Below are 55,144 nucleotides of genomic sequence, written 5' to 3'. Positions count from 1 at the left end.
CGCCGCCTTGCACATGGCCCTGCGCGCGCCGATCGGCGCCGATTTCCGCGCCAAGGGCGAGCCCGTCTCCCGCGAGGTGGAGGCGAGCCGGGCGCAGATGCGCGCCTTCGCCGATGCGGTGCGGTCCGGCGCCAAGGCGGGGGCCGGCGGGAAACCCATTCGCGCCATCGTCCATATCGGCATCGGCGGCTCCGACTTCGGGCCTCAGCTCGTCTGGGAGGCGCTGCGCCCGCTCAAACCTCAGATCGACCTGCGCTTCGCCGCCAATGTCGATCCGGCCGCCATCGCGCTGGCCCTGGCGGGCCTGGATCCGGCGGAGACCCTGGTGGTCGTCGTCTCCAAGACCTTCACCACCCAGGAGACCATGGCCAATGCGCAGATCGCCCGGGCCTGGTTGCGCGGGGCGCTGGGGCCGGCCGCCGACGCCCAGATGATCGCCGTCTCCGCAGCGCCGGACGTCGCCCAGGCCTTCGGCGTGCCGGCCGACCAGATCTTCGGTTTCGGCGACTGGGTGGGCGGCCGCTACTCGGTGTGGTCGGCCGTCGGCCTCTCCTGCGCCGTGGCGCTGGGCTGGGCCGCGTTCGAGGCTTTCCTCGCCGGCGCGGCGGCCATGGACGCGCATTTCCGCGAGACCCCGCTCGAAAGTAACGCCCCGGTCCTGCTGGCCCTCGCCCACGTCTTCAACAACAACGGCCTGGGCCGCCATGTGCGCGCTGTCGTGCCCTACGCGCAGCGCCTGCGTCTCCTGCCCAACTATCTCCAGCAGCAGGAGATGGAGTCCAACGGCAAGCAGGTGGACGCCTTCGGCCGCCCGCTGGCCCGATCCTCGGCGGCCGCGGTCTTCGGCGACGCCGGGACCAACGTGCAGCACGCCTTCTTCCAGCTCATGCACCAGGGGACGGAGGTCATCCCGCTCGACATCGTGGCGGTGCGCGAGGCCGCGGAGGGCGAGGCGGCCTCTCAACGCAAGCTGCTGGCCAACGCGGTGGCCCAGGCCGAAGCCCTGATGATCGGCAAACCCGAGAGCGAGGTTCGCGCCGAGCTCGCAGCCCAGGGCCTGCCGCAGGACCGCGTCGATGAACTGGCCCCGCAGAAGACCTTTCATGGAAACCGGCCGTCCAGCTTCATTCTGCTGGAACGGCTCGACCCCGCCTCGCTGGGCGCCTTGATCGCGCTTTATGAACACAAGACCTTCGTGGAAGGCGCGCTCTGGGGCGTGAATTCCTTCGACCAATGGGGCGTGGAACTCGGCAAGACCCTGGCCGGACGGATTCTCAAGGAACTGGAAGGCGGCCCTGCCGGCGCGCACGACCCCTCCACCGCCGCCCTGATCGCGCGGCTCAGGGGCTGAAGACTCGCTTTCTTCATGTCTCTCGGCTAGAAGCCGCCCGTCATGACGCGCCTGTCGTACCATCACGGCCATCACCATCCGACCGCCCGCGGCGGCATCGGCCGGGATCGCATGGCCTGACGCGACCCCTCCGAGCCTCCCGCACCGCGGATGGGGCTCTCCAAGGCGAAAGCTCCATCCGTCGACCTCCACCCAAGGACCTGACGATGGACATCACCCTTTCTGCATCGACCGCGCCGCGCCTTGCCGCGCGCGGGCGTAGGCTTTAGGCGGACGGCCATGACGAACGACGCCACCGCCCGTCCCGAGGCCCGCAATCCCCGCGGCTTCATCGATCGCCGCGCCCGTGACCTTGCGGCCGAGCGCGCCATCCTGGCCAAGGTCTCGGCCGTCTACGAACGCTATGGGTTCGAGGCGCTGGACACCGGCGCCTTCGAATATGCCGATGCGCTCGGCAAGTTCCTGCCCGACGCCGACCGTCCCAACGAAGGCGTCTTCGCCCTGCAGGACGATGACGACCAGTGGATGGCGCTGCGCTACGACCTGACTGCGCCGCTGGCCCGTTTCGCCGCCCAGAACTGGGAGACCCTGCCCAAGCCGTTCCGCCGCTACGCCTACGGCCCGGTCTGGCGCAACGAGAAGCCCGGCCCCGGCCGGTTCCGTGAGTTCGTGCAATGCGACGCCGACACGGTGGGCTCGTCCCGTCCCGAGGCCGACGCCGAAGTCATCGCCATGGCCGTCGAGGGGCTGGAAGCGGCCGGTCTGCCGGCGGGGACCGCGGTGATCAAGATCAACAACCGCAAGCTCCTGAACGGTCTGCTCGCCGCCGCCGGCGTTTCCGACGAGGGGCAGAAGCTCGCGGTGCTGCGGGCGGTCGACAAGCTCGACCGGCTCGGACCTGAGGGCGTCCGCCTGCTGCTGGGTGAGGGCCGCCTGGACGAATCCGGCGCCTTCACCAAAGGCGCGGGGCTCTCCTCGGCGGGGGCCGACGCCGTGCTCGCCTTCACGGCTGCGGGGGGCGCGGGCGGTCGCGCCGACACCCTCGACCGGCTTTCCAACATCGTCGGCGGATCGGCCGAGGGCGATGCGGGCCTGACGGAACTCGCCGCCATTCATCGCGCCCTCGACAGCCTTGGGGTCGCCTCGGATCGGGCGATGTTCGACCCGGCCATCGTCCGGGGCCTGGAATACTATACCGGCGCGGTCTTCGAAGCCGAGCTGCTGCTGCAGACGGCCGACGACAGGGGCCAGCCGGTCCGCTTCGGCTCCATCGGCGGCGGCGGCCGATACGACGATCTGGTGGCCCGGTTCACCGGTCAGCCGGTTCCGGCCACCGGCTTCTCCTTCGGCGTCTCTCGCCTGGTTTCGGCCTTGCGGGCGGCGGGTCGGGATCTTGGGGGCCAGGCGCGCGGCCCGGTGGTGGTGATCGCCTTCAGCCAGGACGACATGGCCCAGTACTTCGCGGTCGCAGCGGAGCTGCGGACGGCCGGCATTCCAGCCGAAGTCTATCTCGGCGCCTCGGGCATGAAGGCTCAGATGAAATATGCCGACCGCCGCCTGTCGCCCGCCGCGGTGATCCTGGGCGGCGACGAGATCGCCGCCGGCAAGGTGACGATCAAGGACCTCGACCTCGGCCGCGAACTCTCCGCCCAGGTGGCCGACAACGAGGCCTGGCGCGCCCAGCGGCCGGGCCAGCAGACCGTCGATCGGAGCGAACTCGTGCCGGCCATCCGCCGGATCCTGGAGGCCTGAGCATGCGCGCCGAGCCGCTCGTCCCGCCTGATCCTATGGCCGCCATTCGCGCGCCGTTCCTGGCCGCAGGCGCGGAGGCCGTGGACGCCCCGATCCTGCAGCCGCTCGGCCTGCTGCTCGAACTCGCCGGCGAGGCGGTGCGGTCGCGCCTGTTCGTGGTCCAGTCCCAGGGCGAGGAGGAGGCCTGCCTGCGGCCCGACTTCACCGTGCCGATCGTGCGCCAGCACCTGGAGGCCGGCCGGGCCGACGGGCGCTATCTCTACGAAGGCAAGGCGTTCCGCGCGGCCCTCGGCGCGGATCTCCCCGACGAGTTCCGCCAGCTGGGGCTGGAACGGTTCGATGCGCCCGGCGCCTCGATCATCGACGCCGACGCTGAGATCGCGGCGCTGGCCTGGGCTTCGGCCGCGGCGGGCGGGCGCAAGGACCTGGCTCTATGGCTGGGGGACGTGGCGCTGTTTGGGGCCTTCGTGGACGCGCTGGAGCTCTCCGAGCCCCTGGCCGCGCGCCTGAAGCGGGTGGCGGGGCGTCCCCGCCTGCTGGCCGAGGAGCTGGCGCGCGCCGGCGAGGCCGTCGCCGAGCCCGCGGGCGGCGGGCGCTTGGCGGAGCTGCTGGCGGGCCTGCCGGAGGGCGAGGCCGCCGAGGTGCTTTCGGAAGTCTGGGCTCTGGCCGGGGTGGAGCCGGTGGGCGGCCGGGGACCCGCCGCCATCGCCGGGCGGCTGATCCGTCGGGCCGAGGCCGCGCGTGCGCCAGCGCTCACGCGGGAACAGGCCGAAGCGATCCGCACCTTCCTGGCGGTGGAGGATGCGCCGGCCGCGGCCTTCGTCCGGATCCGCGGCATGGCTGGCGCGGCGCCGGCCCTGCAGGCCGCGCTGGCCGGTTGGGAGCTCCGCCTCGAAGCCCTGGCGAAGGCGGGGGTTGCGGAAAGCGCCCTGCGGTTCGCCACAGCCCTCGGCCACGCCTTCGATTACTACGACGGCCTGACCTTCGAGATCCGCTCCGAAGCGCTCGGCTCCCTGCGGCCGGTGGCCGTGGGCGGCCGCTATGACGGTTTGCCGGCGCGCCTGGGCGGCCCGACCGGCGCGCGGGCGGTGGGTTGCATGGTCCGGCCCTGGCGGGCCTGGGCGGGAGGCGAAGCATGACCGGTTCCGACGCGCCTCTCATCCTCGCCGTCCCTTCGAAGGGCAGGTTGAAGGAACAGGTGGAGGCTTGGCTCTCCGACTGCGGATTGAAGCTCTCCGTGGCCGGCGGCGCCCGCGGCTACATGGCCGAGCTGAAGGGCGTGACGGGCGTGCAGGTGCGCCTGTTGTCGGCCGGCGACATCGCCGAGGCCCTGGACGCCGGAGAAGCGCATCTGGGCGTCACCGGCGAAGACCTGCTGCGCGAGCGTGGCGGGGACCTGGAGGCGCGCGTGCTGCTGCTGCGCGCGCTCGGCTTCGGCCGCGCCGACCTGGTGGTCGCCGCTCCGCGCAGCTGGATCGATGTCGACGCCATGGCCGACCTGGAAGAGGTGGCGCACGACATGCTCGCGCGGACCGGCCGCCGGATGCGGGTCGCCACCAAATATGTGGTCCAGACGCGGGACTTCTTCGCCCGGCACGGGCTTTCCGACTACCGCATCGCCGAGTCCGGCGGCGCCACGGAGGGCGCGCCGGCCGCCGGCATGGCCGAGATCGTGGTCGATATCACCACCACGGGCGCGACCTTGGCCGCCAACGGCCTGAAGGTGATCTCCGACGGGACGATCCTGCGCAGCCAGGCCCAGCTGGCGGCCGCCCTGCGCGCCGGCTGGTCGGCGGCCCAGTTCGCCGCCGCCGACCGGTTCCTGCGCATCGTCGAGGCCCGCGCCGCCGCTCACGAGACCGCCACCCTGGCCTGGCCGCCCGATCCGCGGGAGGAGCCGGTGGTGGAGCGGCTGATCTCCGAAGGCGCCATCCGCCGCCCCAACGGCCTGCTGGTGCCCGCACACCGAATCGCCGAGGCCTCCATGGCCTTGGCGGCGGCCGGCCTGGGGCCGGTGACCGTCTCGCGTCCGGATTTCGTCTATGAGACCGCCTGCGCGCCCTCGGCCGCCCTTGCGGGGCGGCTGAATTTTGACAGAAGCGTCAAAACCTAGGCTGTTTCACACGCGAAACGCGAAGATCGCGGAAATCTGATCAGAATTTACCCTGTACGCCCAATTCGGCCCGTTGACTCGGGTCAAAAATTACCGTTTTCTCATCTGGCGAGAGACATGACGGCCACCAAGTCCGACAGTCTCCGGCGTTTCGGGGAGGAAACGCCCGCTCAACAAGAGCGACTGCTCAAAATGAGGCCCGCTGCGAATATCCCCCGCAGCGGGCCAAATTTTTGGCCGACAAAAGTTTTGACAGATTAGTTAAAAATGAGGGCGGCCCTTCCGCGCTCCACCTCTCCCGAGGGAGAGGGCGAGTCGAGCGCCTCGCTCCCCATCCTCACCCCAGCGCCTGCTCCAGGTCGGCGATCAGGTCGCCTGCGTCCTCCACCCCCACCGAGAGGCGGATCAGGCCATCGGCGATGCCGATCCGCGCCCGCGTCTCCGCCGGGATCGAGGCGTGGGTCATGATCGCCGGATGTTCGATCAGGCTTTCCACCCCGCCCAGGCTCTCGGCCAGCGTAAACAGACGCGTGCGCTCCAGCATCCGCTTGGTTCCGGCCAGATCGCGGTCCAGCACCGCGGTGATCATGCCGCCGAAGCCGCCGGTCATCTGGCGCCTGGCCAACTCATGCTGCGGATGGCTGGGGAGCCCCGGATAGATCACCCGCGCCACGTCGGGGCGGTTCTCCAGCCACTGGGCGATCCTCAAGCCGTTCTCGCAATGCCGCTGCATGCGCAGGGCGAGCGTCTTCACCCCACGCAGGGCCAGGAAGGAGTCAAAGGGCGAAGCCACGGCTCCCACGGCGTTCTGCAGGAACGCCACCTGATCGGCGAGCTCCTTGTTATCGCCCACCACCAGGGCTCCGCCGACGATGTCGGAGTGGCCCGACAGGTACTTGGTGGTGGAATGCATGACGAGGTCGAAGCCCAGTTCCAGCGGCCGCTGGCAATAGGGGCTGGCGAAGGTGTTGTCCGCCGCCGCGATCAGGCCGCGCCGCCGGGCGAGATCGGCCAGCGCCTCCAGGTCTGCCAGGCGTAGCAGCGGATTGGTGGGGGTCTCCACCCAGATCATCCGCGTGTTGGGCCGGATGGCCGCCTCCACCGCGGCGATGTCGGCCAGGTCCACGAAGCTGAACTCAAGGCCCGCCGAGCGCCGGCGCACCTTGTCGAACAGCCGGAACGAGCCGCCATAGAGGTCTTCGCTGGCGATCACATGGGCGCCTGAGTCCAGCACCTCCAGAAAGGTCGAGATGGCCGCCAGGCCGGAGGCGAAGGCGTAGCCGCGCGTCCCGCTTTCCAGGTCCGCGACCGCCCGCTCGAAGGCGAAGCGGGTGGGGTTCTGGCTGCGGGAATATTCAAAGCCCTTGTGCTCGCCGGGGCTCGTCTGGGCGTAGGTGGAGGTGGCGTAGATCGGCGGCATCACCGCCCCCGTGGTGGGGTCGTGGCTCTGGCCGCCGTGGATGGCGCGGGTGGCGAATTCCAGGCGGTTCTTGCCCATGGCGGGGTTTCCGTCGCTCACGCTGCGCGCCTCAGATAGTTGATGAGATCAATCCGGGTGATCAGGCCCAGGAACTCCTTGCCGTCCAGTACGATCGCCACCTGGTCCTTCTCGAAGACCGGCAGCAGGGCGTCCAGCGGCGCATCCGCCTGCAGGGTCTCGAGCTTGGCGGTCATGGCGGCGCTGACCTTCTGGGCGAAGCGCTTGTCGGGCTTGGAATCCTCTACCGCCTCCAGGAGATCGCTTTCGTCGATCAGTCCGATCAAGCGCCCGTCGTCCATCACCGGCAGCTGGCTCACATCGGCCTGGCGCATGCGGTTGTAGGCGGTGAGCAGGGTGTCGTCGGGCCCCACGGTGACGGCGCCCCCTTCCGATGCCGAACGGGCGATCAGGTCGCGCAGGTCGCCGTGCAGCTCGCGCTTGGTCAGGCCCTGCTCGGCCAGCCAGCTGTCGTTATAGACCTTGGACAGGTACTTGGCGCCCGTATCGCAGACCAGAGTCACCACGCGCTGAGGTTCCGTCTGCTCCCGGCAATAGCGCAGGGCTGCGGCCAGCAGACAGCCGGTGGAGGATCCGCCCAGCACGCCGGCCTTGGTCAGGAGCTCGCGGGCGGCCGCCACGCTCTCGGCGTCGGGGATCGAATAGGCCTTGGCGACGAAGGACAGGTCGCAGTTGTCGGGGATGAAGTCCTCGCCGATCCCCTCCACGATCCACGAACCCGGCTGGATCATCTTTCCGGTGTTGATCAGGGGCGCCAGGATCGAGCCTTCAGGGTCGGCCAGCACCATCTTCGTTTTCGGCGAGGCCTGGGCGAAGAAGCGGCCAAGGCCCGTCAGGGTGCCGCCGGAACCGACTCCCACCACCACCGCGTCCACGTCGCCGCCCATTTGCTCCAGGATCTCCGGCCCGGTCGTCGCCGCGTGCGCCGCGGGATTGGCCGGGTTCGAAAACTGGTTGATGTAGACTGCGCCGGGAATGTCGCGCGCCAGGCGCTCAGCCATGTCCTGATAGTAGTCCGGATGGCCCTTGCCCACATCGGACCGGGTGATGCGCACGTCGACGCCCATGGCCCGCAGGTGCTGGATCTTTTCCCGGCTCATCTTGTCGGGCACCACCAGCAGGATGCGGTAGCCCTTCAGCACGCCCACTTGGGCCAGGCCCAGGCCGGTATTGCCCGCTGTGGCCTCCACGATGGTCCCGCCGGGCTTCAGCGAACCGTCCGCCTCGGCGGCCTCGATCATCGAACGGGCGATACGGTCCTTGATGGAGCCGCCGGGATTAGCGCTCTCCAGCTTCACGAAGAGGCGGCAGGGTCCGGTGTCGAAGCCTTGCAGCTCCACCATCGGAGTGTGGCCGATCAGGTCCAGGGCGGATTTCGCCGGCGGCGGTGCGGGATCGCTCGTCATGAGGCTCGGGACTCCAGGTGGACGAACGGGGAAACGCTGCAGGGACGGTTTCCGCGCCGTTCGGTCCGGAAAATGGCAGATTTTCCCCTCTAACCCGGTTTGGGGAGCGCCGGAACTGCGTTCTCCCGATGCTGCAGCGCGAAATCGAACCTGGCCTCTCGACAAGCCGGGCTTTCGGGGACGAAGGTGCGCCCGGTTTCAAGTCCGGGGTGCCCATGACGTCTCGCCGCCTGCTTTCCGCCGCCCTCGCCCTCGTGCTGGCGGCCCCTGCCTACGCCCAGACCCAGCCCGTCCCGCCGCCGGCTCCGCCTCCGCCGACCGGCGACAAGAAGGCCGATCCGGTCAATCCGACCAAAGCCGAGCAGGAGCCGCGGCCGGTGGAGCAGGAACTGCAGATGCAGGCGCTCCAGACGGGCGCCGCCGCGCCCCCCAGGGCCGAGGAGGCGCCGAAGTGGGACGTCTCCAACCCGCCGGGCGGGTCGCGCGAGGTCGCGATCGACGTGACCAGCGGCACCTGGATGAGCGTCGACGTCAGCCCCGACGGGCGCGAGATCGTCTTCGACCTGCTGGGCGACCTCTATGTCATGCCGATCTCGGGGGGCGAGGCCCGGGCGCTGACCGCCGGCGTCGCCTGGGACATGCAGCCCCGCTATTCACCCAACGGCCGCTGGATCGCCTTCACCTCGGACCGCGGCGGCGGGGACAATATCTGGATCATCGACCGCGACGGGTCGAACCCGCGCCAGGTCACCAAGGAAACCTTCCGCCTGCTGAACCAGCCGGCCTGGACGCCGGATTCGGAGTTCATCGTCGCGCGCAAGCACTTCACCTCGCGCCGCTCCCTGGGCGCCGGCGAGATGTGGCTCTATCACCGCTCCGGCGGCGAAGGCCTGCAGCTCACCACCAAGCGCACGGAGCAGAAGGACACCGGCGAGCCGGCCTTCAGCCCCGACGGCCGCTATCTCTATTTCAGCGACGACACCACGCCGGGCGGCGTGTTCGAGTACTCGCGCGACGTCAACGGCCAGATCTATGTGATCCAGCGCCTGGATCGCGAGACGGGCGAGGTGGAGCCCTATGTCACCGGCCCCGGCGGCTCCATCCGCCCGACCCCCTCGCCGGACGGCAAGTCCTTGGCCTTCATCCGCCGGGTCCGGTACAAGTCCGTGCTCTATGTGATGGACCTGGCCTCGGGCCGCGAGACGCCGGTCTTCGACGGCCTCGACCGCGACATGCAGGAGACCTGGGCCGTCCACGGCGTCTATCCGGCGATCGCCTGGACGCCGGATTCGAAGTCCCTGGTCGTCTGGGCCGGCGGCAAGATCAAGCGCATCGATGCGGCCAACAAGGCGGTCTACGAGATTCCGTTCCGTGTACGGACGACCCGCGCCGTACAGGAAGCGGTGCGCTTCCCCGTCCAGGTCGCACCGCCCGAGTTCAAGGTGCGGATGCTGCGCTGGCCGGAGGTCAGCCCCCAGGGCGACAAGGTGGTCTACCAGGCGCTCGGCTATCTCTGGATCAAGGACCTGAAGTCCAACGCCGCGCCGCGGCGCCTGACCCGCCAGGCCACCCACCACGAGTTCTATCCCGCCTGGTCCCGCGACGGCCGCTCCATCGTCTACACCACCTGGAGCGACGCCGAATACGGCTCGGTCCGCGTAGTCCCCGCCTCCGGTGGAGAAGGCCGCGTGGTGACGCGCCGGCCCGGCCACTATGTGGAGCCGGCCTTCAGCCCTAACGGCGCGACCATCGTCTATCGGGCCACCTCCGACGGCTTTCTGAATCCGGCGGTCTGGGGCCGCGAGACCGGCCTCTACGCCGTCTCGGCCCGCGGGGGCGAGGCTGTGCGCCTGTCGAAGGAAGGCCGCCAGCCCCAGTTCGGCGCCGCGCCCGACAGGGTCTATTTCCTGGCGACGGGAGAGGGCGACAAGCGGGCGCTGAAATCCATCGAGCTCGACGGCTCGGACGAACGCACCCACCTGACCAGCGAGTTCGCCACCGAATTCTCCCTGTCGCCCGACGAGCGCTACGTGGCCTGGACCGAGCGGTTCAACGCCTATGTCGCGCCCTTCGTCCGCACCGGGAAGGCCGTGGACCTCTCGCCCAAGACCGCCTCGATCCCGGTGACCCGCGTCTCCCGCGACGCCGGCGAATACCTGCACTGGTCGGGGGACGGGCGGCGGCTCTGGTGGTCGCTGGGGCCGGAACTCTATTCGCGGGAGCTGAAGGACGTCTTCGCTTTCGTGGAGGGCGCGCCGAAGGAACTGCCCAAGCCGGCCGAGCAGGGGATCGACATCTCCTTCGTCCAGAAGGCCGCCGCCCCGACGGGCCGCACCGCCTTCGTCGGCGCACGCATCGTCACCATGAAGGGCGACGAGGTGATCGAGGACGGGGTGATCGTACTGAACGGCGATCGCATCGAGGCGGTGGGGCCACGCGGCCAGGTCGCGGTTCCCGCCGGCGCCCGCACCATCGATGCGGCCGGCAAGACCATCGTCCCCGGCCTGATCGACGTGCATTGGCATGGGTCGATGGGCAGCGAGCAGATCATCCCGCAGCAGAGCTGGGTGAACTACGCCTCTCTGGCCTTCGGGGTGACCACCATCCACGACCCGTCCAATGACTCCGCGGAGATCTTCGCCCACTCGGAAATGGCCAGGGCCGGCGAGGTCGTGGCCCCCCGGATCTTCTCCACCGGCACCATCCTCTACGGAGCGACCGCGCCCTTCACCGCCCAGGTGGACAGCCTGGAGGACGCCCGCTCCACCCTGCGCCGGATGAAGGCCATCGGCGCCTTCAGCGTGAAGAGCTACAACCAGCCCCGGCGCGACCAGCGCCAGCAGATTCTGGCCGCCGCCCGGGAGCTTGGCATGATGGTGGTGCCGGAGGGCGGTTCGCTCTTCCAGCACAACATGACCATGGTGGTCGACGGCCACACCGGGGTGGAGCACTCCGTCCCGGTGGCGAAGATCTACGACGACGTGCGCCAGCTCTGGCCGGCCACGGGGGTGGGCTACACGCCGACCCTGGTGGTGGCCTATGGCGGATCTTTCGGCGAGAACTACTGGTACGAGACCACCGACGTCTGGGCCGACCCTCGGCTCTCGAAATTCGTCCCGCGCCGCATCCTCGACGCCCGCGCCCGCCGGCGGGTCAAGATGCCGCTCGAGGAGTACAACCACATCGACATCTCCAGGGCGGCCAAGGAGCTGAACGACCTCGGCGTCTCGGTCCAGCTCGGCGCCCACGGCCAGCGTGAGGGCCTGGCCGCCCACTGGGAGCTCTGGATGTTCGCGCAGGGGGGCATGACGCCGCTGCAGGCCCTGCGCGCCGGCACCCTCTCCGGCGCCCGCTATCTGGGCCTGGACCGGGACCTGGGCTCCCTGGAGCCGGGCAAGCTGGCCGATCTCGTGGTGCTCGACGCCAATCCTCTGGAGGACATCCGCAACTCCGCCGCCATCCGCTACACGGTGGCCGGCGGGCGTGTGTTCGACGCCACGACGATGGACGAACTGGGCGGCAAGCCCCGCAAGCCCTTCTGGTTCGAGGGCGAAGGCGCCCAGGCCTGGGGCCCGGGCTCCACCGCCGCGGTCAGCCACCAGGAAGACTGAGCGCGATCCTCTTTTCCTCCCTCTTCCTACCCCGCTTCGCCGGGGAGGAAGAGGGACTGGCCGAGTTTCCGCACCCACGCTAAAGCCCGGCCATGGCCAGGACCACGCCCGCGACGCTCGCCCTCGACAAGGCGGGCTTCGCCTATGCGCTGCACAGCTACGACTACGATCCCGACGCCCCGCGCGTGGGGCTGCAGGCGGCCGAGAGCCTGGGCGTTCCGGCCGAGCGTGTGCTGAAGACCCTGATGGCCCAGGTGGACGGCAAGGCGGTCTGCGCCGTCCTCGCCTCCGACAGGGAGGTGGCCATGAAGAAGCTCGCCGCCGCCATGGGCGGAAAGTCGGCCCAGATGATGAAACCCGCCGACGCCGAACGCATCACCGGCTATCGCGTCGGCGGCGTCAGCCCGTTCGGGCAGAAGCGGCGCAGCCCGGTGGTGGTCGACCGCGCCGCGCTCGCCCACGCCAGGGTCTTCGTCAACGGCGGCCAGCGGGGCCTGCAGATGGAGCTCTCGCCTGCGGACCTGGTCGCCGCGCTCGAGGCCAGGGTCGCCGAGCTCGCCTGAGGGGCCATTGACCGGCGGGCGGGAACGGGCATTAACTTACCGCTGATAACAAGGCTGCGCCGCAGGGCTGTGCGGCGGGCCGATCGCAGGTGCGGATTGGATATCGGACCACGCCAGGAACGCGCGTCGTGAGCCCGGCTACGCTGGCCCGCCGACGCAGCTACCACGTCGGCAATGTGCGCGGCCAGTTGCTGGCCGCTGCCCGGGAGATCCTGGAGACCCAAGGCAAGGACGCGCTTTCGCTGCGGGCCATCGCCGAGCGGGCGGGCGTGGCGCCGGGGACCGTCTATTATCATTATGTCGACAAGGGCGCCTTGCTCGGGGCGCTCGCCGTCGACGGTTTCCGGCAACTGGCCGAGGCCATGCGCCAAGCCTACGCCGTGAAGGGCGGAGAGGGGGGGCTGCGATCCACCGGCGCGGCCTATCTCGACTTCCTGCGCGAGAAACCGGCCCTCTACCAGCTGATGTACGAAGCTCGCGACGCCGGCCGTCGCCCCGAGGTGGCCGAGGCCGAAGCCGAGGCCCTGGCGGTTTCCCGCGCCGCCATCATGGCCGACTACGCCGACATCTTCCCGGTGGAGATGGCGCGCCAGGCGGCGGACGCCATCTGGGCCTGGGGCCGAGGCATCGCCGCCATCCGGTTCGCCGGCGGCGAGGGCTGCGAGGCGGCGGTGGAATCGGCCGTCCGCGGGCTGGAAGCGCTCATCACCCGTAGGTGAAAGGACACACCTGTCGCGGGAAAGCGTCGCCTTGGCGCTTTTCCCTCTATTCGAACGCCGTTCGAGACCCCCAGCCTTGTCCACAAGCACACGCGACGGGCGGCTAAACGCCCGCGTCTGGCTGGGAGGTAAACATGATCGACACCCTGCGTCTGCGCAGTCTCTTCGTCACGGGCGCGTCCTTGGCCGCCTTGTCGGCCGCCGCCTCGCCCGCCTGGGCGCAGGAGGCCTTCACCATCGAGGAACTGGTCGTCACGGCCGAGAAGCGGGAGCAGAGCCTGCAGGACGTGCCTGTGGCCGTCACCGCCTACACCTCCGAGCGCCGCGACGTGCTGGGCGTCGCCACGGTGGAGGATCTGGCCCGGGTGACGCCGTCGATCGCTTACACCAACAACGACCGCCTCTCGATTCGCGGCTTCGGGCGCCTGACCAACGCCATCGGCACCGATCCCTCGGTGGCGCTCTATTCCGACGGCATCTTCTCCAATTCGATGGCCGATTCCTCGACCCCGTCGCTGTTCATCGAGCGGACTGAAGTCCTGCGCGGGCCGCAGGGCACCCTCTATGGCCGCAATTCCATCGGGGGCGCGCTCAACATCATCTCCAAGCGGCCCTCGGACGTCTTCAGCGGCGAAGTGCGCGCGACCGTCGGCAATTACGGAACCTGGCAGACCGACGCCCTGGTCACGGGGCCGGTGACCGATGGCTTGCGCTTCCTCGTCGGCGCCTCGGTGCAGCGCCGCGAAGAGGGCTTCATCGAGAACATCGGGCCGGCCGGCGACACCAGTGCGGTCAAGCGCTGGATGTTCGAGGCCCAGGTCGAGGCCGACCTTGGGGAGAACATCGTCGCTCGCCTGCGCTATACCAAGTTCGACTGGGACGACAGCTATGGGGTCGGCAACGTCCATGAGGCGGTCACCACGCCCTACGACACCGCCTCGATCACCGGCCTCGGCAACGCCGCCCTCTATTACAACCCGACCTTCGGCTACACCGGCGTCAATCCGGCCACGCGCGACCCCTTCAAGATCGACACCAACCAGACAAACGAAGGCAAGCTCAGCGACCACCATCGCCTCCACTTCGACCTGACCTGGGATCTCGGCTGGGCCACGCTGAAGTATCTCGGCGGCATCCAGTCCTACGTCTACAACACCAACGGCGACGAGGACCGCTCCTCGCGCACCGGCCTCATCAATATTCCGGCGGCCACGCCGTTCGGCGCCTACACGGCCACCAACGTTTCGCCGGACCAGCGCTTCTTCTATCAGGAGAAGCAGAAGTGGTGGTCGAACGAAATCAACCTGTCGTCCAACAGCGACGGCCCGCTGAACTGGATCGTCGGCGTCTACCAGTATCACCAGGAATATTCGCAGCCTCAGGGCCTGCGGGTGCTGGGCGATGCGGCGGTGCGGAACCCGCTCAGCCTGGCCACCGGCGGCCCGGCCCCGGCGAACCCGGACGGCAACTACCTGTTCGTCGACGGCAGCCTGGAGGTCGACTCCTTCGCCGTGTTCGGCCAGCTCGACTACGAGTTCGCCGAGAACTGGACGGTCACCGCCGGCCTGCGGTGGACCAAGGACGAGAAGAGCGGCACCGACTTCGCCCGCTACGTCTCGCGGACCAACACCACCACGACCCTGCTGCAGCAGTTCGTCGGCCTTCCCGGGGCCGTCGCCCAGGGCATCGCGCTCGACTTCACCACCTTCGTGGTCTGCGGCGGCGCGAACCTGGCCGCCTGCCACGCCAACCCGGTCTACGCCAATCTGCGCGAAGTCCCGACTGGCGGGCTGATCCGCGACCTTTCGGCCGATTACGACGCCTGGACCGGCACCCTGGGCGTCCAGTGGCAGCCGGACGGCGACACCAACATCTACGCCCGCTACAGCCGCGGCTATAAGTCGGGCGGGTGGCTGGCCTCCAACGGCCTGACGCCGACGCCCTACGCCGACCCGGAATATGTCGACAACTACGAACTCGGCTTCAAGAAGACCTGGGGCGGCCGCTTCCAGCTGAACACCGCCTTGTTCTACGCCGACTATCAGGGCTTCCAGGCGCCGCTCAGCATCATCCTCAACCCGACGACGGGCTCCACCGGAACGACCTTCCTCAATCTCGAAGCCCGCAACTGGGGTCTGGAGATCGAGACCCAGTGGGCGCCGATCGACGGCCTGCAGCTCTTCGGCAGCTACGCCTATATCAACGCCGAGATCACCGAGGGCTGCTGCTACGTCGACACCAACGACCCGCGCGCCCTGCAGCCGGGCGCCCGCCCGACCGGGCCGCTGGTGGGAACGAGCCAGCCCCAGACGCTGGTCGGCAACCGCCTGCCGATGACCCCGGAGCACAAGCTCAACATCGGCGCCAACTACACCTGGGACTTCACGCCCGGCAGCCTGACACTCGGGGCCACCTACACCTATACCGACGACATGCAGACCACGATCTTCGCCTCGCCGCGACACACCGCCGAATCGAACGAGATCGTCGACCTGCGGGCGCTGTGGCGCGACGCCGATCGCCGCTACACCATCATCGGTTATGTGAAGAACGCCTTTGACGAAGTGGCCTATCAGAGCTCCACGGTCAGCTCCGCGACCGGGCTCGGCACCTTCCGCCGGACCAACAAGCTGAACTTCCCCCGCACCTACGGGATCGAGCTTCAGTACCGGTTCTGACGGCTCAAGCCTTCCAGGAATTCGGGCGCTGCGGACCTCCGCAGCGCCCTTTTTCTTTTAGGGCCAGCGGCGCGGCCGCAGGCGCACCAGCGCCTGGGGCTCCACCGGCGTCCAGCCACGCTCGGCGATCACGTCGTTGCTTTCCTTGGCCGCCCGCCCCTCCGCCAGCGACCAGGTGATGTGATAGACGCCTCCGTCGGGGCGATCCGTCGTCCCCTCGATCTCCACGACCGCGGCCTGCACACCCCCGCCGTCGTCAGCGAACCCGACGATCCGCCCTTCCGTCTCGTGGGGCAGCTGAGGCTTGGCCTCCAGGCCGAACTTGAGCGTCACGTGATCGGCGACCGTCTCCGCATAGGCGGCCGGGAACCGCTCGAGGAGCCGCGCGCGGTCCTCCCGGTCCACCTCCCAACCGATGAAGCCGCCGCTCATCGTTCGTCCCGCTCAGGCCAGGGTGGCCTGCAGCATCCAGCGGTGTTTCTCGTGGACGGTCAGCCGGTCGGTGACCAGGCCCGCCGTCACCTCGTCGCCGGCCTCCTGAGCCTGGCCCAGAACCGCATAGCCGGTGGCGATCAGGGCGTCGTGGCCGTCGATCAGGTCGCGGACCATGCCGTCGGCGTCCTTGTTGGGGTCGCCGTCCTTGATGGCCGAGAGGTTGCCGAAGGCGCCGTAGCCTTGCGGCGCCAGCTCCCCCAGCGCCCGGATGCGTTCGGCGAGCTCGTCGATGGCGGTCCACATCTCGGTGTACTGGGTCATGAACAGCCCGTGCAGCTGGGCGAAGTTCGGCCCCCGCACGTTCCAGTGATAGCCGTGGGTCTTCAGATAGACCGCATAGGTGTCGGCCAGGAGCTTGGAGAGTCCTTCGGCGGCCGCCTTCTTGGCTTTGGCGTCAAGTCCGGCTTTGGGCATGTCTGTCAGGCTCCTTGTCATGTCAGGCGGTCGCGGAACGGAGCTCGGCCGCCGGGGTTCCGTTGCCGCGTCCGATCCGTTCCCAGACCCGTTCATGCACCGCGAATGCGACGGTTTGGAAGATGGGTTCGATCAGGCCGATGGCCAAGGCCGCCCGCCAGTCCTGGGTCAGTCCATAGGCGACCGCCACCGCCACCGTCAGGTGGGTCAGGCTGTAGCTGATGGTCTTCTTCAGGGTCCGCATGATGGGTTCCGATGCGCTTTTGCGAGTGAGTTGCAACTATATACGCTGCATGAACTCTGATGGAAAGGCTCGGATCCATCAGAATTGCTGCGGAGCAGCCGTCGCTTGCTTATTGGCGCCGCCTCGCATTGGGTTATCGTCGTTCACATGACCGCCCGTCAGAGGCGGCATGGGAGGCGCGACCATGAAGTTCACCTGGTTCAACCTGATGCCCTGGCCGTATCTGCCGGACGATTTCCGGGAGAAGCACCGGTCGGTCTGGGTCGACATCGACCAGCGGCTGTTCGACCCGGCCAAGAGCCACGAGGTCTACAACACCTATATGGACCTGCTCGAATACGCCGACACCCTCGGCTTCGACGGGATCGGGGTGAACGAGCACCACCAGAACGGCTACGGCATCATGCCCAGCCCCAACATCATCGCCGCGGGCCTGGCGCGGCGGACCTCGAACGCGGCCCTGGTGGTGCTGGGCAATTCCATCGCCCTCTACAACCCGCCGATCCGGGTGGCCGAAGAGTTCGCCATGCTCGACTGCATCTCCGGCGGGCGGCTGGTGGCCGGGTTCCCGGTGGGGACCTCCATGGACACCAACTACTGCTACGGCCAGATCCCGTCGCTCACCCGCGAGAAGTACCAGGAGGCCCACGACCTGATCATCAAGGCGTGGACCACCCGCGACCCGTTCGCCTTCAACGGCCGCTACAACAAGCTGCGGCACGTGAACATCTGGCCCCGGCCCATCCAGCAGCCGCATCCGCCGGTGCATATCCCGGGCGGCGGCTCGGTTGAGACCTACGACTTCTGCATCGACAACACCTATTCGTACTCCTACCTCAGCTTCTCGGGCTATCTGCGCGCCAAGGCGCTGATGCAGGGCTACTGGGACCGGGTGGCGGCGCGAGGCGCCCCCGACGACAGCCCCTATCGCGCCGGCTTCGCCCAGACCATCTGCGTCGCCGAGACCGACGAGGAGGCCGAGCGACTCTATTCCGAGCACGTCAGCTACTTCTACAATCGCTGCCTGCACGTCTATCCGGGCTTCGCCGACGCGCCGGGCTACCGGACGATCAAGACCATCCAGACCGGGGCGCTGTCGCAATACGCGCCGCCGCGCGGCGGCTATTCCACCCTGACCTGGAAGGACCTGACCGAGCAGGGGCATGTCATCGCAGGTTCGCCTGAGACCGTCCGCCAACGGATGGAGGACATGATCAAGGGTCTGCGGGTGGGAAACATCTTCTGCCTGATGCACGTGGGGAACATGCCGGCCGAGAAGTGCATGTATTCCACGAAGCTGTTCGCCGAGAAGGTGATGCCCAAGCTGCGCAACATCTTCCCCGACTACGCCGACGACGACAGGTTCTGGGCCAAGCCGCTGGAAAAGCGCGTCACCTCCGGCTCCCTGCCGCCGGCGCCGGCCAAGGCGCCGGTCGAAGCCGCGCTTTAGGGGAGGGAGGATCATGCAGCTCAAGACCGTCCAGACCCCGCACGTCCCGGTCCGCTACATCGAGGGCGGATCGGGCCCCGACCTCGTCTTCCTGCACGGCGCGGGCGGGGTGACGGCGGAAGATCCGTTCCTGAACGCGCTCGCCCAGCGTCACCACGTCTATGCGCCGCTGATCCCGGGCTATGGCGATTCCGAAGAATGCCCGGAAATCCGCGACATGCTGGATTTCACCCTACATGGCTGGGACGTGGTCGAGGCGCTGGGGCTGAAGGACCCGATCCTCGTCGGCCACTCGATGGGCGGGATGATCGCCGCGGAGATGGCGGCCGTGGCCCCCAACGACGTCAGCCGCCTGGCCCTGATCTGCCCGGCGGGGCTGTGGGACGACGCACATCCGATCGCCGATCTCTTCGCCGCCATGCCCTACGAGATGCCGCAGCTCCTGTTCCACGATGCGGAGGCAGGCGCGGCCATGCTGACGGCGGGCCGGAATGTGGAGGACCCGAACTTCCTGCAGACCTATCTGGTGGCCAATGCGCGCCAGCTGGGCATGGCCGGCCGGATCCTGTTCCCGATCCCGGAGCGGGGGCTTTTGCAGCGCCTTTATCGGATCAAGGCCAGAACCGTGATCGTCTGGGGCGATTCCGACCGACTGATCCCGCCCTTCTACGCCCACGCCTTCAAGAAAGGGATCGCCGGCGCCGAGCTGGTTTCCATTCCCGAGGCGGGTCACATGGTGATCCTGGAGAAGCCGCAGGAGGTCGCCTCCGCCTTGGCGCGGCTAGGCTGACAAGCTCTCCACCTAGATTTCGACGACCCAGAATTCCCGCTCGGCCTCGCGCATCAGCAGGGGGCGGGCGACGTTGTACACCGGCGCGCCGCGCGCCGTGCGGCCGTGGATCGAGCCCCGGTGGGCATGGCCATGGAACACCGCCTTCACGCCGTCGAACCGGTCGATGGTCTCGCCCATCCGCGCCGAGCCCAAGAAGGCGAAGATCTCCGGAGGCTCGCCCAGCACCGTTTCCAGCACCGGGGAATAGTGAAGCACGACCACCGTCCGTTCGGTCTTCAGCATGCGGAGCGAGGATTCCAGCTTCAGGTTCTCGTCCACCGAAGCCTGGACGAAGTGCTTGATCTCCGGCTCCCCGAACGGGCTCAACATGTGCCGCCCGAAGCCCCCGATGAAACCCTTGGCGCCGGCGAAGCCCACACCCTCGATCTCATAGGCCGCGCCGTCCAGGATCTTCAGCCCCGCCTCATGCAGTATGCGGGCGACCTCCTGCGGCTGGCCGCATTCATAATCGTGGTTGCCCAGCACGCCCACCACCGGAATGGCGCAGGCGGCCAGATCGGCGGCCAGCACCTCCGCCTCCTTGGTCTTGCCGAAATTCGTCAGGTCGCCGCACAGCACCATCACGTCGGCCTCTCGAGAGACCCTCGCGAACAGGTCGCGGAACGGCTGGTGGTGATCCTCGCCCACGTGCAGGTCGCCGACGGCCGCCACGCGCAGCGGCTTGGGCCGCGCCTCTCCGGGTTGCGTCTCCTCAGGGGATAGGGTCATGGCGCTCCTCCAGGCCCTTGCCGACCACATCGGCGAAGCCCCACTCGGTGATGTCGATCACATAGTCCCGGGGGCTGAAGAGCCGGCCGCGGCAAACCTTCACCCGCGCCGGCGGCAACGAGACCTGGGCCGCCAGACGGCCGGTCAGCTCCTCCATCACCCAGCGCGGCACCGCGTCCCTTTCGGTGGGGTAGATGAAGCGGAAGTTCAGGAGGTGGATCAGCAAGACCTCCCAGTAGGGCTCCATGTAGCGCAGCAACCGGATCCAATCGATGGCGTCGCGCTGGCGCAGGATCACGTGCGCGACATCGGCCCCGTCGTAGCGATAGCGGTCCTGGATGAACATCTTCGACCAGACGAGTTCGGTCGGCGGCGTGATCTTGGCCTCCACGCCATAGACCTCGATCTTCTCGTCGCCGGTGAACCAGTCGTCGGTCACCGGCATGGTGGCGTTCGACATGTTGAAGATCACGTCGAAGAACAGCTTGTCCTGCCGGACCTTGGCGATCCAGCGTTCGTCCTCCACCTCCGTGGCGTAGCCGCGCGCCTGGAAGTAGGCGAGGATCTTCGGATAGTCTCCGGCCTTGCAGAAGACGTCGAGATCCTTGGTCGGGCGCACGATGCCGGTATAGGCGCTGACGGCGTACGTGCCCGAAAGCAGGAACGGAATCTGCGACTCCGCCAGCAGCCCCAGGCAAGTGGCGAAGAAGGCCTCGGCCTCCGGAGGCGGCTCGAAGACGGCCGGCATGATGGGCAGGTTGGCCGAGGTCATGAGGCTCCTTCTCGGGCGGCGCGGCGCGATGCAAACGGCGCCGGCCAGGGGCGGTTCCGACAGTGGAACGCAAGCCCGGGGCGGCCGTTTCGCAGGCCGCCATGTTCGATGCGGAACGCAGTTTCACACCGGTCTTCCGCGGAGCCCTGATCGCCGCGGCCCTGGGGGTGTTCGCAGGCTCCGCGGTTCGCGCGACGCCGGCCGAGGGCGGGGTTCCTGCAGCGCCGCAGCTCATCTGCCTGACCGAGCCCCAGCTCGCGCACCTGGAATCCCTCACAGCCGGATGGCCCGCCCGCCTGGCGGAGGTGCGGCTGCGCGACCTGCCCCGCGGCTGAATGCCTGGACAGGCGAGCTTGCCCGCCCCACCCTGGTCGCAAGACCGAGGGAGACCGCCAATGTCCGAAGTGCTCGCCCAGGATCTGGCCTGGGCCTCAGCCGGCGAACTCGCCGCCGCCTTGGCCGCCGGCCGCGCCAGCGCCGTGGAACTGGCCGAGGCCGCCATCGCCCGGATCGAGGCCCGTGACGGGCCGCTGAACGCCGTCGTCGTCCGCGATTTCGACCGTGCGCGCCAGGCCGCTCGCGAGGCCGACGTGGCCCTGGCCCGGGGCGCGCGCGCGCCGTTGCTCGGCGTGCCCATGACGGTGAAGGAGGCGCACAATGTGGCGGGCCTGCCGACCACCTGGGGCTTTTCCGAAGCCGCGGGCTGGATCGCGCCGGCCGATTCCATCGGGGTAGCCCGGCTGAAGGCCGCCGGCGCCGTCATCCTCGGCAAGACCAACGTGCCGGTCAGCCTGGCCGACTGGCAGAGCGTCAATCCCGTCTACGGCCGCACCAACAATCCCTGGGCCCTCGAACGCACCAGCGGCGGCTCCTCCGGCGGCTCGGCGGCGGCGCTCGCCGCCGGCATGGTTCCGCTGGAGTTCGGCTCCGACATCGGCGGTTCGATTCGCGTGCCGGCCGCCTTCTGCGGCGTCTACGGGCACAAGCCGAGCTACGGCGTCGTGCCCGGCCGCGGCCACTCTCCGCCGGGCATCGACGGCCTGGATGTTCCGCTCGGGGTGATCGGGCCCATGGCGCGGACGGCGGCCGATCTCGACCTGGCGCTTTCGGTGCTGGCCGGCCCTGCGGAGGAGGAGGCCGCCGGCTACCGCCTCGACCTGCCGGCCCCACGGCGCGCCAGGCTCGCCGATCATCGGATCCTCGTCCTCGACAATCATCCCCTGGCCGTGGTCTCGGCCGAGGTGCGGGACGCCTTGAACGACCTGGCCGGTCGGCTGGAGCGGCTGGGGACGCAGGTGGCGCGGCGCAGCACCCTGCTTCCCGATCTCGCCCGCTCGCACGAAGTCTATATGGGCCTGCTCACCGCGATCATGAGCCGGGGCGGGCCGGCGCCGCCGGACCTGATCTCCGCCCACGGCTGGATGGATCTGCTCGACGCCCAGCTGGCGATCCGCCGCCAGTGGGCGGCGCTGTTCGAGGCCTTCGACCTGGTGCTGGCGCCGGCCTACGGCACGGTGGCCTTCCGGCATCTAGAGGAACCCGACCCCGCCAAGCGCCTGCACCGGATCAATGGTGAGGACACCCCCTATTTCGGCCAGCTCGCCTGGCCGGGCATGGCCACTCTCGCCAACCTGCCGGCCACCGCCGCGCCTGTCGGCCTTGATCGTGAAGGCCTGCCGATCGGGATTCAGATCATCGGCCCCTACCTGCACGACCGGGCGACGATCGCCTTTGCGAGGCTGCTGGAGCAGGAGTTCGGCGGTTTCCGCCCGCCCTCGGGGTATTGAAAGAAAAAGGGGCGGAACGGGGCGGGGAGGAGCCTTCCGTTCCGCCCTGCCCGTCAGCCCGGGACCCGGTCAAGGAAGCCGATCACCGACTTCAGCCGGCCGTCTTCCACGCGCACGACGTCGGTCCCGACCACCGGCGGCTCGACGCCTTCGGGCCCCAGGCCCCAGGTGAAGCGCACGTGGTCTCCATGGCCGTCAGCCTCGCCCTGCAAGGCGAAGCGGAATCCCGGAAACTTCTGCTGCACGCCTGAGATCAGGGCGTCCACGCCCTCGTGCCCGGCCACCGAGGCGAGCGGATCCACATAGGTCGCATCGGCCGTCCATGTGTCGGCGATCAGCGCCCGGCGCTTGGTGGGGTCGGTCTCATTCCAGGCGGCGATGTAGGTCTGGGCGATCTCGGCGGGGGCGATCATGGGGAGGTCTCCTTGGCTTGTGACGCCCTCAGACTGATCCCGTCGCCCCAGCCCTGCGATTACGCTCCGGGTAAGCGGGCGCACGAAAAAGGGCCGCCCTTGCGGACGGCCCTTCGGTCTTGAACATGTCCGAGGCTTAGAAGATCTCGAACAGGCCGGCTGCGCCCATGCCGCCGCCGACGCACATGGTGACCACGCCGTACTTGGCGCCGCGGCGCTTGCCCTCGTGCAGCACGTGGCCGGTGCAGCGGGCGCCGGTCATGCCGTAGGGGTGGCCGATGGAGATCGAGCCGCCGGAGACGTTCAGCTTCTCGTCCGGGATGCCCAGCTTGTCGCGGCAGTAGAGCACCTGGCTGGCGAAGGCCTCGTTCAGCTCCCACAGGTCGATGTCGTCGATGGTGAGGCCGTTGCGCTCCAGGAGCTTCGGAATGGCGAAGACCGGGCCGATGCCCATCTCCTCCGGGCCGCAGCCAGCCACGGCCATGCCGCGATAGGCGCCGAGCGGCGTCAGGCCCCGGCGTTCGGCTTCCTTGCGCTCCATCAGCACCACCGCGGCCGAACCGTCCGACAGTTGGCTGGCGTTGCCGGCGGTGACGAACTTGCCTTCCGGCACATAGCGGCCGCCCTTGAACACCGGGTTCAGCTTCTGCAGGTCGGCGAGCGTGGTCTGCGGCCGGTTGCCCTCGTCGAGGCTCAGAGTGATCTCCTTGTCGGCGGTCTCGCCCGTCTCCTTGTTGACCAGCACCTTCATCACCGTGGTGATCGGGGCGATTTCGGCGGTGAAGCGCCCTTCGCTCTGAGCCTGGGCCGTGCGCTGCTGGGATTGCAGAGCGTATTCGTCCTGGGCCTCGCGGGAGACGCCGTAGCGCTCGGCGACGATCTCGGCGGTCTCGATCATCGAGGTGGCCAGTTCCGGCACGTGGTCGCGCAGCCACGGGTCGGTGGCCATGAAGCGGTTCATCTTGTCGTTCTGGACGAGGCTGATGCTCTCCACCCCGCCGCCGACGGCGATGGGGGCGCCGTCGTTGATGATGTACTTGGCGGCCGTGGCGATCGCCATCAGGCCCGACGAGCACTGGCGGTCCAGGGTCATGCCCGAGACGGTGTTCGGCAGGCCGGCGCGCAGGGCGGCCTGGCGGGCGATGTTGTTGCCGGTGGTGCCCTGCTCCAGCGCGCAGCCCATCACCACGTCGTCCACCTCGGCCGGGTCGATCCCGGCCCGCTCGACGGCCGCGGCGATGGAGTGGGCGGCGAGCGTCGCGCCATAGGTGTTGTTGAAGGCCCCGCGATAGGCCTTGCCGATCGGCGTGCGGGCGGTGGAGACGATGACGGCTTCACGCATGAGGACGTTTTCCTGTCGTTCTGGGGAGGAAGAGCCGGCTGACCCAAGGTGAGCCTCCGGCCGAAAGAAACCCGCCCGATCGGTGGGACCGGGCGGGTCGAAGCGGATCAGAGGTCGGCGAACTTCTTGCCTTCGGCGACCGCCTTTTCGAGCAGGGGCGCCGGCTTGAAGGCGTCGCCCATCTTGGCCTGGAACTCCTTCATCTTCTCCAGGACCTTGGCGGGCCCGATCTGGTCGCCGTAATGCATCGGGCCGCCGCGATAGACGGGCCAGCCGTAGCCGTTCTGCCAGACCACATCGATGTCCGAGGCGCGGATGGCCTTGCCTTCCTCGAGGATCTTCACGCCCTCGTTGATCATCGGATAGATGCAGCGCTCCAGGATCTCCTGGTCGTCGATCTTCCGCGGATTGGCGCCCGATTTCTTGATGAAGTCGTTGATGATCTGCTCGGTCACCGGCGACGGCTTGGCGGTGCGGTTCTCGTCGTAGTCGTAATAGCCCGCGCCGGTCTTCTGGCCGCGGCGGTCCATCTCGCAGAGCACGTCGCGGATGCTCTCGCCCTTGGACTTCTCCTTGACCCATCCGATGTCGAGCCCGGCCAGGTCGCTCATGGCGAAGGGACCCATGGGGAAGCCGAAGTCGTAGAGCACGCGGTCGACGTCCCAGGGCATGGCGCCCTCCAGCACCAGCTTCTGAGCCTCGCGCTGGCGCTGGCCAAGGATGCGGTTGCCGACGAAGCCGGGGCAGACGCCCACCAGCACCGCCACCTTGCCGATCTGCTTGGCCAGCTTCATCGAGGTGGCGATCACCTCCTTGGAGGTCTTGTCGGCGCGCACGATCTCCAGGAGGCGCATCACGTTGGCCGGCGAGAAGAAGTGCAGGCCGATCACGTATTCCGGACGCTTGGTGACCGAGGCGATCTCGTCGATGTCCAGGCCCGAGGTGTTGGTGGCCAGAATCGCGCCGGGTTTGCAGATGGCGTCGAGCTTGGTGAAGATGTCCTTCTTGATGTCCATCCGCTCGAACACCGCCTCGATGACGAGGTCGACGTCGCCGAGCGCCTCGAGCTCCATGGCCCCTTGGATCAGGTTCATGCGGGCGTCCACCTGATCCATGGTCAGGCCGCCGCGGGAGGCGGTCCGCTCATAGTTCTTGCGGATGGTGCCAAGGCCCCGCTCCAGAGCCTCCTGCTTGATCTCGACGATGGTCACCGGGATGCCGGCGTTGGCGAAGTTCATGGCGATGCCGCCGCCCATGGTGCCAGCGCCGATGATGCCGACCTTCATGATCGGGATCGTCGGGGTGTCGTCCGGCACGTCCGGGATCTTCTGCGCCGTGCGCTCGGCGAAGAAGGAATAGCGCTGGGCGGCCGATTCCGGGCTCATCATCAGCTCGCCGAACAGCTTGCGCTCGACGGCCAGGCCTTCCTCGAAGGTGGCCGAGTTCACCGCCGCCTCGACGCACTTGATGTTGGCTTCCGGCGCCTTGAAGCCGCGGAACTTGCGGGCGTTGGCCTTGCGGAAGTTCTCGAAGATCTCTGGCTTGCCCTTGGCGGCTTCCAGCTTGGCGTTGTTGTCGCGCACCCGGACCAGGGGCTTGCCCTCGGCGACGGCCTTGCGGGCGAAGGCGACGGCGCCTTCACGCAGCTTGCCTTCTTCGACCAGCTCGTCGACCAGCCCCATTTCCAGGGCTTCCTTGGCTGGGGCGTGACGGCCGGAGGTCATCATCTCCAGGGCCTTCTCGACGCCGGCTACGCGGGGCAGGCGCTGGGTGCCGCCGGCGCCCGGCAGCAGGCCGAGGTTCACTTCCGGCAGGCCGAAGCGGGCGGAGGGGACGGCCACGCGATAGTGGGCGACCAAGGCCACTTCCAGACCGCCGCCCAGGGCCGTGCCATGGATCGCGGCGATCACCGGCTTGGGCGCGTTCTCCATCATCTCCTGGACGTCGAACAGCGAGGGGCCGGCCATGGCCCCGCCGAACTCGGTGATGTCGGCGCCGGCGATGAAGGTGCGGCCGTCGCAGATCAGCACGATGGCCTTGGCCTGGTCGTTGGCGATCGCCTGCTTGAAGCCCTCGTGCAGGCCTTCGCGGACCTTGGCCGACAGCGCGTTCACCGGCGGGGAGTTGAGGGTGATGACGGCGACGTCCCCGTCCAGGGTGAGGTCGGTCACCGCATTGATCTCGGCCATGGCAGTTCCTCGCAAGTTAAAGGTCGGCGGCTTCTGAAATCGCTTGTCCGCCCCGGATTCAAACGGTTGTTTATAGGCCGCGCCTGGCCCGCGCGAGTCAAATTCGGCGGCTGATGGAAGGGGAAGACGACATGGGTTCGGATCTGTTCTCGCTGGAGGGCCGCGTGGCTCTCGTCACCGGCGGCTCGCGCGGCATCGGCAAGATGATCGCCAAGGGCTTCATCGATCAGGGGGCGAAGGTCTACATCTCCTCGCGCAAGCCCGCCGCCTGCGACGAGACCGCCGCGGAGCTGGGGGAGAACTGCATTTCCATGCCCCAGGACGTCTCGACGGTGGAGGGCTGCCAGGCCCTGGCCCGGCGGCTCACCGAGGCCGAGCCGAAGCTGGACATCCTGGTGAACAACGCCGGCGCCGCCTGGGGCGCGGCCTTCGACGAGTTCCCGGAGAGCGGCTGGGACAAGGTGCTGAACCTGAACCTGAAGTCGCCCTTCTTCCTGACCCAGGCCCTGCATGGCGCCCTGAAGGCCGCCGCCAGCCGGGAGCGCCCGGCCAAGGTGATCAACATCTGCTCGATCGACGGCATCCGCCTCAATCCGCAGGAGACCTATTCCTACCACGCTTCCAAGGCCGGCCTGATCTACCTGACCCGGCGCGTGGCGGCCGAGCTGATCAAGGACGCCATCAACGTCACCGGCATCGCGCCCGGCGCCTTCGCCTCGGAGATGAACCGCGTGGCCCGCGACCAGGGCGACGAGATCGCCAAGCGCATTCCGTCTCGCCGGATCGGCCGTGACGAGGACATGGCCGCCTGCGCCATCTATCTGGCCAGCCGCGCCGGGGACTATGTGGTGGGCGAGACCATCGCCGTGGACGGCGGCGTGGCGCTCGCCTCCACCGGCGTCCTGTGAGGCGGTGAGCCCCGCCGATCGGGCGCGGCTCGAAGTCCAAGGGCCGCTCGAGCTGCAGCTTCAGCCGCTCGGCCGGCGGGCGCTGGACGCCCTGGCGCCGCAGCCGGGCGAGCGGGTGATCGACGTCGGCTGCGGGGCGGGCTCGACGGTGGCGGCCCTGGCCCGCGCCGTCGCGCCGGGCGGGGCGGTGCTGGGGGTCGACATCTCCGAAGCCATGCTGGGCGCCGCCGCCTCGGCGACGGCGGGCCTGGAAGCCGTGCGTCTGGTCTGCGCCGACGCCCAGGCCTACGCCTTCCAGCCCGGGGCGTTCGACGCGGTGTTCTCCCGCTTCGGCGTCATGTTCTTCGCCGATCCGGCGGCGGCGTTCGGCAATCTTAGGCGGGCGCTGAGGCCCGGCGGGCGCCTCGCCTTCGTCTGCTGGCGCTCTCTGGCGGAGAACGACCTCGACATCGTGCCGTTGCGCGCCGCGGCGCACCTGCTTCCGCCGCTCGAGGCCGAGGAACCGGACGCGCCGGGGCCCTTCGCCTTCGCGGACGAGGCTCGGGTGCGCCGTGTCCTGGCGGCGGCGGGGTTCGAGCGGATCGACATCGCGGCCCACGATGAGCGGGTGGGGAGCGGCGATCTGGAGGCGATGCTCTCGGTCTGCTTGCGGGTCGGGGGCCTGGGCAAGATCCTGCGCGAAGCGCCACACCTGCGCGAGGCGGCCGCGCCGCCGGTGCGGGCGGCGCTGGCCGCCCATGACGGGCCGGGCGGGGTGAAGCTGAAGGCCGCCGTCTGGATCGTCACCGCCCGCGCGCCGGGCGGTTGATCCTTACGCCTGCGCCGTCCGCGGCTGGCCGCGCATGACCGAAAGGATGATGAGCGCGGCGGCGGCCAGGAACGGCAGGACGGCGAGGTTGAGCCCGCGCCAGCCGAAGGCCTCGTTGAGCGCCCCGGCGGAGAAGGAGCCGGCCGCCACCACGCCGACGATGACGAAGTCGTTGAAGCCCTGGACCTTGGCCCGCTCGGCGGGCGTGTAGGTTTCGGTCAGCAGGGTGCTGCCGCCCACGAACAGGAAGTTCCAGCCCACGCCCAGCAGGATCAGCGCCGAGAGGTAATGGAGGAGGGCCACCCCGCTGACGGCGATCATCACGTGCGCCGTCAGCGCCGCGACGCCGGCGAGCATCAGGGGCGTCACCCCGAACCGCTTGATCAGCCAGCCGGTGAAGAAGGAGGGCGCGAACATGCCCAGCACATGCCACTGGATGACTGTGGCCGCGTCGCCGACATGGTGGTCGTGCGCCACCATGGAGATCGGGGTGGCGGTCATCACGGTGACCATCACCACATAGCCGATGGCCGCGCCGCCTACGGCGGCCAGGAACCGCGGCTGGCGGGCGATGACGGTGAGCGGCCGGGCGGCGGGGCCGTCCTGGGCCTGGCCGCCCCCGCCCGGGAGGGGCGTGGCCGCCAGCACGGCCGAGGCCGTCAGGCTGAGCCCTAGGATGACCAGGAACGAGCCGGCATAGGCCGCCTGCGGAACCAGGTCGCGGGTGAGCGCGCCCAGATGCGGGCCGGCCAGCGCCGCCACCACCCCGCCAGCCAGGACATAGGAGATGGCGCGGCTGCGGAAGGCCTCGCTCGCCGCCTCCGCCGCGGCGAAGCGGTAGAACTGCGCAAAGCCCTGATACGCGCCGACCAGGGCCGTGCCGAGGCAGAGCAAGGGAAAGCTGCCGATGGTCATGGCGTAGGCCGCCGTCGCCCCGCCAGCCATGCCGAACAGCGTCCCCAGCAGGAAGCCCGGCTTGCGGCCCATCCGCCCCATCAGCAGCGAGGCTGGGATCGTCGCCGTCGCGGTGCCGAGCGCGACCGTGGCGATGGGCAGCGTCGCCAGCACCTTGGTCGGCGCCAGCAACAGCCCGGCCAGCCCGCCCACCGTCATGAGCAGCACGACGCCGGTCTGGAACAGGGCCTGGGCCGTGGCGAGAGACAGCACCACGCGGCGTTCGTGGGTCATGGGGGGCTCCGAATCGGCAGGCGCGGGCAGGCTTCGCCGTAAGTTGGGCGTCGTGCGGCGGCGGGGCAAGGGCGGCGAAATCGGGTCGGCGGTCACGCTTTCGGCGGGTTTTGCGTTATGAGGGAGCGAGCGTGAACGGGCGTCCGGATTGAGCGAAATCGAGAAAGCAGAGCCGCAGCCGGCGAAACGCCGCAGCCGGCGGTATGTGCGCGCGGGCGTGGTGGTGATCGTCCTGGCCGCCACGGCCGGCGCGGTCGCGGCCTATCAGGCGCGCCGCACCCTGGCGCGGGACGCCCTGACCGGCTGGCTCGCCGAACGTGGAATCGAGAGCGAGATAGCCTTCGACACCTTCGATGTGGGCGATGTGCGCGGACGACTGCGGGTCGGGCCGGCGACAGATCCCGACGTGGTCGCGGAGGTGGCCGAGGTCCGCTACGCCATCGTCGGCCCTTGGGCGGGCGAAGGATTTGGCGTGCGGCCGACGGTGGTGCGGCTGCGCGGCGCGCGGCTGAAGGCGAGTTATCTGGCCGGGCGGCTGAGCCTCGGCTCCCTGGATCCGCTGGTGGAGGAGCTTCGCCGCCGGCCGCCCCGCCCCGACGCGCGCCAGCCGGTGGTGATCGTCGAAGACGGGCGCCTGGCGCTTGCCACCGACTACGGCCCCGTGGCGGCCCGCGGCGCCCTGAGGATGGAGGACGGGCGGCTCATGCGGCTGGACGCCCGCTTGGCCCCGCTGAAGCTCGACGGGCGCGGCCTCGTCGCCGAGACGGGCGAGGTGCAGGTGCTGGCCGCCACCACCGGGCGGCGGCTGGATCTGCTGGTGCGGGGGCCGGTGGCGCGGCTGAAGACCGGCGCGTTCGAGGCGCAGGGCGCCGCCCTGCAGGCCGACGCCCAGATCCCCTATCCGGATGTCGCGCGCCAGCGCGGCTCGGGCCGCGTGACGGCGCGGGCGCGGCTTTCCGGCGCGCGCCTGGCCTATGGCGAGTCTCGATTGTCGGACGCCGCCCTGCAGGCGAGCTTTGAGGGCGAGGCCGGCGGCTGGATCGACACCCTGTCCCTGACCGGTGACGCCGCCGCGGAGATCTCGGCCCGCGGCGCCCAGGCGGCTGGCGCGCGGGCCGAGGCGCTGTCCCTGCGCGCTCACGCCACCGACGTGAAGTGGTCGCGCACGCGCGGCGACGTGGCCGCGGCCCACCTTTGGGTGGATGGCCGGACCGGCGGCTTGCGCACCGGCGAGGTGCGGCTCGCCTCGACCGAGCTGCGGGCCCAGGGCCCGGCGGCCTGGCGAGAGGGCCGCCCCAGCCTGGCCCTGCGCGGCCGGGCGGCCGGGCGCGGGGGCTGGACGGGGCTGGGCGCGCCGGCCCGAGGCGACTCCGCCGAGACGGCGGCCCTCAAGCGTGCGGTGCAGGACTTCGCCTTCGAGGCGTCGGCGCTGCGCTTTTCACTCGCCCGCGGCTCGGTGACGGCGGCCCTGGACGCCCCAATCCGCCTGCGAACCGATAGCGGCGGCGACGCGGTCCTCTCGCCAGTGGCCGGCCGGCCGCTTTACCGCGACGGAATGGGCGCTCTCGCCTTCACCGCTCGCGGCGGCGGTCTCCCCAGCCTGGACGTGGCGGTCGACCGCTACAGCCTTGCTGATGGCGCGCTTTCGGCCGGCCTGGCGCTGAAGGCGGAGGGCGCCTTCGGCCCGATCGTCGGCGGCGCGCTGGATACCGCCGGCGAGTTGCGGGTTCGCGACGGGGCGGCGCGCTTCTCCGCTGCGCGCTGCAGCCCCGTCCGCGTAGGACGGCTGGAGCTTGGCGAGAACGACGTCGAGGCGGTGGCGGGCGAGATCTGCCCCGGGTCGGCGCCGCTGTTCACTTGGGCCGACGGCGGCTGGCGGGTGCGCGGGACTGCGCGCGGGCTTTCCGCGGAAGTCCCGTTCCTGGAGGCTCGCGTCGAACAGGCGGCGGGGCCGGTGGCGTTCGGCGCGCGCGGCGAGGACCTTTCGGTGGACGCCGAGATCCGCAGCGCCCGGCTCGAGGACATGGCCGCCGAGACGCGTTTCCATCCGGTGAGCACCCAGGGCTCGGCGACGCTGGTCGGCGGGCGCTGGCGTGCGGACTTCTCCGTCGCCGACCTGGCAGGCCGGCGGCTGGGCGCCGCGCAGCTGTCCCATGAACCCAACGGCCGCGGCCGGATGGACTTCGACACCGGCGAACTGATCCTGGCCGAAGGCGGCCTGCAGCCGGCCGAGCTTTCCCCCCTGGCCGAACCGATCGCCTCCCCCGCCGAGGGCCGTCTGCGCTTCGTCGGCGAGGTCGCCTGGTCGCCCGAAAGCGTGGAGAGCGGCGGGGTGCTCGACATCGATCGGCTCGACTTCGTCAGCCCCGCCGGGCCCGTGGAGGGTCTGACGGGCGAGATCGTCTTCACCAGCCTCTCGCCGCTGACCGCCGCGCCGGGCCAGGTGCTGCGCGCGGCGCGGATCGAGACCGCCACGGTGCTGACCGGCTCCCAGGTGACCTTCGGCCTGTCGGAAGGCGCCTTGCAGGTCGAGGGCGGCCGCTTCGAACTGGGCGAGGGCGTGGTGACGCTGGAGCCGTTCTCCATCCCCTTCGGCCCCCGTCCCAGCTGGAGCGGGGTGGTCAACGTCCAGGGCGTGCAGGTGCGCGACCTGGTGGAGGCCTCGCCGTTTGGCGACCGCATGGATCTGGAGGCGCGGCTGACCGGCCGCATCCCCTATCGCGTCACGCCGGAGGGCCTGAGAGTCTCGGGCGGGCGGCTCTATGCGGTGGAGCCGGGGCGGCTGTCGATCCGGCGCGAGGCCCTGACCGGCGTCTCGGCGGAGGGTGCGGCGAGCGCCCCGGGCGCGCCGGCCGAACCGGACCTGCCGCCCAACACCTTCACCGAATTCGCCTACCAGGCCATGGAGCACCTGTCCTTCGACCGGCTGGAGGCCGACATCAACAGCCTCGAAGGCGGGCGGCTGGGCGTGCTGTTCCGCATCCAGGGCGAACACCGGCCGCCGCAACGCCAGCAGATCCGCCTGAGCCTGATGGAGGTGATCCGGCGGACCTATCTGGAGAAGGTGCTGCCCCTGCCGTCGGGCACCAAGGTGGACCTGACCCTCGACACCAGCGTCAACTTCGACGAGTTGCTGCGCGATTTCGCCGAATTCCAGTCGCTTCGCGGTTCACAAGCCGTTCAGCCGTGACCATAGAGAAAGAGCCCGGACCTTGGAGACCTCCGCATGACCCGATCCCCCGCCGCAGTCCTGGCGCTTTCCGGCGTCGTCCTGCTTTCGGCCTGCGCCATTCCGGTCAAGGTGGAGGTGGCGCCGATCACCATTTACGCCAAGCTGGACGCCGATGTCCGCCTGCGCCTGGACGAGGACGTCAAGGCGCTGATCCGGCAGAACCCGAACCTCTTCTAAGGCGAGATGACCATGACCTTTGAAAGACTTCTGGCCCCCGTGGCCGTCGCGGTCGGGACGCTCACCCTGGCCGGCGCGGCCTTCGCCGATCCCGCCGCCGCCAAGGCCGCCGTCGACGCCGCCAAGGCGCAAGGGACCGTCGGCGAGCAGAATGACGGCTTCCTGGGCTTCGTGCGGCCGTCGAGCGACGCGGCCCTGAACGCCGCCGTGGCCGAGATCAACGCCGGCCGCCGCCAACTCTACGCCCAGGCTGCGGCGCGTAACAACGTCACGCCCGCCGCCGCCGGCGCCTCGGCCTTCAACACCGTGGTGCAGGACCGGCTGAAGCCCGGCGAGTATTACCAGAACGCCGCCGGCGCCTGGGTCCGGAAGTAGGGCTCAGCCGAACGTCGCGAAGTAGCGGGCGATCAGGCGTTCATAGACCGCCTGGAGCTTGACGATCTCCTCCACCGGCGCCCGTTCGTCGACGGCGTGCATGGTCTTGCCCACAAGGCCCAGCTCCACCACGGGGCAGAGCGCGCGGATAAAGCGGGCGTCCGAGGTGCCGCCGGTGGTGGAGAGCTCGGGCGGGGCGCCGGCCACATCCTCCACGGCGGCGGCCACCACCTCGGTGAAGGCGCCGGGCTCGGTCAGGAAGGCCTCGCCGCTGATCACCGGCTCCACCGTGATCGTCCCGGAAAAGTCGCGCCCCACCGTCTCGGCCTCGCGGGCGATCCAGGCGGCCAGCTCCGCGCCCGTGTGGGCCGGATTGAAGCGGATGTTGAGCCGCGCCCGCGCCTGGGCGGGAATGACGTTGGTGGCGCCGTTGCCGACGTCGACGGTCGTCACTTCCAGGTTCGAGGGCTGAAAGCCGGTATAGCCCTCGTCCAGCACGTGGCTCTGCAGCCGGTGAAGCAGCTCGATCAGCGGCGGGATCGGATTGGCCGCCCGCTGGGGATAGGCCACGTGGCCCTGGCGGCCATCGACGGTGATCCAGGTGTTGATCGAGCCGCGGCGGCCGATCTTGACCATATCGCCGAAGGTCTCGGCGCTGGTGGGCTCGCCCACCACGCAGTGGTCGATGACCTCGCCCTCGGCCTGCAGCGCCTCGACCACCAGCTTGGTGCCGTGGGTGGCTGCGCCCTCTTCGTCGCCGGTGATCAGGAAGGAAAGCGAGCCTGCCACTTCGCCCCGGGCGATGGCCTGGCCGGCCGCCGCCGCAGCGGCGGCGATGGCGCTCTTCATGTCGACCGCGCCGCGGCCGATCAGCACCCCGTCGACGATTTCGGCGGCGAAGGCCTCGCGGCTCCAGGCGCGGGCGTCGCCCACCGGCACCACGTCTGTGTGGCCGGCGAAGCAGAGGTTCGGGCGCGACGTCCCATAGCGGGCGTAGAGGTTCTCGATCTCGCCGAACTTCATCCGGCGGCAGGAAAAGCCCAGATCCTCCAGCGTGGCCTGGACAAGGTCCATGGCGCCCTCGTCGGCGGGCGTGACCGAGGGGCGGCGGATCAGGTCCTGGGTGAGGGCGACGGGGTCGAGGGCGGCCATGGCCTGCTGGTAGCGGGACGGGGGCCTCCCGGCAATGGCCGCGCCGTCAAGGGGCCGCGCCCGGAATGGGAGGCTTAAGGCGCCTCAACCATCCCGGAACGGGAAGCCTCGGCGTCGACCGGAGGGCCGTCGCCGCGAACAATGGGCCCAGATCCTGGAGCCCTCGCCGATGTTCTTCTCCCTCTTCGCGCCCAAGCCCGTGGTTTCGCCCGAACGGTTCCAGGCCGCCCTGCGCCTGGCGCCTGCGCCGGCCCCCCGCGCCGCACGGCGGGAGGCGACGGCCAGCGACCACCTCTATTTCGCGGTCCGCTCGGTGTTCGCCGACGGCCGCCAGCATGTGATGCAGTACGCCTTCGTCGACGATCGCGGCAATGTCGCCTTCAGCGCCTTCGTCCGGTCGCAAAGCCCGGTCGCGCCGTTCGGCGCGCCGCCCGCCGAGGACCTGGCCGCCGAGCCGCTGGAGGTCGCGGCTTTCGAGGCCCTGGCGCGCCGGCTGTGCGCAGGCGCCACCCTGGTGGCGTTCCACCGGGTGCTGCAGACCGGCCTGCTCGGCGAGGCGCTGGATGTCGCGGCGGGGACGGAATGCGCCTGGCGCCGGTTCCAGGCGGTCGCTCGCCGCCGGGGCGTGCGGCTCTCCCGCGGCGAGCCGCTCACCCTCAACGACTGTCTGGAGAAGGCGGGACTTCCGCCCTTGCTCAGCGACGATGCGGCCATGCGGGCCCTGGCGATCCGCGACCTGTGGCGCTGGATGGACGGGACGGAGTAGGGGCGGGCGAGCTGACGAGCCCTTTTCACTCAACCCGAAAACGTGGTTAATGCGCCGGCTGTTCTACGCAAGGTTGGAGATCCGGGATGCGCAGATTCCTGTGCACGCTCGCCGCGCCCGCGGCGGCGGCTGTCGTAGCGTTCGCCGGCGGGCCGGCTTCGGCGGCGATCGTTTCATTGGACGTGGCGGGGGTCGTGAACGCCCTGGGCGGAACCGCCGGGACCTTCGGACCCGATGTGGCGGTCGCCGGCACGGTGCAGTTCGACACGGCCGGCGCAGCGTATCAGACCGGCCCTTATGGCGACGGAGCCTACGCCTACTACCGCCCGATTTCCGGCTCGTTCCAGATCGGCGGCCAGGCCTACGGCTTCGGGCCGTCCGGCGCGCTGAGCGTGGTGGACTGGACGACGGATTCCATCACCTTTTTCGATTCATCCACGGTCGTCGGCCCGACGACCGGCGGTTTCGACCCTTGGTACCTCGCGCTGTCCTTCAACGGGGGGCCGAACACGGTGGCGGGGACCGCCCTGCCCGCCAGCTATGAAAGCCTCGCGGGGCTTACGCCCTATTTCAGCCTCTACTTCAACGGCGGCTACAGCGCCTCTCTGCAGGGCTATCTCAGCGTGGTTCCGCCGGCGAGCGCCGTACCCGAGCCGGCCTCCTGGGCGCTGATGATCCTGGGCGCCGGCCTGGCCGGCGCGACCCTGCGCCGGACCCGGCAAGCGCCGCCTCTCACGGCCTGAGGACTGCGGCGCCGGCCGGATCTTATGGTTAACCGGAGCTTAAGGCGCGACGCGAAGACTGGCGTCATGCGGCTTCTTCCGGTCATCGCCTGCGCCCTCGCTCTCGCCGCAGCGCCGGCGCTTGCCCAGAAGACGCCGCCGAGCGCCCAGGCGGGCCTGCGCGGTCCGGTTCAGGCGACGCCGGCGCCTGAGGCTGAGGCCGCCCCTGCTGAGCTTGCGCCGCCGCGCGCTCCGGCGCCCGCCGCCGCGCCGGCCGACCCCGCCCGCTGCCGCATGACCTGCGCCTCGGCCTACTATTTCTGTATCGCCCAGGAAGCCTCCGACGACTGCCCCGGAAGCTGGGGCCAGTGCCGTGCCGCCTGCGGGACCTCGCGCGCCGGCCGCTGAAATCGCCCCGTGCGCGCAGAAGATTGGCTTGGCCGCCCAGGTCGGCCTATGATGACGCGCGTCACCTTTTCCCCTGAGTCGCCGTACCCAATGTCAGAAGTCGCCTATCTCCCCGCCGGCAAGCGCGAGCAGACCAAGGTTCAGAACCGCCAGGCCATACTGGACGCCGCGCGGGAAGTGTTCGGGGAGCTGGGTTACGAGACCGCCACCGTACGCGACATCATCCGGCGCACCGGGCTCGCGGCCGGCACCTTCTACAACTACTACAAGTCGAAGGAAGAGGTGTACGTTGCGCTCGCCGCCGAAGGGGCGCGCCAGTTCGCCCCCCTGCTGAAGGCCCAACGGGCGCAGGCGCCGGACTGGGAGACCTTCGTGCACGGCGCCATCGAAGCCTATTTCCTGTTCCTCGCCGACGCCCACAAGACCTGGCTGGCCCGTCGGCCTCCGGGCGAGACCCAGCCTCACGTTCACGGCTCCACCCCGGAGATGAAGGCGGTGTTCGACGAGGTGCGCGGCGCCATCGTCGAGGAGATCGCCCGCGGCGGCGCCCCGGCCGCCGATCCGGACTATGTGGCCGCCGCCTGCATCGCCGTCGCCCGCGAGGTGGGGGAGAAGATGCTGGCGCGCCGCCCGATCGACACCAAGGGCGCCACCGATTTCGCCGTGGCCATGATCCAGTCGGGCCTGAAGGGTCTGCCCCAGGCGGGAGCGCATGGCTGACGCCTCCGCCCGGCGCTGGTTCGCCCGCACCCTGCTTTCGCTGCCGGCGCCGATCCTGCGGCTGATGGCCGGCGGCGGCGTGGTCTACAAGGGCGGTCGCACCCTCGACCCGCGCTTCCAGTTCCTGGCCGCGGCCGGCAAACGCCAGCCGCCCCTGACGGCGATGACGCCGGCCGAGGCGCGCAGGGCCACAGCCGCCGCCGTCGCTCAGTTGGGCGGGCGGGCGGAGCCGGGCGTCCAGGTCGAGTCCCTCGCAGTTCCAGGCGCCGACCGGCAGATCCCGGCCCGGGTCTATCGTCCCGGTCGGCAGGATCCCGAGGCCCCCGTCATCGTCTACGCCCATTTCGGCGGCGGGGTGATCGGAGATCTGGACACCTGTCACGCCTTTTGCGGCGTCCTGGCCAAGGTCGCCCGCGCGCCGGTGGTCTCGGTTGAGTACCGCTTGGCGCCTGAGCACCGCTTTCCGGCCGGCCTGGACGACGTGCTCTCCGTCTACCGTTATGTGCGCGACGATGCGGCCAGGTTCGGCGCCCCGGCCGGCCGCGCGGTGATCGGCGGCGACTCCATGGGCGGCAATTTCGCCGCGGTGATCTGCCAGGACCTGAAGGCCGCCGGCGAGCCGCAGCCCGACCTGCAGCTGCTCATCTATCCATGCGTGGATGTGGCCAGCGAGACCGCTTCCATGACCACCTACGCCGAGGCCTATCCGCTCGATCGGGCGACCATGGACTGGTTCATGGGCCACTATATGGGTCCGCAGGACGACCCCGCCGATCCGCGGCTCTCCCCGATCCGCAGCCCGGACCTTTCGGGCTTGGCGCCGGCCGTGGTGGTGACCGCGGGCTTTGATCCCCTGCTCGACCAGGGCGAGGCCTACGCCAAGGCGCTGCAGGCCGCCGGCGTCCCCGCCGTCTATCGCTGCTACGACAGCCTGGCCCACGGCTTCACGGCCTTCACCGGCGCGATCCCGTGCGCCGACGTCGCCTGCCGGGAGATCGCGGGCCTGGTGCGGGAAGGTCTGGAAGGGCGGATCGCCGAATGCGCGCCCTGATCGTCGAGGAACTGCTGCCAGACTATGCCGGCTGCGCCGTGCGCGATGTGCCCACGCCCCAGCCTCGGCCGGGGGAGGTGCTGATCCGCACCCGCGCCGCGGCGGTCAACTTCCCCGATCTGCTGCAGACCCGCGGGGAGTACCAGCACAAGCCGCCCTTGCCGTTTATTCCAGGCCTGGAGCTGGCGGGCGAGGTGGCGGCCCTGGGCGAGGGGGTGAGGGGCTTCTCCGTGGGCGACGCCGTGGTCGGCGGCGCACGGGAAGGGGGCTTTTCGGAATTCGCCGTCGCCCCCGCCGCCGGTCTGCGCCGCAAGCCGGATGCGCTCTCCTTCGCCCAGGCGGCGGGCTATCAGGTCGCCTATCTCACCGCATACGTGGCCCTGGTCCGCCGCGCCCAGGTTCGGCCCGGCGAGTGGGTGCTGGTGCACGGCGCGGCCGGCGGCGTCGGCCTGGCCTGCGTGGACCTCGCCCGGCATCTGGGCTGCAAGGTGATCGCCGCCTCCGCCTCCGACGAAAAGCTGGCGATCATCCAGCGCGAATACGCGCCCGACGCCGTCGTCAATGTGACCGGCGGTTTCCGCGAGCGGGTCAAGGAGATCACCGGCGGCGCCGGGGCGGACGTGATCTATGACCCCGTCGGCGGCGACGTGTTCGACGAGAGCACCCGCTGCATCGCCTTCGACGGGCGGCTGCTGGTCATCGGCTTCACCTCCGGCCGGCTGCCGACCCTGCCGGTGAACATGGCGCTCATCAAAGGCTTCTCGGTCATGGGCGTCCGGGCCGGCGAATATGGTCGCCGGTTTCCGGAGAAGGGCCGCGAAAACATCGAGGCGGTCTGGGCCTTGGCCGACAAGATGAAGCCCCGCGTCCATGCCGAGTTTCCTCTCGACCGTTGGCGCGAAGCCTTCGACACGCTCGCCGGCCGCCAGGTGGTGGGCAAGACGATCATCCGGCCGGATCTGTAGGACATGACCATCGAACATGAAGACCAGCTCGAGGGGCTGAAGGCCGCAGGACGGCTGGTGGCGCGCACCCTGGAGGCCATGGGCCAGGCGCTGGAGCCCGGGATCACCACCCGCGAACTCGACCGGCTGGGCCGCGCCATGCTGGAGCGGGAAGGCGCCCGCTCGGCGCCCGAAATCACCTACAGCTTTCCGGGCGCCACCTGCATTTCGGTCGGCCCGGACTGCGCCCATGGGATTCCCGACGATCGCCCTATCGCCGCCGGGGACCTGGTGAATATCGACGTCTCGGCGGAGCTGAACGGCTTCTTCGGCGACACGGGGGCCAGTTTCGCCGTGCCCCCGGTCAAGCCGCGCATCGAGCGCCTGTGCCGCGACGGCCGCCGCGCCATGTGGACCGGCATCCGGGCGGTGAAGGCGGGCGGCAAGCTGAACGAGATCGGCCGGGCCATCCAGGGCTTCGCCGACAGGAACGGCTACACCCTGGTGAAGAACCTCGCCTCGCATGGGGTCGGCCGTTCGCTGCACGACGAGCCGGGCGAGATCCCCACCTGGTGGGAGCCGCGCGAGAGCCGCCGGATTCCCGAGGGTCTGGTCTTCACCATCGAGCCCTTCCTGTCGCTCGGCGCGGAGTGGGTGGACGAGATGGGTGACGGCTGGACCCTCCGCCCGCCCGGCGGCGAGCCGACCGTCCAGTACGAGCACACCCTGGTGGCCACCCGCCGCGGGCCGGTGATCCTCACCCTCACGGCCTGAATCCCCGATGCAAGGAGGGACGGGACAGTTGACAGGGTCGCCCCAACCCCTTAAGGACCGCCGCTCGATTTTCGAGCCGGAGTTAGCCCTGTGAAGCGGACCTTTCAGCCCTCGCGTCTCGTGCGCAAGCGCCGTCACGGCTTCCGCAGCCGCATGGCGACCAAGAACGGCCAGAAGATCGTGGCGCGTCGCCGCGCCAAGGGCCGCAAGCGCCTGACCGCCTAAGGGCGGCGCAAGACGCGCGCCGAGACTATGGTGTCCGCGTGACGGACGCCGCACCTGCCATCGAACGCCTGAAGAAGCGCGCCGATTTCCTGGCGGCTGCGCGCGCGCCGTCCTGCGCCCGGGGCGCGGTGGTGCTTCAGGCCCGCCCACGGGGCGACGACGACCCCAAGATCCGAGTCGGCTTCACCGCCACCCGCAAGATCGGCGGGGCGGTGGTGCGCAACCGCGCCAAGCGCCGCCTGCGCGAGGCCGCGCGAGCGCTTTTGCCGCAGTTCGGCCGCCCCGGGCATGACTACGTCTTGATCGCGCGCGGCGGCGCGCCCACCCGCCCGTGGCCGCGTTTGCTTGACGACGTGAAAAGCGCGCTGATAAGCCTCGCCGCCGAAAGCGACAGCCCATCCGGCGCACGTCCCCGCGCCCCCGTTCCTCCCGCCTGAGCGCGCGTCCCCATGCAGAACGACAACACCCGCAACACGATCGTCTTCGTGGTCAGCGCGGTCCTGATCCTGATCCTCTACCAGGTCTTCGTGCTGGACCCGATGACCAAGCAGCGCCGCGCCGAGTTGGAGCGCCAGAAGGCGACGGCCGCGCAGACGGAGGCCGCCACCCCCGCCGGCAAGGCGCCCAGCGGGGTCAATGCGCCCGCTGCGGCCGTGACCGTGCCGCGCCAGCAGGCGGCGGCGGCCAGCCCGCGGGTTCCCGTCTCCACCCCGTCGCTCTCGGGTTCGGTTTCCCTGCGGGGCGCACGTATCGACGACCTCTATCTGCGGCGGTATCGCCAGACGGTGGCGAAGGACGCGCCCCCCGTGGAGCTGCTCCGCCCCGAGGGCGCCCAGCACGCCTTCTTCGCCGAAGTGGGCTGGATCGGCGCCAACCTCCCCGGCCTGCCGAACGCCGACACGGTCTGGCAGGTGGTGGAGGGTTCGACGCTGGCGCCCGGCCAGCCCGTGGTGCTGCGCACCTCCAACGGCCAGGGCCTGACCTTCACCCGCCGGATCGAGGTGGACGACCGCTACATGTTCACGGTGACCGACACCGTGGCCAACACCGGCGCGGGCCCGGTGACGCTCGCCCCCTACGCCTCGGTCCAACGCCAGGGCGTGCCCGCCGATCTCGGCCGCAACCACATCGTCCACGAGGGCGCGATCGGCTGGCTCAACGGTCAGCTTCGGCAAGTGAAGTACGACAAGTGGCGTAAGGAGGGCGGCGAGAGCTTCACCTCCACCGGCGGCTGGGCCGGCATCACCGACAAGTACTGGCTGACCGCCGTGATCCCCGAGCAGTCCCAGCGGATCGAAAACCAGTTCCGCATCACCCGCGCCTCGGGCGCGCCGGACATCTACGAAGCCGTCTATGTGGGCCAGCCGAAGATCATCCCGGCCGGCCGCCAGATCAGCGAGACCACCCACGTGTTCGCGGGCGCCAAGACCGTGCCGGTGCTGAACGCCTATGAGGCCCAGCTCGGCGTGCCCCGTCTGGACAGCGCCGTCGACTGGGGGAACTTCTGGTTCTTCACCCGGCCGATCTTTTCCTTCCTCGACTTCATCTACCGCCACATCGGCAACGTCGGGATCGCCATCCTGCTGCTCACCGTGGCCGTGAAGCTGATCTTCTTCCCGCTGGCCAACAAGAGCTACGAGTCGATCACCAAGATGAAGAAGGTGCAGCCGCAGATCGAGCAGCTGCGCGCCAAGTTCAAGGAGGATCCGCCGAAGATGCAGCAGGAGCTGATGGCGCTCTATCAGAAGGAGAAGATCAATCCTCTGACCGGCTGCCTTCCCATGCTGATCCAGATCCCGGTCTTCTACGCCCTCTACAAGGTGCTGACCGTCACCATCGAGATGCGGCATGCGCCCTTCTTCGGCTGGATTCAGGATCTCTCCGCCAAGGACCCGCTGACCATCTGGAACCTGTTCGGCCTGATCCCCTGGAACCCCGCCACCGCGCCGTTGATCGGTGGAATCCTCAATTCCGACCTTCTGCACCTTGGCCCGCTGGCCATCCTCTACGGCTTCACCATGTGGCTCTCCATGGCGATGAACCCGCCGGCGCCGGATCCGGTGCAGCAGAAGATCTTCCAGTTCATGCCGATCATGTTCACCTTCATCATGGCGCCGTTCGCCGCCGGTCTCCTGATCTACTGGACCTGGAACAACGTGCTTTCGATCCTGCAGCAGTACGTGATCATGCGCCGGTTCAAGGTGGACAATCCGATCGACAAGATCATCAGCCGGTTCAGCGGCAAGGCGGCGGGGTGAGCGGGGACCCCGCCTTCTCCGAGGAGGAGCTGGAAGCAGCGCGGGTGCTTTTCGCGCGGCCGGCGGTCTTCCTGATGGGGGCGGTCTCCATCGACGGCCTGCCGGCTCCGGACCTGCCGGAGGTGGCCTTCGCCGGCCGCTCCAACGTCGGCAAGTCCTCTCTGATCAACGCCCTCACCGGCCACAAGCACCTGGCGCGGGCCTCCAACGAGCCGGGGCGCACGCGCGAAGTCAATTTCTTCGTCCTCGATGACAAGCTGCGCCTGGTGGATCTGCCCGGCTATGGCTGGGCCAAGGCCTCCAAGACCGAGGTGAAGAAGTTCCAGAACCTCGGCCGCGACTATCTGCGGGGCCGGCCCAACCTGAAGCGCGCCTATCTGCTGATCGATGCGCGGCACGGGCTGAAAGAGGTCGACAAGGAGCCGATGGACGCCTTCGACCGCGCGGCCGTCTCCTACCAGATCGTGCTGACCAAGGCCGACAAGCTGAAGTCTGTGGAGGTCGACGCCGTTCTCCGCCGCACCGAGGCCGCCATCGCCAAACGTCCGGCCGCCTTCCCCCGCGTGCTCGCCACCTCCTCGGAGAAGGGAACCGGCCTGCCGGACCTGCGGGCGGAGATCATGACCGCCTGTGCGGTCGCGCCCTGACGCCCATGTCATCCCGGTTTGCGGAGCAAGACCGGGATCCATGAACACCCGACGGTTCGGAAAACGGCTCGGCCCCGGCGCGAATGGATCCCGGTCTTCGTCTGGCGACGAAACCGGGATGACACCTGGATGGCGCCTCACCCGGCGTCAGTCTTTCCGTCGGCGCGGCGCCGTGACAGATGATGGCCAAACGCCATCTTTGGACGCCGCCCATGCTCTCCACCGCCGGCCGCACGGCTTACGACGCCGATCTGGATCTGTTCCGCGACCAGGTGCGGAAGTTCTTCGACAAGGCGCTCCATCCCCACCTCGACCGCTGGGAGGAGGAGGGGATCGTCGACCGCGACTTCTGGAAGGCCTATGGCGAGGCGGGCCTGCTCTGCCCGCAGGTCCCGCCGGAGTACGGCGGCCTGGGCCTCGACTACCGCTACAACGCCGTCATCGGCGAGGAGCTGTCCTACGCCGGCTGCTCGGCGGGCGTGACCCTGCAGTCGGACATCACCGTCGACTACATCATCAACTACGGCTCCGAGGAGCAGAAGAAGCGGCTGCTGCCGGGCATGGTGTCGGGCGAGATCATCACCGCCATCGCCATGACCGAGCCGGGCACGGGCTCGGATCTGCAGGGGGTGAAGACCACCGCCGTCCGCGACGGCAACCACTATGTGCTGAACGGGTCCAAGACCTACATCACCAACGGCCAGAACGCCGACGTGGTGATCGTCGTCGCCAAGACCGATCCCAACGCCGGGGCCAGGGGCATCTCGCTCATCCTGGTGGAACGCGACCGTGAAGGCTTCCAGCGGGGCCGGAACCTGGACAAGATCGGGCAGAACTCCGCCGACACCTCCGAACTCTTTTTCGAGGACGTTCGCGTGCCGATCACCAACTGCCTCGGCGAGGAGGGCCGCGGCTTCGCCTATCTCATGAACCAGCTTCCGCAGGAGCGGCTGCAGATCGCTATCGCCGGCCAGGCTGGCGCCCAGCGCGCCTTCGACGAGGCGGTGAAGTTCACCAAGGAGCGCAAGGCCTTCGGTCAGTCGATCTTCGACTTCCAGAACACCCGCTTCACCCTGGGCGCCCTGAAGGCCAAGCTCCAGGCCGGGTGGGCGCACCTGGACTGGGCCATCAAGCGCCACGTGGCGGGCGAACTGACCGCCGCCGAGGCCTCCGCCGCCAAACTGTTCCACACGGAGCTGCAATGGGAGGCCTGTGACGCGGCCCTGCAGCTGCATGGCGGAGCCGGCTATATGAACGAATATCCCATCGCCCGCCTGTGGCGCGACGCCCGCGTCCAGCGAATCTATGGCGGCACCAGCGAGATCATGAAGGAAGTGGTGGCCCGTTCGATCTGAAGACGGTGGGCGCTTGCCGGCGCCGAGGCGGTGACAGGCGCGCCTGCGTCCGCTATCGGAGCGCTCCGACCCGGAGCGCGCATCCCTTGACCGACACCGCCGAAGAACAAGGCTGGGCCACAGCCAAGACCCTGGCCGAAGCCCTGCCCTTCATCCAGATCTACGACCGCGAGACTGTCGTCATAAAGTATGGCGGCCACGCCATGGGCGAGGAGCAGGTGGCGCGCCTGTTCGCCGCCGACGCCGTGCTGCTGAAGATGCTGGGCTGCCATCCGGTGATCGTCCACGGCGGCGGGCCGCAGATCTCGCGGATGCTGGACAAGGCCGGCGTGAAGTCGACCTTCGTCGACGGCCTGCGGGTGACGGACGAGGCCACTATGGAGGTCGCCGAGATGGTGCTGTCAGGCGCCATCAACAAGGAGATCGCCAACTGGATCACCTTGGCCGGGGCGGAAGCCGATGTGCGCGGCGTCGGCCTGTCCGGCAAGGACGCCCGTCTGATCACCGTGGAGAAGGCCGTCCGCACCAAGAAGGACCCCGGCTCCAAGATCGAGGAGGTGATCGATCTTGGCTATGTGGGCGAGCCGACGGCGATCGACCCCAAGCTGATCGAGGCCCTGATCTACGCCGAGGCGGACTACATCCCGGTGATCGCCCCGATCGGCGTGTCCGAGGCAGGCCAGACCTACAACATCAACGCCGACACCGTGGCCGGCGCGCTGGCGGGGGCGCTGGGCGCCAAGCGCATGCTGTTGCTGACCGATGTGGCCGGCGTGCTGGATGCGAACGGCGATCTGGTCCGTCAGATGACGGTCGCCGAGGCCCGCCAGGCCATCGCCGACGGCGTCGCCACCGGCGGCATGATCCCCAAGCTGGAGACCGCCATCGCTGCGGTCGAGGCCGGCGTAGAGGCGGTCGTGATCCTCGACGGCCGCCGTCCCCACGCCATGCTGGTCGAGCTCTTCACCGAGCACGGGTCGGGCACGCTGATCTGCCGATGACCGCCGACCTGACCCACGTCGACACTTGGCTCTTCGACCTGGACAACACCCTCTATCCCGAGGAGTCCGGCTTCATGAGCTCCGTCGAGGGGCGGATGACGGACTTCGTGGCGCGCGTCACGGGCCTGCCGCATGACCAAGCCTACGTCCTGCAGAAGCAGTACCTGGCCGAGCACGGCCTGACGCTGCGGGGGCTTATGCTGCATCACGGCGTCGACCCGGCGGAGTTCCACGCCCTCTTCCACGACCTGTCGCTGGATGCGCTCTCAAGGGATCCTGAGCTGCTGATCGCGCTCGCCAAGCTGCCGGGCCGGCGGTTCATCTTCACCAACGCCGACGACCGCCACGCCGAGCGCGTGCTGGATCACCTGGGCCTTTCGGAACTGTTCGACGACGTGTTCCACATCCATTCCTTCGGCTTCGCGCCCAAGCCCGATCCTGTCGGCTTCCAGCGGATGATCGACGCCCACGGGCTCGACCCCCGCGCCACCGCCTTCTTCGAGGACTCCGAGCGCAACCTGAAGCCGGCCGCCGATCTCGGCATGAGCACCGTGCTGGTGGGCCGCCATGCGCCGGCGTCCACCGCCCCCTTCGTCCATCACCGCACCGAAAAGCTCGCGCCCTTCCTCAACGGGGCGCGCGTGAAGGAAACCGCCCGATGAGTCTGACCCTCTCCGACCTGAAGACCGAGATCGAAGCCGCCTGGGCCGCCCGTGACGGCGTCAACACCGCCACCAAGGGGCCGGTGCGCACGGCGGTGGAAGAAACCCTGCGCCTGCTCGATTCCGGCAAGCTGCGGGTGGCCGAGCGCGAGCCCGACGGGACCTGGACCGTCCATCAGTGGGCGAAGCAGGCGATCCTGCTCTCCTTCCGATTGAACGCAAACCAAGTGATGCACGCCGCCGCGCCGGGTCCCTACTGGGACAAGGTCCCCACCAAGTTCGAAGGTTGGGATGCTCCGCAGTTCGAGGCCGCCGGCTTCCGCGCCGTACCCGGCGCTGTGGTCCGCCGCGGCGCCTATGTGGCGAAGAACGTGGTGCTTATGCCCTCCTTCGTGAACATCGGCGCCTATGTGGACGAAGGCACCATGGTCGACACCTGGGCCACGGTCGGCTCCTGCGCCCAGATCGGCAAGAATGTTCACATTTCGGGCGGCGCGGGGATCGGCGGGGTGCTGGAGCCCCTCCAGGCCAATCCGACCATCGTCGAGGACAACTGCTTCATCGGCGCGCGCTCGGAGGTGGCCGAGGGCGTAATCGTTCGCGAAGGCTCGGTGCTGTCGATGGGCGTCTACATCACCTCCACGACACCGATCATCGACCGCAAGACCGGCAATGTGACGCTCGGCGAGGTGCCGCCCTATTCCGTGGTGGTTCCGGGCAATCGGCCGGCGGCCCACGAAGGCATGCCCTCCACCTACTGCGCCGTCATCATGAAGACGGTGGACGAACGCACCCGCTCCAAAACCTCGATCAACGAACTGCTGCGCGACTAGGCGCCGGCGAAGGCGAGTATCGGAAGAAGGATTCTCGCTCCTTTTCCTCCCGTTCACGGGGGGCGCGCGTCAGCGTGGTGGAGGGGGCGGCCGCCCGCACGACGCCTAACCTCGCGTCCTTGCTGACGGTCAACCTGCATCCGCAGCGCCAAGTCTCGCCCCCTCCACCATCCTTCGGATGGCCCCCTCCCCCGCTTCGCAGGGGAGGGATTGGGCGCAGGCGCTCGGCGCGCATGTGGTGCGCCCAACGCTCATCCACAGAAAACCGCCGGGGGTCGGCTGCCCGATATGGGCGGGTGGCGCCTTCTTGCCATATTAGAAGTTATCTAGTTTTGGCTCCATCGAAGCTCGATGTGAGCGCGTATTTCTGACCAGCGTTCGAATAACGACCTGCTATCTCGCGCAGATCGATAGGAGAAAAGGGCGTTCCGGGTCGGAATTTGGTTGGGTTAATTGAAATTAACCTTGGAGGAGGTGTCTGCGATGCTCAGTCAGATCTCAAAATGGGATGCCTCCACCGTCGCCCCGGAAAGCCGGTCGGTGGCGCGGGACGAGGAGCCGGAGCCTGGCTACCTGGACCAGGACGTCACCCGCTTCTTCTACCGCTGGGGCGGGCATCTCTCGACCACGCTCATCCGCATCCGGGCCCGCTTCGACGGCGACCTCGACCAGTACCTGCTCTATCTGGTGTTCCTGCTGTCGGAGCTGTCGCAGACCATGGCGGCGGCGAGCGCCCGGGCGCCGCAGACCTTCGCCCGCCGGCGGGGGCTGAACGCGCTCAGCCTGTCGGACATTACCCAGATCCCGCGCGAGACCACGCGGCGCAAGCTGCTGGCCCTGGCCGAGCGCGGCTATCTGATCCGCGAGGAGGACGGCCTGTTCGTCCTGGGCGAAGTCTATGGGATCGACCAGTTCTTCGCCGACCTGAAGCCGCTCTTCTGGGATGCGGTGAAGGTGGAGCGATAGAGCCCTGCGGATCGCATGCCAGCTAGTGCATGGTCCCGGCGACGATCTCCAGCTTGTTGCCGTCGGGATCGAGCAGCACGGCCCCGTAGTAGTCCGGGGCGATGTCCGGGTGCCGGCCCGCGGCGCGGAGAACGGTCGCGCCTGCTGCCTCCGCGGCGGCGCAGGCTTCATCCACCGCCGAACGGCTTCCAGCGGTGAACGCGATGTGGGTCCCGAGCCCTGCGACCTGCTTCCCATCGACGGGATACAGCCAGAACAGCCGGCTCTCGCCGCCGGGGCCGTAGGCGAGTTCCTGCTCGGCCGCCCAGGCGTTGGCGCAGCCGAGGGGCGCGAAGAAGGCGTCATAGAAGGCGCGAGCGGCGGCGAGGTCCCGCACGCCTACGGAGAGATGATCGAACATGGGAACTCCCATAACTGAAGCTTCGCCTCAGATGGGCGCCGCGGCGCGGCCCGGCAATGCTCAGGCCGGGACGGTGGCCGCGAAAGTGACCTTCTCCTCGGTCACGTCGGCGAAGACCCGGCCGCCGGCGTCGTCCACCACCAGCCGCAGGTAATAGGCCTGGACCCAGTGGCCGTGCAGGCCCTCGCCCGGGCCCTCGCCGCGCAGGCCGGCCAGCACCTCGGGCCTCAGCCGCGCGCGCGGGCCGATCGCCTCGGCCGCAATGGCCACGAAGGCGCCTTCCTCGACCGCGCGGATCTTGGCCGTCCCGCCGGTCGGCAAGGCGGCGCCAGCCATCTGGACGAGGTTCATCAGGGTGCGGGCCGCGGGTTTGCCCAGCGAGGGCGCCTCCACCTGCCAGTCCAGTTCGGCGCGCATGTGGTTGAAGAGGCCCTGGGCCAGGGTCCTGAGTTCCCGCGGATCGAAGGTCTCGGCCGAGGCCGAGGCGCCGAAGGCGATGCGCGAGAAGGCCAGGAGGTCGGCCAGTTTGCGGGCCGAGCCCGCGATCAGGCCCATGGCCTCTTCCTTCATGTCCTGGGCGCTGGGATCGTCCAGCAGGTCCAGGCCGGAGACGATGGCGCTCGCCGGACTGATGAAGTCGTGGCACATGCGCGCGGCCAGATAGGCCGCCACTTCGGCGGTCTTCGGCTTGGGCGCGGTTTGCGGATCTTGATCGCCGTCGGTCATGTCGTCTGGGAAACTGGCCTGATTTGCCGCTTTGGGAAACGGGCGGGGACGACCGGAGCGCGTTCCGCAAGAGTGGAAACCGGTTTTGCGATCAGAACGCGCTCCAGCTTTTTGAATGTAGAGCACGATTCAACGGTCAGACGGTTCCGCCTGGCCGCATCGTGCTCTAGACAACCGGCCGATGCACGCTTCCGATCCCTTCCTCGCGCCCGGCGTCCTGGTGCGCCACCCCGAGCGCGCCGACTGGGGCCTGGGGCAGGTGCAGTCGGTGGCCGGCCGCAAGGTCACCGTCAATTTCGAGCATGCGGGCAAGCGGACCATCGATGCGGGCGTGGTTCCGCTGCTGTTCGCCGGCGACGATCCCCGGGAGATCCGATGAACGACGTGGGACCCATCCTCGCCGACGTGTGCGAACAGGCGAGCCGGCTGATCCTGCCGCTCTGGAAATCGGGGCTGACGGTGTTCTCCAAGGCCGACGAGAGCCCGGTGACGGAGGCCGACCGCCGGGGCGAGGCCCTGATCCTGGAGCGTCTGGCCGAGCTCTTCCCCGGCGTGCCGGTGATCTCGGAGGAGGACGCCAGCGAATTCGGCGCGCCCGAGCAGATCGGCCCGCGCTTCTTCCTGGTCGACCCGGTGGACGGCACCAAGGCCTTCGTCCGCGGCGATCCGAACTTCACAGTCAACATCGCCCTGGTGGAATCCGGCCGGCCGGTGGCCGGCGCCATCGCCGCGCCCGCCACCTCTGAGACCTGGTACACCGTCGCCGGCGGGGCGATGAAGCGGCAGGAGGGCGGCGTCGGCGAGCCGATCCGGGCGCGGCCCTGGCCCGCGGGGGCGGCGGTGGCGCTGATCAGCCACACCATGAAGGAGGAGACCGCCCGCAAGCTCGCCGACGAGTACGGCTTCGACCTGCGCGAGCCGATGGACTCCTCGATCAAGTTCTGCCGCATCGCCGAAGGCTCGGCCGACATCTATCCGCGCCACGGGCCGACCATGGAGTGGGACATCGCCGCCGGCCACGCGATCCTGGAAGCGGCGGGCGGTTCGGTGCGCACGCCGGAAGGCGAGCCGGTGATCTACGGCAAGGCTCGCGAGGGCTTCCGCAACGGCTGGTTCGTGGCTCGCGGCGGTTAGGCCCGCAACGCCGTCACGTGCAGCCAGGTGCGGGCCACGCCGTCATAGCCTCCGCCCGCTCCGATCCGGATGTCGAGGCGGCTCCAACCACCCGCTTCGGCGTAGGCGGCGCGCAGGGTCTCCTCATTCGGGAAATTATAGTAGCGGCCCAGGCTGTCGCGGCCTTCCCCGTCGCCCGACTTGAAGCCGGCATAGAACAGCCCGCCAGGGGCCAAGGCCCGCCGGACTCGAGCCAGGACGCCTGCAAGCCCCGCCGCCGGCACATGCAACAGGCAGGCGTTCGCCCAGACCGCTTCGTAGGCTTCGACGGCGTCCAGCTCCTCGAAGCGCATCACCCTCACGCGCCTTCCGATCCGCCGCTCGGCCTCCTGCGCCAGTTTCGGCGAGCCGTCGGTCGGCGTGACGTCGAAACCCGCTGCGATCATCGCGGCGGCGTCCTGCCCGCCGCCGCAGCCCAGCTCAAGAATCCGCCCGCCCGCCGGCAGCCGGCCAAGGAACTCGGCCAGGTGAGGTCCCGCCTCGGTCCGCCGAGCGGCGTAGGCGGAAGCCTCCCGGTCATAGAAGGCGAGGGTGGCCGCGTCGTGGAAGCGTCCCTCGCCCATGTGACCTACTCCCAGGGCCCGCGCCGCGCCGGCGCGGTCACCGGCACCGCCGTGCCGGAGCGGCCACGCTCCACCGCGCGGCGGCCCGGGGCGTCCCGGCCGATGAGCTGCAGCAGCGCCTTCACCCGGTTCTGGGTCGCGGGATGGGTGGAGAACAGGTTGTCGCCGCCGCGCCCGGCCAGCGGATTGATGATGAACATATGGGCGGTGGCCGGATTGCGTTCGGCGTGGGCGTTGGCATAGCCGCCGCGGGCGAAGCGCTCGATCTTCTCCAGGGCCGAGGCCAGGGCCTCCGGATCGCCGCTGATCTCGGCGCCGATGCGGTCGGCCTCGTACTCGCGGCCGCGGCTGATGGCCATCTGGACCAGGGCTGCGGCCATCGGCGCGAGGATCATCAGGGCGATGGTCCCCACGATGCCGCCGGGCCGGTCGCGGCCGCCGAAGAACAGGGCGAAGTTGGCCAGGGCCGAGATCGCGCCCGCGATAGTGGCGGTGATCGTCATGGTGAGCGTGTCGCGGTTCTTCACGTGCGCCAGCTCGTGCGCCATCACGCCCCGCACCTCGCGCCGATCCAGCATGCGCAGCAGGCCCACCGTGGCGGCGACCGCCGCATGGTCCGGGTCGCGTCCGGTGGCGAAGGCGTTGGGCTGGTCGGTCTCGATCACATAGACCTTCGGACGCGGCAGCGCCGCGCGGTCGGCCAGGGCATGGACGTCGGAAACGTAGTTGCGCAGCAGCGGGTCGGCGGTCGTGGGATCCACCTCGCGCGCGCCGTACATCCGCAGCACGATCTTGTCCGAATTCCAGTAGCTGAAGGCGTTCATCGCCACGGCCAGGGCCAGGGCGATCGCCATGCCGCCGGCGCCGCCGATCATGTAGCCGACGCCGACGAAGAGGGCGGTCAGGGCCGCCAGCAGCATGAAGGTGCGAAGATGGTTGCGCATGGCGCTCATATGGGATGCGGGCCTCAGGCCGCGCAAGGGCCGCACGCCCTGCTGCGGCGCTAGGCGCGTCGCGGCGACCGGGCTAAAGAAACCCATGTCCATCGAGAAGGAAGCGGCCGCCATCGTCGGGCGGCTCAACGAGGAATACCAGACCACCGTCGCGGCCCTGCGCTCGGCTCTGAAGATCTTCCTGGCGGGGGGGCCTGCGCCCACGCCGGAAGACCGGGCGGCCGGCGCCTTCGTCTATCCGGAGCTCCGCCTGACCTGGCCGCCGGGCCAGGGCTATCCGCGCCTCAGTCGGGCCTATGCCCGCCTTTCCCAGCCGGGAACCTACGCCGCCACGGTGACCCGCCCGGACCTCTTCGGCGACTATCTGACCGAGCAGATCGCGCTCCTGATGAGCGACTTCGACGTCCGCTTCGAGGTCGGGCGCTCGGCCCAGGAAATGCCCTTTCCCTATGTGCTGGACGGGGCGGTCGACATCGCCATGGCCGACATCGGGTCGGCCGACATCGCCCGGCACTTCCCCACCACCGAACTGGCCCACATCGGCGACGAGATCGCCGACGGCATGTGGAATGCGGGCCTTGAGCCGGCGCGGCCGCTTTCCCTGTTCGACGGCCTGCGCACCGACTTCTCGCTGGCGCGGCTGACCCACTATATGGGCACGCCCGCCGAGCACGTGCAGCAGTACGTGCTGTTCACCAACTATCATCGCTACGTGGACGAGTTCGTCCGCTGGGCCTGCGGCCAGCTGCAGGCGGGCGGGCCCTATAAGGCGCTGTCGGCGGCCGGCCGCGTCATGGTCACCCCCGACACCCCCGACCCGGAACAGGCGGTGGCCGAAGGGCCCTGGCGGCGCCACCAGATGCCGGCCTACCACCTGATGGCCGAGGGCCGACGCGGGATCACTCTGGTCAACATCGGGGTCGGGCCCTCCAACGCCAAGACCATCACCGACCACCTGGCGGTGATGCGGCCCCAGGCCTGGCTGATGATCGGCCATTGCGGGGGCCTGCGCGGCTCGCAGACCATCGGCGACTACGTCCTGGCCCACGCCTATCTGCGCGACGATCACGTGCTGGACGGCGTGTTGCCGCCGGAGATCCCCATCCCGCCCATCGCCGAGGTGCAGGTGGCGCTGGGCCGGGCGGCCGAGATCGTCACCGGCGAAAGCGGCGAGCCGCTGAAGCGGCGCCTGCGCACCGGAACGGTGGTCACCACCGACGATCGTAACTGGGAGCTCCGCTTCTCCTCCAGCGCCCTGCGGTTCAATCAATCGCGCGCCGTCGCCATCGACATGGAAAGCGCCACCATCGCAGCTCAAGGCTATCGCTTTCGCGTGCCTTACGGGACCTTACTTTGCGTGTCCGACAAGCCCCTCCACGGCGAGATCAAGCTGCCCGGCCAGGCCAACGCCTTCTACGAACGCGCCATCGGCCAGCACCTGCAGATCGGCATCGCCACCATGGACCTGTTGCGCGAAGAGGGGCAGCGCCTGCATTCGCGCAAGCTGCGCAGCTTCGACGAGCCGCCGTTCCGCTGAGCAGGCGGGGCTGGATCAAAAGGCGAACGTCGACTAGATCGGGGCCATGACGCGACATATTCCGCTCGAGGGCATCGACAACTTCCGCGACTTCGGCGGCTACGGCACGCGCTGCGGGCGGGGGCTGAAGCGGGGGCGGCTGTTCCGCTCCGCGAACCACGCCTATGCGACCGAAGCCGACCTCCAGGCGCTCCGCGACCTGGGCGTCCAGGTGATCGTCGACCTGCGCCGGCGGCGGGAACGAGAGCGGGAGCCCTCGCGGCGATGGGAGGACTTCGCCGGCGCGGTAATCGAGAACGATCTCGACGGCGTGGAGACCGACTGGGCCGAGGGGCTGATGGCGGCCACCACCATCGACGCCAACTGGTTCTTCCAGGACAGCCTGGAGTTCTATCGCCGGGCGCCGCACGCCGAGCGCCACGTGGACCTCTTCCGGCGCTATTTCCACGCCCTGGCCGAAGCCGACGGCGCGGTGGTGGTCCATTGCGCGGCGGGCAAGGACCGCACGGGTCTGGTCTGCGCCCTCACCCACCACATCGCCGGCGTCCACCGCGACGACACGCTCGCCGACTATCTCGCCACCAATGACGAGACCCGGATGGAGCGGCGCATCGCTTTCCTGGGGCCGTGGATCAGGGACCTGACCGGCCGCACCCTCGACGACGCGGCCCTGCGCCAGGCGGTCAGCGTGCATGAGGCCTTCCTGGAGGCGGCGATGGACGAGATCGTGTCGGCCCACGGGACGGTCGAGGACTATCTCGAAGACGTGCTCGGAATCGACGCGCGCCTCCGCGCCGGCATCGAGGACCGCATCCTCGGCTGACAAGGCCGCCAGCTTGGCCTAAGCCTCCCCCGCCAAAATACACGGGGATCGACAACGTCATGCAGAGCTTCCAGCCGCCGCGGCGCATCCTGATGGGGCCGGGCCCTTCCGACGTGAGCCCTCGAGTGCTGGCCGCGCTCGCCCGCCCCACCATCGGACATCTCGATCCCCAGTTCCAGGCGCTGATGGAGGAGATCAAGGCGGCGCTCGCGCGGCTGTTCAATGCGCCCGACCACGCCTGCGTGCCCCTCCCGGCGCCGGGCACAGCCGGTATGGAAGCAGCGATCATGAACCTTCTGGAGCCCGGCGACCGGGCGGTGATCGCCGTCAACGGCGCCTTCGGCGGGCGTATGGCCGAAATGGCCGGCCGGGCCGGCGCGGAAGTCGTGACCGTGGACCACGCCTGGGGCGAACCGGTCGATCCGGCGCGGGTGGAGGAGGTGCTTCAGGCGGCGCCGGCCAAGGTTCTGGCCTTCGTGCACGCCGAGACCTCCACCGGCGCCCGCTCGGACGCCGCTGCGCTCTGCGGCCTCGCGCGTCGCTACGGCGCGCTTTCCATCGTCGACTGCGTGACTTCGCTGGGCGGCGTCGCCGTAGACGCCGCCGCCTGGGACGCCGACGTGATCTATTCCGGAACCCAGAAGTGCCTCTCGGCCCCGCCCGGCCTCGCCCCCATCGCGCTCTCCAAGGCCGCCCAGGCGGCCATCGCCGGCCGTAAGGAGAAGGTGCGCAACTGGCTCTGCGACTTCACCCTCCTGATGAGCTATTGGGGCGGGGAGGGCGGCCGGACCTACCACCACACGGCGCCGATCAACGCCCTCTACGGCCTGCACGAGAGCTTGGTCGCCCTGTTCGAGGAAGGGCATCAGGCGGTTTTGGTCCGCCATGCGCGCATGCACGAGGCGCTGGCCGCGGGCCTGGAGGCCATGGGGCTGAAGTTCCTGGTCGCCGAGCCGCATCGCCTGCCCCAGCTCAACGCCGTGCTCGTGCCCGAGGGCGTGGACGAAGCGGCGGTGCGCGCCGCCGTGCTGGAGAAGTGGGACCTGGAGATCGGCGCCGGTCTGGGTCCTCTCAAGGGCAAGGTCTGGCGGATCGGCCTGATGGGCGCCTCGGCCACGCCCTGGCATGTCCGGCTCTGCCTGACCGCCCTTGGGCAGGCCCTGAACGCCCAGGGATTCGCCGCGGACGCCAAGGCGGCGCTGGCCGCGGCGGAAGCCCGGCTCCCCTGAGCTTTCGCTCTCCCAATCGGCGCCGGTTGGCGTAGGCTCCGGTGAAAAGCCGCCGCCTGCAGGCGGCGAGGGGAGGGACCAGCTTGACCCGCACGCCATCGGCCGTGGAGGCTCACGGCCCGGGAGCCGTCGTCGATTCCGCTGTCGCCGGCGAGCTCGGCGTGTGCGCGCTGCGCCTCAGTGGCTTCGGCCCAGGCGCGGGCCTGGGCC

The 55,144-nt window shown here is 69.4% G+C and carries 54 protein-coding genes (1 of these 54 only partly in view); 38 read left to right on the top strand and 16 right to left on the bottom strand.

What is annotated here, in order from left to right:
* From pgi to hisG, 4 genes are all read left to right on the top strand, one after another.
* Window positions 1-1,351: the 3' portion of a glucose-6-phosphate isomerase gene (pgi, locus tag ACK41C_RS03995; protein ID WP_409650721.1), read on the top strand. The gene continues 260 nt to the left of window position 1, outside the view; only the last 1,351 of its 1,611 coding nucleotides appear in the window; its start codon lies off the left edge, out of view; its stop codon occupies window positions 1,349-1,351.
* A 279-nt stretch (window positions 1,352-1,630) separates the two neighbouring features.
* Window positions 1,631-3,103, top strand: a complete 1,473-nt coding sequence (gene hisS / locus ACK41C_RS03990) for a histidine--tRNA ligase (protein ID WP_409650720.1) — start codon at window positions 1,631-1,633, stop codon at window positions 3,101-3,103.
* A gap of 2 nt (window positions 3,104-3,105) precedes the next feature.
* Entirely contained in the window at window positions 3,106-4,242 is a 1,137-nt protein-coding gene (locus ACK41C_RS03985) for an ATP phosphoribosyltransferase regulatory subunit (RefSeq protein WP_409650718.1), read from the top strand.
* The gene (gene hisG / locus ACK41C_RS03980) at window positions 4,239-5,216 is read left to right on the top strand and encodes an ATP phosphoribosyltransferase (RefSeq protein ID WP_409650716.1); all 978 of its coding nucleotides are present in this window, start codon (window positions 4,239-4,241) and stop codon (window positions 5,214-5,216) included. The genes ACK41C_RS03985 and hisG overlap by 4 nt, the downstream gene beginning before the upstream one ends.
* Window positions 5,217-5,553: 337 nt before the next feature.
* Here the strand turns inward: hisG and ACK41C_RS03975 are convergent, their stop codons facing one another.
* The gene (locus tag ACK41C_RS03975; protein WP_409653892.1) at window positions 5,554-6,714 is read right to left on the bottom strand and encodes a cystathionine gamma-synthase; all 1,161 of its coding nucleotides are present in this window, start codon (window positions 6,712-6,714) and stop codon (window positions 5,554-5,556) included.
* A 17-nt stretch (window positions 6,715-6,731) separates the two neighbouring features.
* The gene (locus ACK41C_RS03970) at window positions 6,732-8,120 is read right to left on the bottom strand and encodes a pyridoxal-phosphate dependent enzyme (RefSeq protein ID WP_409650714.1); all 1,389 of its coding nucleotides are present in this window, start codon (window positions 8,118-8,120) and stop codon (window positions 6,732-6,734) included.
* A 215-nt stretch (window positions 8,121-8,335) separates the two neighbouring features.
* On the opposite strand from ACK41C_RS03970, the gene ACK41C_RS03965 reads away from it, so the two are divergent.
* From ACK41C_RS03965 to ACK41C_RS03950, 4 genes are all read left to right on the top strand, one after another.
* Window positions 8,336-11,731, top strand: coding sequence for an amidohydrolase family protein (locus ACK41C_RS03965; RefSeq protein WP_409650712.1), 3,396 nt, complete (start codon window positions 8,336-8,338; stop codon window positions 11,729-11,731).
* Between the two features lie 92 nt (window positions 11,732-11,823).
* The gene (gene ybaK / locus ACK41C_RS03960) at window positions 11,824-12,294 is read left to right on the top strand and encodes a Cys-tRNA(Pro) deacylase (RefSeq protein WP_409650710.1); all 471 of its coding nucleotides are present in this window, start codon (window positions 11,824-11,826) and stop codon (window positions 12,292-12,294) included.
* 128 nt (window positions 12,295-12,422) lie between these two features.
* Window positions 12,423-13,013 (top strand): TetR/AcrR family transcriptional regulator, encoded by a 591-nt coding sequence (locus tag ACK41C_RS03955; RefSeq protein WP_409650708.1) that lies wholly within the window; start codon window positions 12,423-12,425, stop codon window positions 13,011-13,013.
* A gap of 134 nt (window positions 13,014-13,147) precedes the next feature.
* Window positions 13,148-15,691, top strand: a complete 2,544-nt coding sequence (locus tag ACK41C_RS03950) for a TonB-dependent receptor (RefSeq protein WP_409650706.1) — start codon at window positions 13,148-13,150, stop codon at window positions 15,689-15,691.
* 57 nt (window positions 15,692-15,748) lie between these two features.
* Here the strand turns inward: ACK41C_RS03950 and ACK41C_RS03945 are convergent, their stop codons facing one another.
* Genes ACK41C_RS03945 through ACK41C_RS03935 form a run of 3 tightly spaced genes read right to left on the bottom strand, consistent with a single transcriptional unit; the run spans window position 15,749 to window position 16,844 of the window.
* Complete coding sequence (locus ACK41C_RS03945) at window positions 15,749-16,123, bottom strand: hypothetical protein (protein WP_409650704.1); 375 nt, start codon at window positions 16,121-16,123, stop codon at window positions 15,749-15,751.
* Window positions 16,124-16,135: 12 nt separating this feature from the next.
* On the bottom strand, window positions 16,136-16,600 hold the full coding sequence (locus ACK41C_RS03940) for a Dps family protein (RefSeq protein WP_409650703.1): 465 nt from the start codon (window positions 16,598-16,600) through the stop codon (window positions 16,136-16,138).
* Window positions 16,601-16,622: 22 nt separating this feature from the next.
* Window positions 16,623-16,844, bottom strand: a complete 222-nt coding sequence (locus ACK41C_RS03935) for a DUF2061 domain-containing protein (RefSeq protein ID WP_409650701.1) — start codon at window positions 16,842-16,844, stop codon at window positions 16,623-16,625.
* Between the two features lie 184 nt (window positions 16,845-17,028).
* On the opposite strand from ACK41C_RS03935, the gene ACK41C_RS03930 reads away from it, so the two are divergent.
* Together ACK41C_RS03930 and ACK41C_RS03925 are read left to right on the top strand one after the other, a co-directional pair.
* Entirely contained in the window at window positions 17,029-18,294 is a 1,266-nt protein-coding gene (locus tag ACK41C_RS03930; RefSeq protein ID WP_409650699.1) for an LLM class flavin-dependent oxidoreductase, read from the top strand.
* 13 nt (window positions 18,295-18,307) lie between these two features.
* Complete coding sequence (locus tag ACK41C_RS03925) at window positions 18,308-19,084, top strand: alpha/beta fold hydrolase (protein ID WP_409650697.1); 777 nt, start codon at window positions 18,308-18,310, stop codon at window positions 19,082-19,084.
* Window positions 19,085-19,096: 12 nt separating this feature from the next.
* On the opposite strand, the gene ACK41C_RS03920 is transcribed toward ACK41C_RS03925, so the two are convergent.
* Window positions 19,097-19,855 carry a metallophosphoesterase gene (locus ACK41C_RS03920; protein WP_409650695.1) on the bottom strand — a complete coding sequence of 253 codons (759 nt, stop codon included), beginning with the start codon at window positions 19,853-19,855 and terminating at the stop codon, window positions 19,097-19,099.
* On the bottom strand, window positions 19,839-20,627 hold the full coding sequence (locus tag ACK41C_RS03915; protein WP_409650693.1) for a hypothetical protein: 789 nt from the start codon (window positions 20,625-20,627) through the stop codon (window positions 19,839-19,841). Before ACK41C_RS03915 ends, ACK41C_RS03920 begins: the two co-directional genes overlap by 17 nt.
* A gap of 62 nt (window positions 20,628-20,689) precedes the next feature.
* Here ACK41C_RS03915 and ACK41C_RS03910 point away from each other — a divergent pair, with 62 nt between their 5' ends.
* Together ACK41C_RS03910 and ACK41C_RS03905 are read left to right on the top strand one after the other, a co-directional pair.
* Window positions 20,690-20,962 (top strand): hypothetical protein, encoded by a 273-nt coding sequence (locus tag ACK41C_RS03910; protein WP_409650691.1) that lies wholly within the window; start codon window positions 20,690-20,692, stop codon window positions 20,960-20,962.
* Between the two features lie 60 nt (window positions 20,963-21,022).
* Window positions 21,023-22,414, top strand: coding sequence for an amidase family protein (locus tag ACK41C_RS03905; protein WP_409650689.1), 1,392 nt, complete (start codon window positions 21,023-21,025; stop codon window positions 22,412-22,414).
* 53 nt (window positions 22,415-22,467) lie between these two features.
* On the opposite strand, the gene ACK41C_RS03900 is transcribed toward ACK41C_RS03905, so the two are convergent.
* The 3 genes from ACK41C_RS03900 to ACK41C_RS03890 form a co-directional block, all read right to left on the bottom strand.
* The gene (locus ACK41C_RS03900; protein ID WP_409650687.1) at window positions 22,468-22,827 is read right to left on the bottom strand and encodes a nuclear transport factor 2 family protein; all 360 of its coding nucleotides are present in this window, start codon (window positions 22,825-22,827) and stop codon (window positions 22,468-22,470) included.
* 136 nt (window positions 22,828-22,963) lie between these two features.
* Window positions 22,964-24,169, bottom strand: coding sequence for an acetyl-CoA C-acyltransferase (locus tag ACK41C_RS03895; protein WP_409650685.1), 1,206 nt, complete (start codon window positions 24,167-24,169; stop codon window positions 22,964-22,966).
* A gap of 107 nt (window positions 24,170-24,276) precedes the next feature.
* The gene (locus tag ACK41C_RS03890) at window positions 24,277-26,358 is read right to left on the bottom strand and encodes a 3-hydroxyacyl-CoA dehydrogenase NAD-binding domain-containing protein (RefSeq protein WP_409650683.1); all 2,082 of its coding nucleotides are present in this window, start codon (window positions 26,356-26,358) and stop codon (window positions 24,277-24,279) included.
* 131 nt (window positions 26,359-26,489) lie between these two features.
* Here ACK41C_RS03890 and ACK41C_RS03885 point away from each other — a divergent pair, with 131 nt between their 5' ends.
* Both ACK41C_RS03885 and ACK41C_RS03880 read left to right on the top strand, forming a co-directional pair.
* Window positions 26,490-27,266 (top strand): SDR family oxidoreductase, encoded by a 777-nt coding sequence (locus ACK41C_RS03885; protein ID WP_409650681.1) that lies wholly within the window; start codon window positions 26,490-26,492, stop codon window positions 27,264-27,266.
* Window positions 27,267-27,270: 4 nt separating this feature from the next.
* Complete coding sequence (locus ACK41C_RS03880) at window positions 27,271-28,074, top strand: class I SAM-dependent methyltransferase (protein WP_409650679.1); 804 nt, start codon at window positions 27,271-27,273, stop codon at window positions 28,072-28,074.
* A 3-nt stretch (window positions 28,075-28,077) separates the two neighbouring features.
* Here the strand turns inward: ACK41C_RS03880 and ACK41C_RS03875 are convergent, their stop codons facing one another.
* The gene (locus tag ACK41C_RS03875) at window positions 28,078-29,262 is read right to left on the bottom strand and encodes an MFS transporter (RefSeq protein ID WP_409650677.1); all 1,185 of its coding nucleotides are present in this window, start codon (window positions 29,260-29,262) and stop codon (window positions 28,078-28,080) included.
* 148 nt (window positions 29,263-29,410) lie between these two features.
* Between ACK41C_RS03875 and ACK41C_RS03870 the strand changes: the two genes are divergently transcribed.
* From ACK41C_RS03870 to ACK41C_RS03860, 3 genes are read left to right on the top strand one after another with little or no spacing between them, the layout of a single operon-like run.
* Entirely contained in the window at window positions 29,411-32,452 is a 3,042-nt protein-coding gene (locus ACK41C_RS03870) for a YdbH domain-containing protein (protein WP_409650675.1), read from the top strand.
* Between the two features lie 36 nt (window positions 32,453-32,488).
* Entirely contained in the window at window positions 32,489-32,671 is a 183-nt protein-coding gene (locus ACK41C_RS03865) for a YnbE family lipoprotein (RefSeq protein ID WP_409650673.1), read from the top strand.
* Between the two features lie 12 nt (window positions 32,672-32,683).
* The gene (locus ACK41C_RS03860; protein WP_409650671.1) at window positions 32,684-33,046 is read left to right on the top strand and encodes a YdbL family protein; all 363 of its coding nucleotides are present in this window, start codon (window positions 32,684-32,686) and stop codon (window positions 33,044-33,046) included.
* Window positions 33,047-33,049: 3 nt separating this feature from the next.
* Here the strand turns inward: ACK41C_RS03860 and dapE are convergent, their stop codons facing one another.
* Window positions 33,050-34,198: a succinyl-diaminopimelate desuccinylase gene (gene dapE, locus ACK41C_RS03855; protein WP_409650669.1), complete on the bottom strand. Its 1,149-nt coding sequence runs from the start codon at window positions 34,196-34,198 to the stop codon at window positions 33,050-33,052.
* A 169-nt stretch (window positions 34,199-34,367) separates the two neighbouring features.
* Between dapE and ACK41C_RS03850 the strand changes: the two genes are divergently transcribed.
* The 16 genes from ACK41C_RS03850 (at window position 34,368) to ACK41C_RS03775 (ending at window position 47,530) form a co-directional block, all read left to right on the top strand.
* Window positions 34,368-34,964: a hypothetical protein gene (locus tag ACK41C_RS03850; protein WP_409650667.1), complete on the top strand. Its 597-nt coding sequence runs from the start codon at window positions 34,368-34,370 to the stop codon at window positions 34,962-34,964.
* 86 nt (window positions 34,965-35,050) lie between these two features.
* Entirely contained in the window at window positions 35,051-35,707 is a 657-nt protein-coding gene (locus ACK41C_RS03845; protein ID WP_409650665.1) for a PEPxxWA-CTERM sorting domain-containing protein, read from the top strand.
* Between the two features lie 66 nt (window positions 35,708-35,773).
* Complete coding sequence (locus ACK41C_RS03840) at window positions 35,774-36,094, top strand: hypothetical protein (protein WP_409650663.1); 321 nt, start codon at window positions 35,774-35,776, stop codon at window positions 36,092-36,094.
* A 90-nt stretch (window positions 36,095-36,184) separates the two neighbouring features.
* A complete protein-coding gene (locus ACK41C_RS03835) occupies window positions 36,185-36,814 on the top strand; it encodes a TetR/AcrR family transcriptional regulator (RefSeq protein WP_409650661.1) in 630 nt (209 codons plus the stop codon).
* Entirely contained in the window at window positions 36,807-37,865 is a 1,059-nt protein-coding gene (locus tag ACK41C_RS03830) for an alpha/beta hydrolase (protein WP_409650659.1), read from the top strand. The genes ACK41C_RS03835 and ACK41C_RS03830 overlap by 8 nt, the downstream gene beginning before the upstream one ends.
* The gene (locus ACK41C_RS03825; protein ID WP_409650657.1) at window positions 37,853-38,830 is read left to right on the top strand and encodes an NADPH:quinone oxidoreductase family protein; all 978 of its coding nucleotides are present in this window, start codon (window positions 37,853-37,855) and stop codon (window positions 38,828-38,830) included. The genes ACK41C_RS03830 and ACK41C_RS03825 overlap by 13 nt, the downstream gene beginning before the upstream one ends.
* A gap of 3 nt (window positions 38,831-38,833) precedes the next feature.
* Window positions 38,834-39,583, top strand: a complete 750-nt coding sequence (map, locus tag ACK41C_RS03820; RefSeq protein ID WP_409650655.1) for a type I methionyl aminopeptidase — start codon at window positions 38,834-38,836, stop codon at window positions 39,581-39,583.
* A gap of 90 nt (window positions 39,584-39,673) precedes the next feature.
* Window positions 39,674-39,808, top strand: a complete 135-nt coding sequence (rpmH, locus tag ACK41C_RS03815) for a 50S ribosomal protein L34 (protein ID WP_409650653.1) — start codon at window positions 39,674-39,676, stop codon at window positions 39,806-39,808.
* A 38-nt stretch (window positions 39,809-39,846) separates the two neighbouring features.
* Window positions 39,847-40,245 carry a ribonuclease P protein component gene (locus ACK41C_RS03810; RefSeq protein ID WP_409650651.1) on the top strand — a complete coding sequence of 133 codons (399 nt, stop codon included), beginning with the start codon at window positions 39,847-39,849 and terminating at the stop codon, window positions 40,243-40,245.
* 12 nt (window positions 40,246-40,257) lie between these two features.
* Window positions 40,258-42,066: a membrane protein insertase YidC gene (gene yidC / locus ACK41C_RS03805; RefSeq protein WP_409650649.1), complete on the top strand. Its 1,809-nt coding sequence runs from the start codon at window positions 40,258-40,260 to the stop codon at window positions 42,064-42,066.
* Complete coding sequence (gene yihA / locus ACK41C_RS03800) at window positions 42,063-42,713, top strand: ribosome biogenesis GTP-binding protein YihA/YsxC (protein WP_409650647.1); 651 nt, start codon at window positions 42,063-42,065, stop codon at window positions 42,711-42,713. Before yidC ends, yihA begins: the two co-directional genes overlap by 4 nt.
* Window positions 42,714-42,925: 212 nt before the next feature.
* A complete protein-coding gene (locus tag ACK41C_RS03795) occupies window positions 42,926-44,068 on the top strand; it encodes an acyl-CoA dehydrogenase family protein (protein ID WP_409650645.1) in 1,143 nt (380 codons plus the stop codon).
* Between the two features lie 86 nt (window positions 44,069-44,154).
* On the top strand, window positions 44,155-45,069 hold the full coding sequence (gene argB / locus ACK41C_RS03790) for an acetylglutamate kinase (protein ID WP_409650643.1): 915 nt from the start codon (window positions 44,155-44,157) through the stop codon (window positions 45,067-45,069).
* Window positions 45,066-45,731, top strand: a complete 666-nt coding sequence (locus ACK41C_RS03785; RefSeq protein ID WP_409650641.1) for a pyrimidine 5'-nucleotidase — start codon at window positions 45,066-45,068, stop codon at window positions 45,729-45,731. The genes argB and ACK41C_RS03785 overlap by 4 nt, the downstream gene beginning before the upstream one ends.
* On the top strand, window positions 45,728-46,564 hold the full coding sequence (dapD, locus tag ACK41C_RS03780; RefSeq protein ID WP_409650639.1) for a 2,3,4,5-tetrahydropyridine-2,6-dicarboxylate N-succinyltransferase: 837 nt from the start codon (window positions 45,728-45,730) through the stop codon (window positions 46,562-46,564). Before ACK41C_RS03785 ends, dapD begins: the two co-directional genes overlap by 4 nt.
* Before the next feature lie 483 nt (window positions 46,565-47,047).
* The gene (locus ACK41C_RS03775) at window positions 47,048-47,530 is read left to right on the top strand and encodes a hypothetical protein (RefSeq protein ID WP_409650637.1); all 483 of its coding nucleotides are present in this window, start codon (window positions 47,048-47,050) and stop codon (window positions 47,528-47,530) included.
* 22 nt (window positions 47,531-47,552) lie between these two features.
* Here ACK41C_RS03775 and ACK41C_RS03770 read toward each other — a convergent pair whose 3' ends face one another.
* Both ACK41C_RS03770 and chpT read right to left on the bottom strand, forming a co-directional pair.
* The gene (locus tag ACK41C_RS03770) at window positions 47,553-47,930 is read right to left on the bottom strand and encodes a VOC family protein (RefSeq protein WP_409650635.1); all 378 of its coding nucleotides are present in this window, start codon (window positions 47,928-47,930) and stop codon (window positions 47,553-47,555) included.
* A 60-nt stretch (window positions 47,931-47,990) separates the two neighbouring features.
* Entirely contained in the window at window positions 47,991-48,656 is a 666-nt protein-coding gene (chpT, locus tag ACK41C_RS03765; RefSeq protein WP_409650633.1) for a histidine phosphotransferase ChpT, read from the bottom strand.
* Window positions 48,657-48,837: 181 nt separating this feature from the next.
* Here chpT and ACK41C_RS03760 point away from each other — a divergent pair, with 181 nt between their 5' ends.
* Both ACK41C_RS03760 and cysQ read left to right on the top strand, forming a co-directional pair.
* A complete protein-coding gene (locus ACK41C_RS03760) occupies window positions 48,838-49,035 on the top strand; it encodes a DUF3553 domain-containing protein (protein WP_409650631.1) in 198 nt (65 codons plus the stop codon).
* Window positions 49,032-49,790: a 3'(2'),5'-bisphosphate nucleotidase CysQ gene (cysQ, locus tag ACK41C_RS03755; RefSeq protein WP_409650629.1), complete on the top strand. Its 759-nt coding sequence runs from the start codon at window positions 49,032-49,034 to the stop codon at window positions 49,788-49,790. Before ACK41C_RS03760 ends, cysQ begins: the two co-directional genes overlap by 4 nt.
* On the opposite strand, the gene ACK41C_RS03750 is transcribed toward cysQ, so the two are convergent.
* A complete protein-coding gene (locus ACK41C_RS03750; RefSeq protein ID WP_409650627.1) occupies window positions 49,787-50,392 on the bottom strand; it encodes a class I SAM-dependent methyltransferase in 606 nt (201 codons plus the stop codon). The genes cysQ and ACK41C_RS03750 overlap by 4 nt on opposite strands.
* Window positions 50,393-50,397: 5 nt before the next feature.
* Window positions 50,398-51,336, bottom strand: coding sequence for a zinc metalloprotease HtpX (gene htpX, locus ACK41C_RS03745; protein WP_409650625.1), 939 nt, complete (start codon window positions 51,334-51,336; stop codon window positions 50,398-50,400).
* Between the two features lie 94 nt (window positions 51,337-51,430).
* On the opposite strand from htpX, the gene ACK41C_RS03740 reads away from it, so the two are divergent.
* From ACK41C_RS03740 to ACK41C_RS03730, 3 genes are read left to right on the top strand one after another with little or no spacing between them, the layout of a single operon-like run.
* Window positions 51,431-52,882, top strand: a complete 1,452-nt coding sequence (locus ACK41C_RS03740) for an AMP nucleosidase (protein ID WP_409650623.1) — start codon at window positions 51,431-51,433, stop codon at window positions 52,880-52,882.
* A gap of 46 nt (window positions 52,883-52,928) precedes the next feature.
* Window positions 52,929-53,705, top strand: a complete 777-nt coding sequence (locus tag ACK41C_RS03735; protein WP_409650621.1) for a tyrosine-protein phosphatase — start codon at window positions 52,929-52,931, stop codon at window positions 53,703-53,705.
* 59 nt (window positions 53,706-53,764) lie between these two features.
* Window positions 53,765-54,934, top strand: coding sequence for a pyridoxal-phosphate-dependent aminotransferase family protein (locus ACK41C_RS03730; protein WP_409650619.1), 1,170 nt, complete (start codon window positions 53,765-53,767; stop codon window positions 54,932-54,934).
* Window positions 54,935-55,144: the final 210 nt, after the last annotated feature.

The organism is Phenylobacterium sp. (assembly GCF_046290725.1).
In the GTDB taxonomy this organism is placed as follows: domain Bacteria; phylum Pseudomonadota; class Alphaproteobacteria; order Caulobacterales; family Caulobacteraceae; genus Phenylobacterium.
This window is presented reverse-complemented; position numbering and strand designations above follow the sequence as displayed.

Coding starts and splice junctions, on each gene's coding strand:
- ACK41C_RS03935 (WP_409650701.1), bottom strand. CDS start 16,844: ATGCGGACCCTGAAGAAGACCATCAGCTACAGCCTGACCCACCTGACG.
- ACK41C_RS03945 (WP_409650704.1), bottom strand. CDS start 16,123: ATGAGCGGCGGCTTCATCGGTTGGGAGGTGGACCGGGAGGACCGCGCG.
- ACK41C_RS03885 (WP_409650681.1), top strand. CDS start 26,490: ATGGGTTCGGATCTGTTCTCGCTGGAGGGCCGCGTGGCTCTCGTCACC.
- ACK41C_RS03940 (WP_409650703.1), bottom strand. CDS start 16,600: ATGCCCAAAGCCGGACTTGACGCCAAAGCCAAGAAGGCGGCCGCCGAA.
- ACK41C_RS03735 (WP_409650621.1), top strand. CDS start 52,929: ATGACGCGACATATTCCGCTCGAGGGCATCGACAACTTCCGCGACTTC.
- ACK41C_RS03895 (WP_409650685.1), bottom strand. CDS start 24,169: ATGCGTGAAGCCGTCATCGTCTCCACCGCCCGCACGCCGATCGGCAAG.
- map (WP_409650655.1), top strand. CDS start 38,834: ATGACCATCGAACATGAAGACCAGCTCGAGGGGCTGAAGGCCGCAGGA.
- ACK41C_RS03770 (WP_409650635.1), bottom strand. CDS start 47,930: ATGTTCGATCATCTCTCCGTAGGCGTGCGGGACCTCGCCGCCGCTCGC.
- ACK41C_RS03835 (WP_409650661.1), top strand. CDS start 36,185: ATGTCAGAAGTCGCCTATCTCCCCGCCGGCAAGCGCGAGCAGACCAAG.
- ACK41C_RS03775 (WP_409650637.1), top strand. CDS start 47,048: ATGCTCAGTCAGATCTCAAAATGGGATGCCTCCACCGTCGCCCCGGAA.
- ACK41C_RS03900 (WP_409650687.1), bottom strand. CDS start 22,827: ATGATCGCCCCCGCCGAGATCGCCCAGACCTACATCGCCGCCTGGAAT.
- ACK41C_RS03925 (WP_409650697.1), top strand. CDS start 18,308: ATGCAGCTCAAGACCGTCCAGACCCCGCACGTCCCGGTCCGCTACATC.
- ACK41C_RS03760 (WP_409650631.1), top strand. CDS start 48,838: ATGCACGCTTCCGATCCCTTCCTCGCGCCCGGCGTCCTGGTGCGCCAC.
- ACK41C_RS03840 (WP_409650663.1), top strand. CDS start 35,774: ATGCGGCTTCTTCCGGTCATCGCCTGCGCCCTCGCTCTCGCCGCAGCG.
- ACK41C_RS03850 (WP_409650667.1), top strand. CDS start 34,368: ATGTTCTTCTCCCTCTTCGCGCCCAAGCCCGTGGTTTCGCCCGAACGG.
- hisG (WP_409650716.1), top strand. CDS start 4,239: ATGACCGGTTCCGACGCGCCTCTCATCCTCGCCGTCCCTTCGAAGGGC.
- ybaK (WP_409650710.1), top strand. CDS start 11,824: ATGGCCAGGACCACGCCCGCGACGCTCGCCCTCGACAAGGCGGGCTTC.
- ACK41C_RS03830 (WP_409650659.1), top strand. CDS start 36,807: ATGGCTGACGCCTCCGCCCGGCGCTGGTTCGCCCGCACCCTGCTTTCG.
- htpX (WP_409650625.1), bottom strand. CDS start 51,336: ATGCGCAACCATCTTCGCACCTTCATGCTGCTGGCGGCCCTGACCGCC.
- ACK41C_RS03890 (WP_409650683.1), bottom strand. CDS start 26,358: ATGGCCGAGATCAATGCGGTGACCGACCTCACCCTGGACGGGGACGTC.
- hisS (WP_409650720.1), top strand. CDS start 1,631: ATGACGAACGACGCCACCGCCCGTCCCGAGGCCCGCAATCCCCGCGGC.
- ACK41C_RS03905 (WP_409650689.1), top strand. CDS start 21,023: ATGTCCGAAGTGCTCGCCCAGGATCTGGCCTGGGCCTCAGCCGGCGAA.
- ACK41C_RS03785 (WP_409650641.1), top strand. CDS start 45,066: ATGACCGCCGACCTGACCCACGTCGACACTTGGCTCTTCGACCTGGAC.
- ACK41C_RS03930 (WP_409650699.1), top strand. CDS start 17,029: ATGAAGTTCACCTGGTTCAACCTGATGCCCTGGCCGTATCTGCCGGAC.
- ACK41C_RS03975 (WP_409653892.1), bottom strand. CDS start 6,714: ATGGGCAAGAACCGCCTGGAATTCGCCACCCGCGCCATCCACGGCGGC.
- ACK41C_RS03860 (WP_409650671.1), top strand. CDS start 32,684: ATGACCTTTGAAAGACTTCTGGCCCCCGTGGCCGTCGCGGTCGGGACG.
- ACK41C_RS03965 (WP_409650712.1), top strand. CDS start 8,336: ATGACGTCTCGCCGCCTGCTTTCCGCCGCCCTCGCCCTCGTGCTGGCG.
- ACK41C_RS03845 (WP_409650665.1), top strand. CDS start 35,051: ATGCGCAGATTCCTGTGCACGCTCGCCGCGCCCGCGGCGGCGGCTGTC.
- ACK41C_RS03740 (WP_409650623.1), top strand. CDS start 51,431: ATGTCCATCGAGAAGGAAGCGGCCGCCATCGTCGGGCGGCTCAACGAG.
- yidC (WP_409650649.1), top strand. CDS start 40,258: ATGCAGAACGACAACACCCGCAACACGATCGTCTTCGTGGTCAGCGCG.
- chpT (WP_409650633.1), bottom strand. CDS start 48,656: ATGACCGACGGCGATCAAGATCCGCAAACCGCGCCCAAGCCGAAGACC.
- ACK41C_RS03730 (WP_409650619.1), top strand. CDS start 53,765: ATGCAGAGCTTCCAGCCGCCGCGGCGCATCCTGATGGGGCCGGGCCCT.
- ACK41C_RS03795 (WP_409650645.1), top strand. CDS start 42,926: ATGCTCTCCACCGCCGGCCGCACGGCTTACGACGCCGATCTGGATCTG.
- ACK41C_RS03970 (WP_409650714.1), bottom strand. CDS start 8,120: ATGACGAGCGATCCCGCACCGCCGCCGGCGAAATCCGCCCTGGACCTG.
- ACK41C_RS03915 (WP_409650693.1), bottom strand. CDS start 20,627: ATGACCTCGGCCAACCTGCCCATCATGCCGGCCGTCTTCGAGCCGCCT.
- ACK41C_RS03865 (WP_409650673.1), top strand. CDS start 32,489: ATGACCCGATCCCCCGCCGCAGTCCTGGCGCTTTCCGGCGTCGTCCTG.
- ACK41C_RS03825 (WP_409650657.1), top strand. CDS start 37,853: ATGCGCGCCCTGATCGTCGAGGAACTGCTGCCAGACTATGCCGGCTGC.
- cysQ (WP_409650629.1), top strand. CDS start 49,032: ATGAACGACGTGGGACCCATCCTCGCCGACGTGTGCGAACAGGCGAGC.
- ACK41C_RS03985 (WP_409650718.1), top strand. CDS start 3,106: ATGCGCGCCGAGCCGCTCGTCCCGCCTGATCCTATGGCCGCCATTCGC.
- ACK41C_RS03750 (WP_409650627.1), bottom strand. CDS start 50,392: ATGGGCGAGGGACGCTTCCACGACGCGGCCACCCTCGCCTTCTATGAC.
- dapE (WP_409650669.1), bottom strand. CDS start 34,198: ATGGCCGCCCTCGACCCCGTCGCCCTCACCCAGGACCTGATCCGCCGC.
- ACK41C_RS03950 (WP_409650706.1), top strand. CDS start 13,148: ATGATCGACACCCTGCGTCTGCGCAGTCTCTTCGTCACGGGCGCGTCC.
- dapD (WP_409650639.1), top strand. CDS start 45,728: ATGAGTCTGACCCTCTCCGACCTGAAGACCGAGATCGAAGCCGCCTGG.
- ACK41C_RS03920 (WP_409650695.1), bottom strand. CDS start 19,855: ATGACCCTATCCCCTGAGGAGACGCAACCCGGAGAGGCGCGGCCCAAG.
- ACK41C_RS03875 (WP_409650677.1), bottom strand. CDS start 29,262: ATGACCCACGAACGCCGCGTGGTGCTGTCTCTCGCCACGGCCCAGGCC.